Raw genomic sequence first — 57671 nt, 5'->3', positions numbered from 1 at the left:
CGCACCACAAGAGGACGAATGGAGGCCAGCAGGCGTTCGATCGCCTGGCGGTCGCCGTCGACGGCCGCGCCCACTTCGGCGTCCAGTCCGTCCCCCAAGTTGGTCATCGCAGACAACAGCCCTGGTGTTACTTGTTGGCGTACCGACATAGAACAGCACGAGTCACTCACGGCGACTCGTTGCAGCAGATCTCACCGTACCGGTCTTCGCGCCTTCTGTTCATCAGTGGGGTATGGACACCCCGCGTGACCAGGAGACACGCCGAATGACTCCAGCCCGGCGACATTGTCACCGGGCTGGGCTAATTGCGCGACCCGAAGGCTCACCCGTTGCAGCGGGTGAGCCGTCTCACGCCACCGGCCCCGCTTCCCCACATGCGGCATATGAGGACGCGGGGCCGGTGCGGCGAGGCGAACTACTGGACGAGACCGCGCCGGAAGCCGTGTGCGACCGCCTGGGCCCGGTCACGAACACCGAGCTTGCGGAACAGACGACGAGCGTGCGTCTTGACCGTGTCCTCCGACAGGTAGAGCTCGCGGCCGATCTGACCGTTGCTCTTCCCCTGGCTCATCCCACGCAGCACCTGGAGCTCGCGCTCCGTGAGCTGCACGCCGGGGTCGGAGGGCTGGCGCGGTGCCGGCACCGAGGTGCTGGCGAGCGTGTGCGCGAGGGCTGCCACAAGCTCGGGGCGCGACGCGTCCCACCTCAGGTAGCCACGAGCACCGCCGGCGATCGCGGCAGCGATGCTGCCCGCGTCGTCGGGTGCACCGAAGACGATGACGTTTGCCTGCGGGTTGGCGGAGACGAGCCGACGGGTAGCTTCAACCCCGGTCGGGACAGCGCGCTGGGTTCCCACCAGCACGACGTCGACCGGCTGCCTTGAAAAGCGAGCCAACAACTCGTCACCGTGCGCTACGCAGTCGATGCGGCTAACCCCGGGGACAGCCGACATCACGCGGGTGAGACCCTCCCGCACACTGCGCCGGTCGTCGCAAATAAGGACCGTGGTCACGGGGACTCCTTTCCTGCAGCCGAGTGACGTTCCATCTCCCCTATCGGACGCTCGGAGCCCAACCTTGACACGATCCGGTGCTTAATCCGTCAAGAAGTTCGTCTGAGGGTCTGCGTTCGGGGGTTCCCCGGAACGGAGCAGCCCACTCGGCACCCACGGGGAATCAAGGGCGACCTGACGGCTGACGGGATCAGCTCTCCGTAACACGCAGCTCAGAGCCTCCGTCGCCCGGTCGATGGCGACTGCGCCCACCGTGGTGGCATGACCCACCAGAACAAGAGCGCTCGGCCAGATCAACGGATGAAGTCCCTTGGTGACGCTGTGATTTAGCTCACACTCGACTAGTTCAACCCCTCTTGTCGACCCGTCGGGTGTCCCCCACACGACCAACGCGGTCCCCAGAACGAGGGCCGACTTGAGCTCGTGACGCAGCGCCTTTCTGCTCGTCGCTACGCCGTACGCCTCCTCGGCGGGGGCCACCGCGGCGTGTGCCTGACCGGACGCGAGCTCAACCTCTGCGGTTACCCATCCCCGCCGGACCTCACTCCTCCACGAGTCCGTCTCAACTCGCGCGAGCAGCCAGCGGGCCTCGTTCAGGCGCCCAGCCCCCAGAGAGTCGGCGGCGAGACCCAGCAGAGCGTCCGTTCGGGCGCCGTCCGCGTCGATCCCGTCCGGATCGCCACCACCCGTGGTCCGAACGCGCGCGAGAGCCGCGCCGTCGAGGGGACGGGCGAGCTGATGAGCCCCGAGCTGGCGGAGATGAGAGGCACGCGTCGAGAGAGATAGCGAAGCAACGACCGGGTCGGGGTCATGACGCAGCGCATCCAGCACGGTGGCCGCCGCCGCGTAGTGACCCTGGCCGCCGAGGACGACCGCCGCGAGCCAGCGCACCCGCGAGCTGGAGGCCGACACCGCGGACCAGACGTCGAGATCCGGTGAGTCACCGAACGCGGCTCGGCGCAGCTCCTCTTCCACCGGAGAAGTCTTTCAGGTGACAGCCGCCTCAACCGCACTGACGGCGGCGGCCAGGTCCTCCACGCGCTCGGCCGGCGCCGTCACCACTCCGCGGCGCCACCCCGGCCCGCCCACGAACAACCGGACCTGCTGCCGGGTGCGCGGCAGCGCGCTCAGCACCCCGGGATCGGCATAGCGGGGCAGCTGCGCCCACAACACCACCGCCGAAGGAGCGGTACGGCGGACAGCGGCCGCCAACGCGTCCATGGGCAGAGCGGCCCCGAGCTGCCGGACGACCACTCCACGCTGCGCCAGCTCGGCGGCCAGCGGATAGAGCGGAAGGTTGTGCCGCTCCTCCGGCATGCACGCCAGCAGCACGGGCCGATGGTTGCGCCCGAGAGTGACGAGCGGCGTCGCGCGCACGAACGAGGCGAGCACGCACTCGTTCAGCAGGTGCTCCACCTCGACACCGGCACCGGACAGCTGCCACCGCGCGGCTACGGCCGTCAGCACCGGCCGCACGACCTCGTTCCAGGTCGCGATCACCCCGTCGGACGCCAGCGAGTCGGCGAGCATTCCCTGCACCGCGATGGAGTCCATCGCGACGGCCGCCCGGCCGAGTCCGCGCGCCAATCGAGACGCTCCGGCCAATTTCAGGCCGCGACCGCCACCCGATGGTGCGACAGGAACCTCTCCGTGCGTCATCGACGATTTCGAGTCGAGCGCGAAACGGGCCGCCTCGGCCGAGGACGCGCCACGAAGAAGAGCGCGTTGCATCAATTCGAGCCGGGCCACATCGCGTGGTCCGTATTTGCGGTGTCGCCCAGTCGTGTGATCACTGGGTCCGAGCCCGTAGCGGCGGTCCCAGGTGCGAAGGGTGGCGGGAGCCACGCCGAGTCGCCTGGCCACCGCGGCCACTGAGAGAACGGGCTCACTCGTGTGACTACCGGCAGATCCGTGCTCCGGCTGTGTCATCACGAGAGCCATGTTCCGTTCACCTCATCCGGGCGGCAACTCCGGGCGGTGAGTGATCGAACACGCGTGCCGTCACCCATCAGTTGATAAGGGTCTTCAGCCTCTTGAACAAGTTTTGACGCGGTTCTACGGTGGATCATCGTTAAGCCGAATGGAGCAGTCGTCACGGAGGCGGTCTCGATGGCGGACACCCGAAGGCTCCCCGGTCCCAACGCAGATCTCTGGGACTGGCAGATGCGCGGTTCGTGCCGGGGCATGGACAGCGCGTTCTTCTTCCACCCCGACGGCGAACGGGGTCCGGCGAGATCCCGCCGGGAAGCTCGAGCCAAGGCAGTCTGCCTCGCCTGCCCGGTGCTGGAGATGTGCCGCAGGCATGCATTGGCCGTGCAGGAACCGTACGGAATTTGGGGTGGGTTGTCGGAATCGGAGCGCGACAACATCATCAAGGCACGTAAGCGCCAGCTGGCAATCGTTTAAAACGAAACGGGCGGCACCTCGGAGGTGCCGCCCGTTTCCTTTTGAGTTCAAAAACTCAGTGGCCGTGCCCATGCCCGTGGCCGTGGCCACCGGCGGAAGCGGGCTCGTCCGCCTTCTTCTCGACGATGGCGCTCTCGGTCGTGAGCACCATGCGCGCGATGGAGGCGGCGTTCGCCACGGCGGAGCGGGTGACCTTGACCGGGTCGATGATGCCCTGCTCCAGCAGGTCGCCGAACTCGAGCTTGGCGGCGTTGATGCCGAAGCCCCAGTCGCCCTCGCGGACCTTGTTCACCACGACGGCGCCCTCGAGGCCGGCGTTCGCGGCGATCCAGAACAGCGGCGCGGACAGGGCCTTCGCGACGAGCGCGACACCCGTGGCCTCGTCACCGGTCAGGTCCAGGCCGCCGTCCAGCACCTTGGCTGCGTGGACGAGCGCGGAACCACCGCCGGGCACGATGCCCTCCTCGACCGCGGCCTTGGTAGCGGCGACCGCGTCCTCGATGCGGTGCTTGCGCTCCTTGAGCTCGGTCTCGGTGGCGGCGCCGACCTTGATCACGGCGATGCCGCCGGAGAGCTTCGCGAGGCGCTCCTGGAGCTTCTCGCGGTCCCAGTCGGAGTCCGAGGCCTCGATCTCGCGGCGCAGCTGCTCCGCGCGGCCGGCGATGTCGGCCTTGGTGCCGCCGCCGTCCACGATCGTGGTGTCGTCCTTGGTCACGACGACGCGGCGGGCGGAACCCAGCTGGTCGAGCGTGGTCTCGGACAGCTTCAGGCCGATCTCCGAGGAGATCACCTCGCCGCCGGTGACGACCGCGAGGTCGTCCAGGAACGCCTTGCGGCGGTCACCGAAGAACGGCGCCTTCACGGCGACGACCTTCAGCGTCTTGCGCACCGCGTTGACCACCAGCGTGGACAGGGCTTCGCCCTCGACGTCCTCGGCGACGATCAGCAGCGGCTTGCCGGCCTCGGCGACCTTCTCGAGGATCGGGAGGACGTCGGCCAGGGCCGAGATCTTCTCGCGGTGCAGCAGGATGCGGACGTCTTCGTAGACGGCCTCCTGCGCCTCGAGGTCGGTCGAGAAGTGCGTCGACACGTAACCCTTGTCGAACTGCACACCCTCGGTGATGACCAGCTCGGTGGCGAGCGTCGAGGACTCCTCGACGGTGATCACGCCGTCCTCGCCGACCCGCTCGATGGCCTCGCCGAGCAGGGCGCCGATCGACTCGTCCCGCGAGGAGACGGTGCCGACCTGCGCGATGTTCTCGCGGCCCTTGACCGGGGTGGCCTTGCCCTTGAGCGCGTCCACGACGGCGTCGGAGGCGGCCTGGATGCCACGGCCGAGCGCGGTCGGGTTTGCACCCGCGGCGATGTTGCGCAGGCCTTCCTTGACCAGGGCCTGCGCCAGCACGGTGGCGGTGGTGGTGCCGTCACCCGCGACGTCGTTGGTCTTGGTGGCGACCGACTTGGCGAGCTGCGCGCCGAGGTTCTCGAACGGGTCGTCCAGCTCGATCTCGCGAGCGATGGTGACACCGTCGTTCGTGACCGTCGGGCCGCCGAACTTCTTGTCGAGGACGACGTGGCGCCCGCGCGGGCCAAGGGTGACCTTGACCGTGTCCGCGAGCTTGTTCACGCCGCGCTCGAGCGCCCGACGAGCGTCCTCGTCGAAGCTGATCTGCTTGGGCATTTACCTCAAAGCCTCTCTGGGTAGCGAAACGCCCCGGTAGCCCCGGTTGGGGCGCCGGGGCGTCAGGCATGCAGCCTCTGTGCCAACCGATCGAACTAGTTGACGACGGCCAGCACGTCGCGAGCGGAGAGGATCAAGTACTCCTCGCCGTTGTACTTGACCTCGGTGCCGCCGTACTTCGAGTAGATGACGACGTCGCCGACGGCAACGTCGACCGGAATGCGGTTGCCCTTGTCGTCGATGCGACCGGGGCCCACCGCGAGGACCTTGCCCTCCTGGGGCTTCTCCTTCGCGGTGTCCGGGATCACGAGGCCGGAGGCAGTGGTCGTCTCGGCCTCGGAGGCCTGGACAACGATCTTGTCCTCAAGCGGCTTGATGTTCACGCTCACCGGGATGACCTCCACGGGTCGTTGGCAGGTTCGTAGTTAACGGCTCCTGCCACCCCGCCGTCGCGGGGGTCGGGGCGGTGCTGGTGCCGTGCAGTTGGCACTCTACCCACGAGAGTGCCAACCCTTCAACGAGACCCCCGAACCGACTACCCGGCGGGAGCCGTATTCAAGGCATGCCCACCTTGACCCGCCGCTCGCTGCTGCTCGCCGGCGTGGCGGGAGTCACAGCGTTCTCGCTGTCCGCGTCCGCCCGTCCCGCCGACCCTTTCACACTCGGTGTGGCCTCCGGCGACCCGACACCCGACGGGGTGGTGCTGTGGACCCGGCTGGCCCGTGAGCCGCTCGCCGAGGACGGTCTGGGCGGCATGCCGTCACGCCCGTCCGAGGTCCTGTGGCAGGTCGCGCACGACGAGCGCTTCACGAAGATCGTCCAGCAGGGCTCCACCGCCGCTCGACCCGAGGAGGGCCACAGCGTCCACGTGGAGCTCGCCGGGCTGGAGCCTGGGCGCGAGTACTTTTACCGCTTCTCCGCGCTCGGGTACACGTCGCGGACGGGCCGCACCCGCACCGCACCGGCGCCGGGCACGCTGGAGGTGCCGCTCACGATCGCCTTCGCGTCGTGCGCGCAGTTCGAGCACGGCTACTTCACGGCCTATCGCAGGATGGCCGAGGACCAACCGGACCTGATCCTCCACCTCGGCGACTACACCTACGAGTACGAGGCCGGCATCCACAAGTCACCGAGCGGCATCGCCCGCCACGTCGAGGGCCCGACGACCGTGACGCTCGCCGGCTACCGCCGCCGCCAGGCCCAGTACAAGACGGATCCGGATCTGCAGGAAGCGCACGCCGCCGCGCCCTGGGCCGTCGTCTGGGACGACCACGACATCGCGAACAACTGGGCCGGTCTGCAGCCGGACACCCCGCAGGCGGACTTCGCCCGGCGCAGGGCGGCGGCGTTCCAGGCGTACTACGAGAACATGCCCATCCGCAGGTCACCAAGGCTGTACCGGCGGCTGCGGTGGGGGTCGCTGGCCACGTTCCACATGCTCGACACCCGGCAGTACCGGACGGACCAGGCCTGCGGGGACGGGCTGCAGCTGTGCCCCGAACGGTTGGCCCCCGAACGCACGATGCTCGGCGACGAACAGGAAGCGTGGCTGTTCAACGGGTTGCGCGAGTCGACGGCGCGCTGGGACGTGCTCGGGCAGCAGGTGTTCTTCTCGCAGTACGACTACATCCCCGGCGACGTGGACAAGTTCCTGCTGGACGCGTGGGACGGCTACGCCGCTGACCGGGACCGGGTGGTGGCGCGGTTCGCCGACGTGCGCAACCCGGTCGTGCTCACCGGTGACGTGCACGCGGCGTGGGGCGCGGAGGTCAAGCAGCGCTGGGACGACCCGTCGTCCAAGACGCTCGCGACCGAGCTGGTGACCACGTCGATCTCCGCGGGTGGCGACGGCTCGGAGGAGTACGAGGACACGCCGTTGTGGATGAAGGAGAACCCGCACATCAAGTACTTCAACAACCGGCGCGGGTACGCGCTGACCAGGTTCACGCCCGGTGAGCTGCGGACGGAGTTCCGCGGGCTCGACTTCGTGACGCGGCCGGACTCGCCCGTCCGCACCAAGGCTTCGTTCGCCGTGGAGGACCGCGTCCCAGGGCTTCACAGGCTCTAGGCGAAGCGTTCACCTGATATCCACCCTGGTGGGTGAGGGTCTCACCATGACTCGAGTGACGCGACGCGCACTCCTCATCGGGGGACTTGCGCTCACCACCGTCGGCGCGGGGTCGGACAGACTGTCCGACCCGTTCACTCTCGGCGTCGCATCCGGCGACCCGACCTATGACGGCGTGGTCCTGTGGACCCGTCTGGCACCCACCCCTCTCGCGGAGGACGGCATGGGCGGCATGCCGTCCCGCGTCGTCGAGGTGAAGTGGGAGATCGCACTGGACGAGCGGTTCCGGCTCGTCGTCCGCCGCGGCACCGCCCACGCCCGGCCCGAGTCCGGCCACAGCGTGCACGTGGACGTGCGCGGGCTTCTGCCTGGTCGCGAGTACTTCTACCGCTTCTCCGCCGAAGGTCATCTGTCGCGCGTCGGCCGGACCCGGACGGCGTTGGCGCCGTGGGCTCTGGGCAACGGGCTCACGATGGCGTTCGCCTCCTGCTCGCAGTTCGAGCACGGCTACTTCACCGCGTACCGGCGCATGGCCGAGGACCAGCCCGACCTGGTGCTGCACCTCGGCGACTACCAGTACGAGTACAAGAAGGGCGTCTACACGATCCCCGGCGGCAACCCGCGTGACCACGAGGGGCCGGAGACCGAGACGCTCGCGAACTACAGGCAGCGGCACGCGCAGTACAAGACCGATCTCGACCTCCAGGAAGCTCACGCCGTGGCGCCCTGGCTCGTGGTCTTCGACGATCACGAGGTCGACAACAACTGGGCCGACGAGATCCCCGAGAAGCCCGAGATCCCGCAGCCGAACTTCCTGGCGCGGCGGGCGGCGGCGTTCCAGGCCTACTACGAGAACATGCCGATCCGGAACAAGCCGTCCGGGATCGACCTGCAGCTCTACCGGAAGATCCAGTGGGGCGGGCTCGCGAACTTCCACATGCTCGACACCCGGCAGTACCGCGACGACCAGGCGTGCGGAGACGGGCTGAAGACGTGCCCGGAGCGGTTGAACCCGACGCGCACGATCACCGGTGCCGCTCAGGAGAAGTGGCTGCTGGACGGTCTGCGGCGGTCGCACGCCCGTTGGGACGTGTTGGGGCAGCAGGTGTTCTTCTCGCAGCTCGACTTCACGCCCGGTGCCGGTGAGTCCAACAACATGGACGCGTGGGACGGCTACGCGGCGAACCGCGACCGGGTGGCAGCTGGGTTCTGCCACACGCGCAACACCGTTGTCCTCACTGGTGACGTGCACGCGGCGTGGGCTGCTGAGGTGAAGGAGAAGTGGAACGACCCCACTTCGAAGACGGTCGCGACCGAGCTGGTGTCGACGTCGATCACGTCCGGTGGTGACGGCTCGGAGGTGCGGCCGGAGACGCCCGCTCTGCTGGCCGAGAACCCGCACGTGAAGTACTTCAACAACCGGCGCGGGTACGTGCGGACGAAGATCACCGCGCGGGAGGTGCGGGCGGACTTCCGCGGCCTCGACTACGTGCGCACGCCCGGAGCTCCGGTCTCCACGAAGGCGTCCTTCGTCATTGAGGACCGGAACCCCGGGCTGAACAAGGCTTAGAGGATCTGCACGGTCCCGACCGGAAGGCCCGGGGTCGTGCTGATGTCCATCGGGGACGGCTTGGCGCCCGCCGCGACGAGGTGGGCGCCGAGCGCCGCGATCATCGCGCCGTTGTCGGTGCACAACCGTGGACGCGGCACGCGCAGCTCGATGCCCGCCTCGGCACAGCGCTCGGCGGCCAGACCGCTCAGGCGCGAGTTCGCCGCGACACCGCCGGAGATCACCAGGGTGTCGACCTTGAGGTCCTTCGCGGCACGGATCGCCTTGGCGGTCAGCACGTCCGCGACGGCCTCCTGGAACGACGCGGCGACGTCGGCCAGCGGGATCTCCTCGCCGGCCCGCTCGGCGCGTTCGACCCAGCGGGCGACCGAGGTCTTCAGGCCGGAGAACGAGAAGTCGTACTTCGAGTCGCGCGGACCGGTGAGGCCGCGCGGGAACGCGATCGCGCAGCCGTTGCCCGTCTTGGCGAGCTTGTCGATGGGCGGGCCGCCGGGGTACGGCAGGTCGAGCAGCCGGGCGACCTTGTCGTAGGCCTCACCGGCGGCGTCGTCCACGGTGGACCCGATCTCGGTGATCGAGTTCGCCAGGCCGCCCTCGATGAGCAGCAGCTGCGAGTGGCCACCGGAGACCAGCAGCGCGAGGCAGCGGTTCGGCAGCGCGCCGTGCTGCAGCGTGTCGGCGGCGACGTGGCCCGCGAGGTGGTTCACGCCGTAGAGCGGCTTGCCGAGCGCCGCCGCGTACGCCTTGGCGGCGGCCACGCCGACCAGAAGCGCTCCGGCGAGACCGGGGCCTGCGGTGACGGCGATGGAGTGGATCTGGGAGAGCTCGACACCGGACGCGTCCAGGGCGCGGCGCATGGTCGGGACCATGGCCTCGAGGTGGGCGCGCGAGGCGACCTCGGGCACGACACCGCCGAAGCGCGCGTGCTCCTCGACGCTCGAGGCGACCTCGTCCGCGAGCAGTTCGAGCGAGCCGTCCTGGCCGAGGCGGACGATGCCGACGCCCGTCTCGTCGCACGAGCTCTCGATGCCGAGAATGAGCCTGTCAGACACTTTGCGCCGGCCTTCCCATCGTGTACGCGTCGGCACCCGACGGCTGGTAGTAGCGGCGGCGCACGCCGAGGTGCTCGAAGCCGTGCGCCAGGTACATGGCGATCGCGGGCTCGTTGTCCGTGCGGACCTCGAGGTAGACCGGGACGCCGATCTCGTCCACGCGGGCGAGGAGGTCTTTGAGGAGCTTCTTGCCGATGCCCTTGCCCTGCCAGTGCTTCACCACCGCGATGGTGTGCACGCTGGCCTCGTGCGGGCTGGCGGCGAGCCCGGCGTAGCCGATGAGCTCGTCGTCGGCGTAGGCGCCGATGTAGTAGTGGCCGTTGTCGAGCTCGCTGTGGAACGCGTTCTCGCTCCACGGGTCCTCACCGGGGAACAGCGCCAGCTCGATCTCGTGGCACCTGGGCACGTCGGCGTGCTGCAGAGGCCCGAACGTGACGGTGCCGGTGGTCATGCCCTCGTCACCCGCTTGCGCCCCGTCGGCTCGACCGCGTCGGGCCGACGCAGGTAGAGCGGGGTGAGCGCGGGCGGGCGGGCCTTGGCGAGCACCTCGGCGGCCGCGGCGGCGACCAGGCCTTCCGGGCTCGGGTGGCGCACGCTCAGGGTGTCGAGGCCCAGGACGTCCTGGTAGATCTCGGCGCCCTCGCCCGTGGCGTGGTGCACGCCCAGCTTCGGCAGCTTTTCGGCGAGTTCCTGCGGGCGCTCGACGTGCGGTCCGTCCGTGCGGCGCCCGGCGGCGTCGTAGGCGGCCCAGTAGACCTCCTTGCGACGCGCGTCGGTCGCGACGAGCAGCGGGTGACCGCTGGCGGCGTCCTTGGCGATCGCGTCCGTGGTGGCGACCGGGTAGACCGGGCGGTTGAGCGCCTGGCCGAGCGCGGCCGCGGTGGCGAGGCCGACCCGCAGACCGGTGAAGGGGCCCGGACCTGCGCCGACGACGATGGCGTCGAGGTCGGCGAAGGTTTTGCCGGCCTCTTCGAGCGAGTCGCTGATGTGCGGGGTGAGCAGCTCGCCGTGCGCCTTGGCGTTGAGCGTCACCCGCTTCGCGAGCAGGCGCGGCGGGGAGTCGGGCGCGAGTTCGACCACTCCGGCGGTGACTGCGGGGGTGGCCGTGTCGACGGCGAGCACTAGCACGATTGTCCAGAGTAGTACGTGTGTCAGACCACACTTCCGATGCATCCTCTAGGCACTCCGACCACCCTGGATCCATGTTCGCTGAACCGAGTGATCGCGAGGCCCTGCGATTCGGTGAGAAGTCCCTGACCTACGCCGAGCTGCACCAGGCCGCGGGCACTCTGGCCGAACAGCTGCAAGGCCACACCCGCGTCGCTGTGTGGGCGACTTCGACGCTCGAAACCTGCGTGGCGGTCGTCGCCGGATTCCTGGCGGGCGTCGCGATCGTGCCGCTCAACCCCAAGCTCGGCGAGCGCGAACTCGAGCACATCCTCGGCGACAGCAAGCCCGACCTGGTGCTGCGCGACGAACCGATCGTGTTCGGAGAGCCGCGAGAGTTCGACGAACCCGGCCCGGAGACCCCGGCACTGGTCATCTACACCTCCGGCACGACAGGTCCGCCCAAAGGTGTGGTCCTGCCGAGGCGCGCGCTCACCTCGAACATCGACTCGCTCGCCAAGGCGTGGCAGTGGACCGGCGACGACGTCCTGGTGCACGGGCTGCCGCTGTTCCACGTGCACGGCCTGGGCATCGGCGTCCTCGGCGCGCTGCGGCTCGGCGGCTCGGTGCGGCACGTGAAGTTCTCGCCCGAGGCCATCGGTCACGAGCTGGCGACCGGCGCCACGATGATGTTCGGCGTCCCGACGATGTACCACCGGATCGCCGAGGCCGTGGAGAACGACGAGAAGCTCGCCGGCCAGTTCCGCACCGCCCGGCTGCTGGTCTCCGGCAGTGCGGCACTGCCCGCCAGTGACCACGAGCGCATCGCCAAGGCCACCGGACAGGGCATCGTCGAGCGGTACGGGATGAGCGAGACGCTGATGAACGTCAGCGTGCGGTTCGACGGCGACCGCAGGCCCGGCGCGGTCGGGCTGCCAGTGGACGGCGTCGACGTGCGCGTGGTGGACGAGCAGGGCGACGACGTCGGCGAAGGCGCGATCGGCGAGATCGAGGTGCGCGGGCCGAACCTGTTCCTGGAGTACCTGAACCGGCCGGACGCGACCCGAGCAGCGTTCCGGGATGGCTGGTTCAAGACCGGCGACATGGCGGTGCGCGACCCCGACGGGTACATCCGCATCGTCGGGCGGCGGGCCACCGACCTCATCAAGAGCGGTGGCTACAAGATCGGCGCGGGCGAGATCGAGAACGCCCTGCTCGAGCATCCGTCGGTGGCCGAGGTGGCGGTGACGGGCGAGCCGGACGACGACCTGGGCGAGCGGATCGTGGCCTGGGTGGTGCCGGCCGGCGTTGCGCCGGAACCATCAGCACTCAGCGACCACGTGGCGAAGCTGTTGTCGCCGCACAAGAGGCCGCGCGTCGTGCGTTACCTGGAAGCCCTGCCGCGCAACGAGATGGGCAAGGTGCTCAAGCGCGAGCTGTCCTAAGGGGACAGTCACCGGGATGGCCGACGGGCTCGTCCGGCCATCCCGGTGACGTCCGTCGATCAGCCAGCCGAGTTGCCGTTGCAGGCGACGTAGGACGGCGCGTGGTCGACCGTGAAGATCTCCAGCGGGCCGTTCCACTGCCACGGCAGCAGGCAGGCGTTGTTGGCGATGCTGATGTCCGAGCCACCAGCGGCCGAGTTGTCGTTGCACGCGGCGTAGCCGGGGGCGTGGCCCTCGTGCAGCAGCGAGAACGGGCCGTTCCACTGCCACGGAGCGGCACAGAGGTTGTCGGCGATGCTGATGCCGTGACCGCCGGAGCGGCCGTGACCCTCGTCGCCGGCGGAGGCGGGGGACGCGGCGACCAGCATGGCGCCACCGATGACAGCAGTCGCGATAAGCGTCTTCTTGATCATGCGAGTGTCATCGGCCCGTCACGCTCTGTCCTTAATGGACGTCACCCGATAGATTAAGGATCATCACGCGGGAAGGGTACGTGCGGCCCACTCGCCGTGCGGGATCAACGAAGCCGTGCGAACGTCGTCGATTCCGCGCTCGAGGCGAATGAGCAGATGATCTTCGTTCAGGCGTTCCGCGACGCCCTCGCCCCATTCGACGGCGACGACGGCATCGACCAGATCCGTGTCCAGATCAAGATCGTCTAGCTCGTCCAGGTGACCCCCGAGCCGGTATGCGTCGACGTGCACCAGCCGCACGCCCCGGCCGCCCTCCGCGGGCTCGTGGACGCGGGCCACGACGAACGTCGGCGACGACACCCTGCCCTGCACGCCGAGGCCGCGCGCGAGCCCGCGCACCAGTGCCGTCTTCCCGGCACCCAACGGCCCGGCGAGCAGCAGGAGATCGCCTGCCCGCACGACTTCACCCAGCTTGCGGCCGAACTCCTCGGTGTCCTCCACCAGGGGCAGTTCGACGGTCTTCACGCTCGGCGCCACCACTTCTTCCGACTCTCTCCGCGATCGGCCGCGCAGCGTTCGACGAGCGCGACCAGGTGGTCGTTGACGAGATCAGCCTGCTCCATCATCACCATGTGCCCGGCACCGGGGGCCCGGACGAGGGTGGCGTGCGGCATCTCCTCGGCCATCCGCTCGGCGTGCGAGAACGGCGTGAGCTTGTCCGCGTCACCGCTCAGGATCAGCACGTCGCAGTGCCTGAGGCCCGCCAGCGCCTTGTAGCGGTCGTGCGTGCCGAGGGTCTCCAGGAACTCGGTGAGCACCTTCACCGTCGTCCCGTTGATCATCTTCTCCATCAGGTCCACAAGGGACGGAGCCACCTTGCGGTCACCGAACGCCAGCGCGCGAATGCCGCTCCACGTCAGGGTTTTCGTGCCCTTGCGCACCCACTCGACGAGCGCGGGCTGCACACCGGCGAGCCGGCCGATGCCGAGCGTCACCGGGTTGTACCGCGACAGCACGGACTTGGGCAGCCCCGCGCCGCCCACCGCTCCGGCGGCCGTGCCGATCAACGCGACACCGCGCACCCGTTCGGCGAAGAGCTCCGGCTCCTTCTCGGCCAGAGCCATGATCGTCATGCCGCCCATCGAGTGGCCGACGAGCACGAGCGGCCCGTTCGGCACGACCGAGCGGATCACCGAGTCGAGGTCGAGCGCGAGCTGGTCGATGGTGCTGTTCTCCACCGAGGACCGCCCGGACCGGCCGTGCGAGCGCTGGTCGTAGAGCACCTGGTGCACGCGCGGGTCGATCAACTCCGCGAGGTCGCGGCGCTGGAAGTGCCAGCAGCGGCGGTCGAGCGCGAACCCGTGCACCAGCACGACGGTGATGTCGGCCTCGCCACCGTCGGCGGGGTCGACCTCCTCCACGGAGATCGGCACACCGTCGTCCGCGGCCACGGTCGACTCGCGATCGGGCCGCAGTTGGCCTAACGGTTCCTCGGCAAGGCTGTCGGTGGCCGTCTTGCGCTCGTGCGACACCTTCGCGGTCTGCGCCACGGCAGCACCGGCGACGGCGGCACCGAGCGCACCGCTGACCCACCCGACGACCTTCCACACCGGCTTCACGTGTAGATCCTCCGCACCCGCGGCCGGTACATCCCGCAGACGATCTCGTAGTCGATCGTCCCGGTCAGTTCCGCCCACTCCGTCGCCGTCGGCTCCCCCCGGCGCCCATCGCCGAACAGGACGACTTCCGCACCCTCGCGGACCTCGTCGTTCCCGCAGTCCACGACGATCTGGTCCATGCAGACACGACCGACCACCGGGCGGCGTTTCCCCTCGAGGAGCACTTCCATCCGGCCGGAGAGTGCCCTCGGAACACCGTCCGCATACCCGGCGGGCACCAGTGCCAGCGTCGTGTCCTTCTGCGCGGTCCATGTCATCCCGTAGGAGACCGACTCACCTGCGGGGATACGTTTCGTGAGCGCCACGTGTGACCGATAGCTCATCACCGGGCGCAGGTCGTGGCCGGTCGGCACCGGGTTCAGCCCGTACATGGCGATGCCGGGCCTGACGATGTCGAAGTGCAGGTCCGGGCGCGTGAGGAGGGCGGCGGAGTTCGCGATGTGCCGCTTCGGCGTGAGGCCCGCTGCTTTCGCCACGTCGTACGCGTCGTCGAAACGCTTGGCCTGCAGGTCGATCGACGGGTGCCCAATCTCGTCAGCGCACGCGAGATGCGACCAGATGGCGACGACCTCGTGCTTGCTCGCGGCCTCGACCAGTTCCGGCCAGTCCTGCGGCTGGCAGCCGTTGCGGCTCAGTCCGGTGTCGATCTTCAGGTGGATGCGCGGACGGGCGTCGGCCTCGTCGGCGGCGTCCTCGACCCTGCGCAGGTCCGACAGCGACGACACGGACAGGTCGACGTCGGCGGCGATACCGGCGGCCAGGTCCTCGTCCGGTGCGTCGAGCCAGGCCAGGATCGGCGCTCGGATGCCCGCTGAGCGCAGCACGAGGGCTTCCTGCGTGGAGCAGGAACCGAGCCAGGTCGCACCGGCTTCCAGGGCCGCTCGCGCCACCTCGACCGCGCCGTGGCCGTAGCCGTCCGCCTTGACGACGGCCATCGTCTCCGAGGACGGGGCAAGGCTCGCTAGCAGTGCGACGTTGTGCCGCAACGCACCGAGGTCGACTACCACTTCTGAACGGGCCATAACCTGTTCATCGTGCCATGAGTCCGCAGCTCACCAGGTGTGAGCGAGCGCTCAGGTCCGTCGAATCGATCGAATGGCCGCGGGGATCGCTTTCATGAGACCCGACGACGGCACCGGCGCGCCCTCCGCCGCCAACTCGGCCGCCATGACGTGCGCGTAGGCGGCATAACCCGCGGCCAGGAACGGGTCCACACCGGCGGCCAGCAGCGCGCCGATGATGCCGGACAGCACGTCACCGGATCCGGCCGTCGCGGGCCAGGACGACGTCGCCGAGTTCACCAGCGCGCGTCCGTCCGGCGCCGCCACCACGGTCCGATGGCCCTTCAGCAACACCACGGCGTTGAAGCGCTGAGCGGCCTTGCGAGCCGCTGCGACACGGTCCGCGCCCACCGGTCCGGCCAGCCGCTCGAACTCCCTGTCGTGCGGCGTGAGGACCAGCGCGGCGTCCGGATCGCGGGCGTCCCACAGTTCCGGGTTCGACGCCAGCAACGTGATCGCGTCCGCGTCGGCGATCACCGGCACCCCGGCGTCCAGCACGAACCGCAGGACCTCGGCCGACGAGCTGCCCGTGCCCATGCCCGGCCCGACGACCCAGGCCTGCACGCGCCCGGCGTCCGTGATCGAGCCGGTACAGATGGTCTCGGGCCAGCGCGCACGGATCGCGTCGGCGGCGGGACCGGCGTACCGGACCATGCCCGAGGTCGCCAGCACCGCCGCGCCCGTGGAAAGCACTGCGGCGCCTGGATAAGTCGCGCTGCCGGCCGCGACACCCGTGACGCCCTGCGTGTACTTGTCGTCGGACGGGCCCGGCACCGGCCAGGCGATGTCCTCTCGCTCGAGCAGCACGAAGTCGGGATCCGTTGGCCGCAGTCCGATGTCGACCAGGTGCACGTCACCGCAGTCGGCCAGCGCGTGCACGGGCTTGAGGCAACCGAAGGTGATCGTGGTGTGGGCGCGGACGTGCGGCCCGGCGATCTCCCCGGTGTCCGGGTCGATCCCAGAAGGAAGATCCACAGCCAGGATCGGCGCCTGCACCGAAGCAACGAGATCAGCCGCGGCAGGCCTCAGCGGGCCACGCGCGGACAGCCCGACGATGCCGTCGATCACCAGATCCGGCGACCCGACCTCGTCGACGATCCGGCCACCCGCGCGCCGAAACGCCGCGAGGCCTTCGACGTGCGCCTTCTCAGGCGAGAGCAGGACAGCGGACACCGCGACACCGCGACGGCGCAGGAAGTAACCGGCCCAGAGAGCGTCGCCTCCGTTGTTGCCCGCACCCACGAGCAACGTGACGCGGCGACGTCCCTGCAAGAGCCTGAGGGCGTGGGTGGCCACACCGAACGCGGCTTTGCGCATCAACGAGCCCGGCGGGACCACCGCCATGAGCTCTTCTTCAGCGGACTTGACGCGTTCGGTGTGCCAGACGCCTCTCACTCACTCGACGGTAACGGACTTCGCCAGGTTGCGAGGCTTGTCGACGTCGTAGCCGCGGGCGGACGCGATCTCGGCCGCGAGGATCTGCAACGGCACCGTCGAGATGAGCGGCTGCAGCAGCGTCGGGACGGCAGGGATCTCGATCAGGTGGTCGGCGAACGGGCGCACGGTCTCGTCGCCCTCCTCGGCGATCACGATCGTGCGGGCGCCGCGGGCCTGGATCTCGCTGATGTTCGACACCAGCTTCGAGTGCAGGACGGCGCGGCCCTTCGGCGACGGCATGACCACCACGACCGGCAGGTCCTGCTCGATCAGCGCGATCGGGCCGTGCTTGAGCTCGCCCGCAGCGAAGCCCTCGGCGTGCATGTAGGCGAGCTCCTTGAGCTTGAGCGCGCCTTCCAGTGCCACCGGGTAGCCGACGTGACGGCCGAGGAACAGCACCGCCTTCGAGTCGGCGAGCTCGCGGCCGAGCGCACGAACCTGCTCGCTCGTGGCGAGCACGCGCTGCACCGCCTCGGGCATGGCCTCCAGCTCGTGGAACTCGCGGGCGACCTCGTCCGGGTACTTGGTGCCGCGGGCCTGCGCCAGGGCCAGACCCACGAGGTAGTTCGCGGCGATCTGGGCGAGGAACGCCTTCGTCGACGCGACACCGATCTCCGGACCGGCGTGCGTGTAGAGGACGGCGTCGGACTCACGCGGGATCTGCGCGCCGTTGGTGTTGCAGACAGCCAGAACGCGGGCCTTCTGCGCACGGGCGTGACGCACGGCCTCCAGCGTGTCCGCGGTCTCGCCGGACTGCGACACGGCGACGACGAGCGTGTCGCGGTCGAGCACCGGGTCGCGGTAGCGGAACTCCGAGGCGAGCTCGACCTCGACGGGCAGGCGGGTCCAGTGCTCGATCGCGTACTTCGCGACGAGACCGGAGTGGTAGGCGGAACCACAGGCGATGACGAAGACCTTGTCGACGTCACGCAGGTCCTGGTCGGACAGGCGCTGCTCGTCGAGGATGATCCGGCCGTTCGAGAAGTGGCCGCGCAGCGTGTTCGCCAGCGCCTCCGGCTGCTCCTCGATCTCCTTGAGCATGAAGTACTCGTGGCCGCCCTTCTCGGCGGCGCTGAGGTCCCAGTTGACCGTGAACGGCTTGGCCTCGGCGGGCTCGCCGTCGAAGTCGGTGACCTCGTAGCCCTCGCGCGTGATCACGACCATCTGGTCCTGACCCAGCTCGACGGCTTCCTTGGTGTGCGCGATGAACGCGGAGACGTCGCTCGCCACGAAGTGCTCGCCCTCGCCGACGCCCACGACCAGGGGCGAGTTGCGGCGGGCGGCGACGACCTGGTCCGGCTCGTCCGCGTGCGTGAAGACGAGAGTGAACGCGCCTTCGAGGCGACGCACGACCTTGCGCACGCTCGCCGGCAGGTCGCCCTTGGTCTCGCCCTCGTTGTAGGCGAACGACACGAGGTGCGCGACCGTCTCGGTGTCGGTGTCGGACGCCATCTCGACGCCGAGCCCCTCGAGCTCGGCGCGCAACGCGGCGAAGTTCTCGATGATGCCGTTGTGCACCACGGCGACGCGGTTCGTCGCGTCGCGGTGCGGGTGGCTGTTGCGGTCGATCGGCGCGCCGTGTGTCGCCCACCGCGTGTGCCCCATGCCGACGGTGCCCGCGAAGTTGTCGCGGCCCACCTCGTCGAGCCTCGTCTCCAGGTTCTGCAGCCGTCCGGCCTTGCGCTCGACGGCCAGGTCGCCCTCGCTGACGACCGCCACGCCCGCCGAGTCGTAACCCCGGTACTCGAGGCGCCTCAGCCCGTCCAGGACGACGTCCAGCGCCGACCGGTGACCCACGTATCCCACGATTCCGCACACGAGAAACAGGGTAGCTAGACCACGGCCGTAAGCCTACAGAGTGAGGCTGTCCGGTTTCCGCAGGTCAGCGACCCATGTGGTGTAGACCAATCTTGAGTGTGGTGCGCGCGACAGGATCGACTACGGTTCACCCATGGCTCGCCGCGTGATCACGCTGACCGCGAAACAGGCCCTGGAGCAGCTCAGCAGGCCCGGCCCGCACCCGGTGCTGCGCGGCGACCTCGCGCTCGTCGGTCTCCCCGGAGTGATCTTCACGCCGGCCGCCGGCCGGGGTCTGCCCGGTGTCGCGTTCGGACACGGGTGGATGCAGCCCGTTCGCCGCTACCACGGGCTTTTGCGGCACCTGGCGTCCTGGGGCGTGGTCGCCGCCGCGCCGGCCGTGGAGCGCGGGCCGCTGCTGTCGTCGCGGGTGCTGGCCGCGAACCTGCTGACCACTTTGGACATCTGCACCGGCGTGCGGCTGGGAACCGGCGACATCAGCGTGGACCCGGCTCGGGTGGCACTGGCCGGGCACTCGATGGGTGGCGGTGCCGCGGTGCTCGCGGCGGCGGAAGCCTCCCGTGTCCGGGCCGTTGTGACTTTGGCCGCAACGGAGACGCGGCCGTCCGCACTGGACGCCGCCCGCGACGTCCGGGTGCCGGGCCTGCACCTCGCCGCCGGCGAGGATCGGATCGCGCCGCCCGTCGGGCACTCCGAGGCGATCGCCCAGGCGTGGGGCGGGCCCGTGCAGTTCCGGTTGCTGCCCAAGGCGTCGCACCTCGGGTTCACCGAGGGACGGCACTGGAGCGAGCTCATGCTGGACGGCAGTGCCGAGCGCGGGTCGCACAAGCTCGGCCGCGCGTTCGTGACGGCGTTCCTGCTGCGAGTGCTGACCGGTGAGCGCACGTACGACGAGCTGCTCGACAGCGACGCGAAGAACGCGAACCTCGTCTTCCAGCGGGAAGCACTGCGCAGCCGCACTGCCTGATCAAACAGCTCACCCCTGCTGGGCGGGTGCCCTGCAGGGGTGAGTCGTCAGCTCAGCCAGGTCTGGCCGCTCAGGTCGTCATCGTCGTCGTCCACCCGAGCCGGACGCCGCGGACGCATCGGCACGGGCGCCACGGGTGGCGGCGGAGGCGGCTGAACCGGCGCGGGCGCGGAGACGGGCGGCGGCGAGTAGCCCGCCTCGTCGTCCTCCGGGCCGAACGCCATCTCGCCGGCCGAGCGGTCGCGCTGCTGCCACTGAGGAGGCTTGCGGTGCTGGTCGCCGTGCCTGGCGACGTCCTTCGCCGACGCGAGGGACGCGGCGACGTCCTTCTGATGCTTCTCCTCGCGCGCCTTGGCCTCGGCGGCCAGGCGGTCCTGGCCGGCCTTGAGCTTGGCGGTGACCGCGGCGTTCGCACTCCGGGTCGTGGCGAGGTTCTCGTCGAACAACGCCTGGATCTTCGGGTCCACCTGTCCCACGGTCGACATGGGTTAGTGCCCTCCTCGGTCGTCGCCCAGGACAGCGCTCAGCGGGTTGCTGTTGTCGCGGTCCTCGTCGAACAGCGAACCGGTGGTGCGCCACTGGCTGGCGCCGCGCTCGGAGTCGCCGCCCTGCTGACCGCCTCCCGCGCCACCACCCATCATGCCGCCGCCACCCATCATGCCGCCGCCCGTCATTCCGCCTGGCGCGCCGGGCGAGCTCTGGCCCTGAGCGTCCTGCATGGACGGCAGGTTCGCCGAACCCGCCTGGCCCGCCTCGGAGGCGCTGGTGCTGAAGCCGGAGCCGTTGTCACCGCTCGACGGGGTGCTCCAGGCGTTCTCCGGAGCCGAGCCGCCCAGGACGGACTCACCGTGGCCGGAGGCACCGCCGGTGAACGAGACGCCCGACGTGGAGGTGCTGTCCGAGGCGTGCGCGAACGACGGACCGTCAGCCGAGATCTTGGGCTCGCCGACGTTCGGCATGATGCCGTTGTCCTCGATGTAGCTGCGGCCCATGGACTCCTGGAAGCGCTCGCCCAAGGGGGCTCCGCTGTCCTGACCTGGCGGGCTCCAGACCTGGTCGCTCGCCGCCTGCGCGGGCATGGTCTGGAACTCGGCCTCGGCCGGCAACGTGCGGATGTCGCCATCGGCCTGCTGCGGGAAGTCGGAGTCCGGAAGGTTCAGCGGGTCGTCGAGGCGCAGGCCGTCGGTCTTGCCACCGGAACCGGCACCATCAGCGGCCGCGGGGTTGTCGTCCTCCCCGAACTCGACGCCGACCTGGTCGGGCGTGCCGTCACCGTTGTCCGCGGTCAGGTTGATCTCGCCGGTCTCGGCGTTGACCTCGGCGGTGAAGTTCACACCGTCCTGCTCGATGTGGATCTTGCCGTCGCTGCCGACCTCGACCGGGATCGGGTTCGACTCCGACCCCTGCGGGCCCGTCGTCGGAGCCGCACCGCCACCGGGCGCCGGGGTGTTGCCGGGAGCGCCGGGTGCCTGTGCCGTCGGGTTCGACGGGGTCGTACCGGTGAGCGTGTTCGCCATGTTCGTGATGGCCTGCGTGCCGTTCTGGCCCATCAGCGCCTTGGCGGCCTCGGGGTTCTTGCTGAAGTCCAGGTCGTAGGTCTTCGGGTCGCCCTTCGGCGTGTCGATCGTCATCTTCACGTGCCCGTTCGAGTCGGGCTCCGTGACCTTGATCGTGTTGTCGCCGGCCTTGACCGTGACGCTCTCGAGCTTCTCCTCCGGCTTGGGGTGGTCCGGCTTGCCGTCGCCGTCGAGGTCGTCGGGCTTGCCGTCACCGTCGGTGTCACCGGGAACGTCCGGCTTGCCGTCGCCGTCCTTGTCGAGAGGGTTCTCCGGCTTCGGCACCTCGGGCATGCCGCCGGGCGGGCCGCCACCTCCGGGAGGAGGACCGCCGCCACCGGGAGGGCCACCGCCACCAGGGGGAGGACCGCCGCCCGGAGGCTTCTTGCCCGCGTCCACGAACGACGGCGCCTCGCCGGCCGATGCGATCGCGTTGGCCTTGATCGCGACCTCGAGGCCCTTGTCGATGGCCTCGTAGTCCTTGGTGATGCCGTCCTGCACGTTCGCGCAGTAACCGTCGAACGCGGTCTTCTTGGAGTCGAACTCCTCGCAGAACGCCTTGAGCTTCTGCTTGGCCGTGTCGATGATCTTCTGGCGGGTGTCGCTGATCCAGTCGCCCCAGCCCCACCCGGCGAGCAGACCGAGCGGGCCGCCGCAGATCGCGCCGATCACGGAGCCGGAGATGTCGTTCGCGATGCCGGAGACCCAGTCGAGGATGCCGCCGTCGTTCTCGATGATGTCGCCGGTGGCGTGCCGGGTCGCTTCCTCGACCTGCTCGACGGTCATCCCGCCGCACTTGTCGGAGTACTGGTCGTGGACCTGCTGCGCGAACTCCTTGACGTGCTTGGAGATGTTCTCCGCGCCTGCGATGACCGTGGCACCCGCGCGGCCGGTGTCGGTGACCATCGCCTTCGTGGCGGTGGCGAACTTGTCGTGGAAGCCCCGCGCCGACTCCGCGGCGGGTCCCTCCCACGAACCAAGCCCGTTCCAGGCGGTGCCGAGCTGGTTGTCGTGGTTCTGCAGCTGCTTGGTCCACTCGTCGAGCTTGTGCGCGTCCTCGCGGAACTTCGCGAGGTCGATGTCGCGCACCTGCTCGTACTGCTCTTTGATCTTCCCGTAGTCCGCCGGCTGGCCGCCCTGGTGCCCACAGGCCTCGGCGGCCTTCTGGTAGAGCGGAGCGAACTTCTCGTAGAACTTGAGGCCTGCCGCGCCCGCGTCGAGCAGCACGTTGGAGTTCTGGAAGGGGCCGCCCTCGTTCAGCACCTTCTGGCTCGCGCCGAGCTGCTGCTCCTCCTTGGCCTTGTTCACGACCTTGTCGGCGTCGCCGCCCTCTTTGGTCCAGTTGGCGTACTTCGCCTCCTTGCCGAGGACGTAGGCCTCGCTGGCGCCACCGGTGAGGGGTGCCAGCAGGAAGCCGCCGACGTGGCTGCCGACGCCGGGGTTGTCGGGTACCTCGACGCCGTTGGCCTGGGCGTAGCGCTTGACGTCGTCCTCGGAACCACCGGCACCCGCGAGCGCGGGAACGAGCGCCTGCTTGGTCTCCTTGGAGACGGTCGGGTCGTCGAGAAGCTTCTTGATCTCGTTCTGGTCGGCCACGACTGGTTATCCCTTGAACTTGCCCGTGGTCGACGACTCGGTCGACTCGTAGGTCTTCGCGACATCCTTCAGGCGCGTGGCAATGGCGGTGGCTTCCTTGCCGAAAGCCTCGACGTTGGCGCCCAAGCGGTCGAAGTGCGTCTTGAACTTGCCTTCGTAGCCCTTGAACTTGCGCCCGACGTGCGGTGCCCCCACGACCGGCAGGATCTGCGCCTTCATCGCGCCCAGCTCCGACCCGTGGCTCTCGTACTGACCCGCGGTCTTCGTGAGATCCCCGGATGAAACGCCGAATCCAGCCATTCCTCGCCTCCCCTTGTCCCCGATCTGACGCAATTCGGCCGCATCGGGTTCCGCCACACAGTGCCAGCTCCCGTCACCCGTTGACGGGAGCTCCGCGATGTCGGTTGCCTTAGTAAACAGGCATCCGGTGACGTGTGCCGATGATCACCACTGATCGGGTGGAGGCGGCTGCTGACCAGGCGGTGGCTGCTGGGGCCACTGCTGACCGGGAGGCGGGCCCTGAGGTGGGTACGGGCCCTGCGGGGGCGGAGGGTAGCCCTGGTGCGGCGGATACTGCGGCTTCTTGCGCCTGGACGAAAGCACAACCGCGAGCACGAGGCCGCCGGCCAGCACGAACAGGATGATCAGCAGCTCGACCGGTCCGATGTTGCCCATGGCCCCCTCCGAGATCCTCAGCGGACCGAGGAAACCACACCCGCGAGGCGCTGCGCTGCCGACTCAGCCTGTTCGTGGCTCGTCGCCTCGACCATCACCCGCACGAGCTGCTCCGTTCCGGACGGGCGCAGCAGCACGCGGCCGGTGTCACCCAGCTCGGCCTCGACGGCGGCCACGGCCTCGCTGACCGACGACGCCTTGGCGACGGCGGCCTTGTCCGAGACCTTGACGTTGATCAGGACCTGCGGCAGGCGGCGCATCACCGACGCGAGGTCGGCCAGCGACTTGCCGGTCTCGGCCATGCGGGCCATCAGGCGCAACGCGGTGAGCAGGCCGTCGCCCGTGGTGGCGTGCGCCGGCAGCACCACGTGACCGGACTGCTCGCCGCCGAGCGAGAAACCGCCGGCCTTGAGGTCCTGCAGCACGTACCGGTCGCCGACCGCGGTGGTGCGCAGGCGGATGTTCTCCGCCTTCATGGCGAGGTGCAGGCCGAGGTTGCTCATGACTGTGGCGACCAGCGTGTTCTCGTACAGCTCGCCCGAGTCGCGCATGGCGAGCGCGAGGATCGCGAGGATCTGGTCGCCGTCGACGCTGTTGCCCTCGGCGTCCACGGCGAGGCAGCGGTCGGCGTCACCGTCGTGCGCGATGCCGAGGTCGGCACCGTGCTCGCGGACCGCGGCGGCCACGACGTCGATGTGCGTCGAGCCACAGCCGTCGTTGATGTTGAGGCCGTCCGGGGTCGCGTTGATCGCGATCACCTCGGCCCCGGCGCGGCGGTACGCGTCCGGTGCGGCCACCGACGCGGCACCGTTCGCGCAGTCCACCACGACCTTGAGGCCGTCGAGGCGGTGCGGCGTGACCTTGAGCAGGTGCTCGACGTACTGGGTCTCGGCGTCTGTGACGTCGCGCACCCTGCCGATCGCGGAGCCGGTGGGCCGCTCGAAGCCGGTGCCCATGAGCTGCTCGATCTCGTCCTCGACGTGGTCGGGCAGCTTGTGGCCGCCCGCGGCGAAGAGCTTGATCCCGTTGTCCGGCATCGCGTTGTGCGAGGCGGAGATCATCACACCGATGTCGGCGCCGAGAGCGGCGACGAGGTGGGCGACGGCCGGGGTGGGCAGGGCGCCGACCCGCAGGACGTCCGCGCCGGCCGACGTGAGGCCCGCGGTGACGGCGGCGTCGAGCATCTCGCTGCTCGCCCGGGGGTCGCGTCCGACGACGGCGACCGGGCGGTGGGAGTGGTCGTGCTCGGCGAGCACGCGCGCCGCCGCGGCGGCGACGGACATCGCGAGCTCAGGGGTGAGATCGGCGTTGGCGAGTCCACGCACACCGTCGGTGCCGAACAAGCGGGCCATGAATCCTCCGATATGGACACTGCAAGGCGGCGGGAAAGACCCGGAAAACACTGCGGGAGCAGCAGTTCGAGGTGAACTGCTGCTCCCGCAGGTACAGCTGATGCTTCGTATCAGCGCTTGGAGTACTGAGGCGCCTTGCGGGCCTTCTTCAGACCGTACTTCTTGCGCTCCTTGACCCTCGGGTCACGGGTGAGGAAGCCGGCCTTCTTCAGGGCCGGGCGGTCCTCGGAGTCGACGGCGATCAGCGCACGCGCGATGGCGAGACGCAGCGCACCGGCCTGGCCGGTGATGCCGCCGCCACGCAGGTTGGCGATCACGTCGAAGGTCTCGGGCTTCTCCGTGGTGACGAGCGGCTCCTTGATGAGCTGCTGGTGCACCTTGTTCGGGAAGTAGTCCTCGAGGGCCTTGCCGTTCAGCGTGAACTTGCCGGTGCCGGGCACGAGGCGGACGCGAACGACGGCCTCCTTGCGGCGGCCGACGGTCTGCGCGAGGTGCGCGGCGCCGTTCAGCGAGGGAGCGACGACCACCGGCGCGGAGGCTTCTTCCTCGACGACCTCGGCCTCAGTGGCCTCGGCCTCGGGAGCAGCCTCGACGACCTCGGCCTCGACAACCTCAGCCTCGACCTCGGGGGTCTCGACCTCAGGGGTCTCGTTCTCAGGGGTGGTCACAGGAACTTCCTCGGTGTACTCGTCGCTCACTGGGCGATCTTCTTGATCTCGAAGGTCTGCGGCTGCTGCGCCGCGTGCGGGTGGTTCGGTCCGCTGTAGACCTTCAGCTTGTTCGCGATCTGACGGCCAAGGCGGTTCTTGGGCAGCATGCCCTTGATCGCCTTCTCCACCAGGCGGTCCGGACGCGTGTCCAGGACCTCGCCGAAGGACTGCTTGCGCAGACCACCGGGGAAGCCGGAGTGGCGGTACTGGAACGCCTGGTCACGCTTCGCGCCGGTCAGAGCGACCTTGTCCGCGTTGATGATGACAACGAAGTCACCGGTGTCAACGTGGGGAGCGTAGGTCGGCTTGTGCTTGCCGCGCAGCAGCGTCGCGGCCTGGGTGGCGAGCCGGCCGAGCACCACGTCCTGGGCGTCGATCACGTGCCAGGTGCGGGTCACCTCACCGGGCTTCGGGCTGTACGTGCGCACGGATCTACCTCGTCGTCACTTGCGTCTGGGGTCACTGCGGCGGTTGCCCCAGACCGATCTTGGACGGACCAAGCGGTGGTTCCGAGACAGGCGCGGCACACATGGGCGCCAGCTACCGCACAACAACGTAAGAAGATACCGGATGGGTGGTGCGGGGACCAAAACGGCCCCTCCGAAGCACCCTTCTCCGGACGTACGCGAGCCCCGGACCACGTGGTTCCGGGGCTCGCGAGAGGTCTAGCTGAACCGCAGAGGTCTTACCAGCGGCGGGCGTTCTGCTCCTCAGCCTGCTTGTAAGCCTCGGCGGCCTGCATGGTGGCCGAACCGATGGAGGCCAGCACGGCCTGCAGGTCGGCGGCGGCGGTGTTCCACTTGTCCTGCGCCTCGTTGTAGGCAGCGGAGGACGAACCATCCCACGCACCCAGCACTCGCTTGACCTCGGCCTGGAGGTCGTTCAACTGCTGCTCCACCTGCTTGGCCCCGCTGGTGATCTGCTGAGAGGTGCTCATCAGCTCGCCGAACGTGATCTTGATAGGGCTGGACATTTCTTTCTCCCCTTAAGGCTGATGCGAAAGTGTGAAGGTCTGCGTTGGTTCAGCTGCCGAGACGGTTCGAGATGTCGCTGACTGCCTGCGACTGCTCTTCTTCGTTCTGGATGTAGGTCTGGGCGGAGCCCGAGATCTGCTCGGCGATGCTGCGCAGAGCCTCCTGGACCTTCCGAGTGTCGTCGTCGAAGCGTTCCATCAGCTTCGTGAACGCGGCGGCCGCAGCGCCATCCCACGAGCCGCGGACCCCCTCGGCGGCGCCGCGCACCTGGCGGAGCGTGCCCTGGGTCTGGCCGTCGATGTCGATGATCTGCTTCGCGAGACGGTCGAGGTCTTCCGGTCCAACGGTAAAGCTGCCCATTGGGAATATCCCCCTTCAGAGAACTTCAGGTCGCACTTCTTGGTTCGTACGCCTCTTACGACGCAAGACCCTGCCATGCCGGTTCCACCCTGTCGCGACTTCTTTCGAAGTAGTTGCTCTAGTAAACGGTCCCGGGTGAAACCGGGGTCAGTAGAGGATTCGCGACTGCGAAAAGTCCTCGTCATCGTCACTCGCACGGGGAAGCTGACCACTCGGACCGGCGATAGCGGCAGAACCGAGAGTGGCCACCGGCTGCGTCTCAACTGGTGCGGGCGTGGTCAGTTCCGCGGCGTCGGGAACCTGTTCGACGGGCAGGCCGCGATCCGTGCGGAACCCGGTGGCGGCCTCGCGCACGTCGGCCGAGGTGGCTTGGGCATCGGGCTCGACCTTGCGCTCACGCGCCTGCCTCGCCAGGTCACGTGTGCGTTCCCGCAGCTTGGCGTTGCGTTCACCGATCTCACCTGAGGCACGACGAGCACGGGTGACCGCTGCCCCGACCTCTGAACGAAACCGGCCGAGGGCCTCGGTGGCGGACATCGGCAACTCCCCTGACGTTGCTACTTCGGCTTGATGACCAGTGAGCGGACGATCTGCTCGCAGGCGGTGCGGACCCCCGCCTGGCCGGCCTCGGTCGCCTGGCATCCCACACTCACCTGGGCCCTGCCGGCGAACTGGATGTACCAGTCGACCGCCGCGCCGCTCACTTCTTCGCGATAGTGAACAACAGACTTGCCCGCAAATGTGGTCGCTTCAGCAAATCCGGAGACCTTGTCGCCGTCTTCCTTGCGCTTGTCGTATTGGTTCTGCAGTTCTTTCACAGCCCTGGGATGATCCACGCCACTGTCGTAGAGAAGAGTTTGCTCCTGCACAGCAATGCGGTCGACCGGCGAATCCGGCTGGGCGGTTTTACGGTCAATCGGTTGCAAAAGCACCTGCCGGTCCGGCGCCACTCCGCCCGTCTGCTCCCACCCGTCCGGACGGGTGAAGCTGTAGTCGTAGACGGCGATCTGGTTGCCGGGCGGGTTCTGCTGCTGCTGCGTCTTGTCGTGGTTCAGCCAGAAGTAGCCACCCACACCCGCCGCAGCGAGCACGACCACGACACCGATCGTGATGAACAGCGGTGCCTTGCTCTTCTTCTTCGGTGGCGGGGCCGTGGGGAACTGCGAGGGGAACTGCGACACGGGCGGCGGCGTGATCCGGCGGGTGATCTTGCGGGTGGAGTCGTCGTTCACCCGAAGGTTGTGGGTGACGTCACCCGGATTACCCATCGGAGTCTTCTGCTGGGCGACGCCACCGGTCCGTTCCGGATCCAGGCTGACGGCCCGCAGCGCGCCGCGGGCGACGACGGTCTCCGGCTGGTCGATGCTCATCGGCACCACGCGCGTGTGCTCGTGGACCAGCCGGGCGACGAGCGGAATCCGGCTCGACCCACCGACCAGGAACACCCCGGCCAGCTGCTGGGGCGCGAGCCCCGAGTCACGCACCGCAGCACCGACCAGCGCGGCCGCCCTGCTGAGCGGCGCGGTGATCAGCTGCTCCAGGTCGGACCGCGTCACGTGCGCGTCGGGGAACGGCGGCGGCATCGGCACATCGGTGTAGGCGTGCCGCGACAACGTCTCTTTGGCACCCCGGACGTCCTGCCGCAGCACCCGCCGCTTACGCCGATCCGCCATCTCCCTGCCCTCGACGAGCTGCCGCCACGCCTCGGGATCCTTCGCCGCGACCAGCCCACCGACGTGCTCCAGCAACGCCTGATCAACGTCAGCGCCGCCGAAGCTCGGGTCACCCTTGGCCGAGAGGACGCGGAAGCTCTTGCCCGTGCGCGTCACCACACTCGCGTCCACAGTTCCGCCGCCGAGGTCGAGCACGGCGAGCGAGCCCCCGTCCGGAACGGAGTGGCTCGCGGAGTGGAAGACGGCAGCCGCGACGGGCTCCGGCACGAGCACCAGCTCGCGGCCGAGTCCCCGCGCAGCCTGCAGCAGCACTCGGGTGCGGACCGTTCCCCAGTCCGCGGGGTGTGTCAGCACGAGAAGGTCTACAGGTGCCCCGCCACCGACCCGGCGCGCTTCTCCGACCGCACGGGTGAGCACCGCGCGAACGACGTCCACGACGGGCAACACGGTGCTGCCCAGCAGCAACTCACCCTCGTCGATGCGGCGCTTCGGGTGCGGCTCGTAGCGGGCAGGATCGACTGCGGCCTGGCGCTCGGCCTCCTGGCCGACGAACAACGTCCCGTCGGCGGCGGCGAACACGGCGGACGGCACCAGCGGCTGGCCGTCGAACACCACGACCTGCGGCTCCCGGCCGTGTGCCGAGACGGCGACGCAGGTGCTCGACGTGCCGAAGTCGACCGCGACGTGCAGGCTCATGCACCTTCCCCTCTTCCGGGCACATGCTTACCCGATGTGACTGGTCTGGCGCAGGTCGCCGCGAGAGTTCGCCCGAGAACTCAGACAGCTGTGCACGCCGGCCGCGCGGCCGACTCGTCGACGGGGTCGCCGCCGAGCAGCACGTCCAGCGGGCCCAGGACCCGGAACTCGACGCTCACCGATCACGCCCTCCGCCGGGCCTCGGCCAGCGCGACCCGAAGTCGTTCTTCGGCATCGGCGTCGCCCGCGTCGGCGTAGTTCTCCAGGGCCGCGGTGGCGATGTCGATCACCTTGCGGTGCAGGCCCAGAGCCAGGGTCGCCTCGACGACCACGGCCATTGCGCGGGCTGCCCCGCGGCGTTCGCCCAGGCCCTCGAAGAGGGCGAGGGCCTTCTCCGCGCCGGTCAGCGCGTGTCCGGCGTCGCCGGCGGCCAGGTCGACCTGAGCGACCCTGGTCATGCAGTAGGCGATGCCGCGGTTGTCGTCTAGGCCGGTCGCCAGCTCCAGCGCCTCGCGGGCGGCCGCACCCGCCCGCACCAGGTCGCCGCTGTCCATGGCGATCGACGCGATCCTGCTGAGCACCAACGCGATCTCGTTCGGTTTGCCGCCACTACGGCTGAGCGCCAGGGCCTCGTCCATGACTTCCGCCGACTCCGCGTGACGGCCTTCGGTCGCGAGCATGGTGCCCAGTTCGCGCAACGAGCCCGAAAGCAGGTTGGGCACACCGCTCGCTCGCGCCGCGGCCACGGCACGTTCGGCGAGCACCAGCTGCGGCTGTCCGGTGTGGACCATCCGGTAGTAGGTCAACGCGCCGAGTGAGGCGGCCAGTTCGGCCTGGGCGTCCATGGCCTCGAAGGCGTCGGCACAGCGCGAGTACCCGTCGAGCACCTCCTCGGTGACGCCGCGCGTCACCCGCTGCGCCATCAGGTCGAGCTCGCAGCGCCACGCGACCAGGTCGTTGCCGTCGGCGAACGCCGCTTCCCTGACGAGCTCGCGCAGCTGCAGGACCCGGTCGTGGGAGTAGTAGACGTCGAGGAAGGTGAACGCGCGGTCGATGAGGTTCGCGGCGTCGTCGATCCAGTTCTCCCGCAGGCAGTACAGGATCGCGCGGTCGATGTTGACCATCTCGGCCAGCAGGAAGTTCTCGTCGCCGCCGAGCCGTTCGATCTCGGCGCGATCCAGCGCGGTGGACGGGACGAGGGGCTGCAGCGGCAGTTCGTCGCCTCCCGTCCAGTCCGCGATGGCCAGGTCGACGAGGGTCAGCAGGAGGTCGAGGTAGTGGCGCATGGCGGTCGCGACGACCTGCGCGTCCTCCGCGCGCACCAGTTCGGCGGCGTACACCGCGAGCAGGTCGTGCAGGCGGTAGCGGGGCTCACCGGTCACGTCGAGACCGACCTCGTCGATCAGGTTCGCCTCCACGAGCCGTTCCACGAGCCGCTCGCCGCCACCACCGGCCAGCACGCCCACCGTCCAGGAGGCCACGTCGGTCGCGCCGAGCAGCCCGAGTCTGCGGAACGCCGTCGCCGCGTCGGCGGGCAGGGCTTCGTAGCTGGGGCCGAACGTCGCGCGGACCTCCAGGTCGCCCATGGCCAGCTCGTCGAGCCGGTGGCGTTCGTCGGACAACCGGCGGGCCAGCGATCCCAGCGGCAACGACTCGCGGGCGGCCAGACGGGCTCCCGCGACCCTCAACGCGAGCGGCAGACCGCCACACGCGCCTGCGATCGCGGCCACGGCGGCGCTGTCGGTGCCGGCCCGTTCCGCGCCGAGAACGCTCGTCAGCAACGCGATCCCGTCGTCCGGGCCGAGCGGCGGCACCCGCAGGCTCTGCGCGCCCTCGACTAGGACGAGCTGCTGACGACTGCTGATGAGCACCGCGCAGCCGGCCGTTCCCGGCAACAACGGCCTGACCTGGTCCGGACCGGCGGCGTCGTCCAGCACCACGAGCATCGCGCGGTCGGCCAACTGAGCGCGGAACGCGGCACTGCGCGCCTCCAGGCCGTCCGGGATGGCCGAGACGTGCACGTCCAGCGCCACCAGCAACTCGGCGAGCACCTCCGCCGGTTCGCGCGGGGTACCACCGGCGCCGTTGAGCCTGGCGAAGAGCTGGCCGTCGGGAAACCTGTCGCGAAGCCGATGCGCGGCCTTGATCGTGAACGCGCTCTTGCCGACGCCAGGCGCACCGGTGAGCACGACCACCGGCACACCGGGACCCGCGAGCCGCTCCTCGACCTTGCGGAACATGCCCTCACGACCCACGAAGTCCGCCGTGTCGGGCGGCAACTGGCAGAGCGTCCTGCGCGGACCGGCCGGCTCCGACACCTCGCCGTTGAGCAGCGCGAGGTGGAGCTGACGCAGCTCCGGTGCCGGGTCGACGCCCAGCTCATCGGCCAGCAGCGCGGTGACCTCGCGATAGCTCTCGAGCGCCTCCGCCTGCCGCCCGGAGCGGTAGAGCGCGGACATCCGCTGCGCCCAGAACCGTTCCCGCAACGGGTGCTGCTGGGTCAACGCGGTCAGCTCGGCCACGAGGCCGCTCGCCAGGCCACGTTCCAGGTCGGCGTCGATCCGGCGTTCCAGGGCGTCGAGGCGTTCGTTCTCCAGACGCGGCACCTCGTCGCGGTGCAGCGCGTCGGAGCCGACGTTCGCCAGCGCGGGACCACGCCACAGCTCGGTGGCCGCGGCGAAGTCACCGGCCTTCACCAGCCGGCGGAACCTCAGCAGGTCCAGCTCGTCCGGCCCGACCTCGGCCAGGTAGCCACCGGGAGTGGTGCGCACGCGGTTGGCCGCGCCGAGGGCCTGCCTGAGCCGCAACACCGTGGTCTGCAACGTCTTGTGTGCACGGTCCGCTGTGGGCGGATCACCTTCCCACAGGCGGTCGACCAGCTCGTCCACCGACATGAACTGGTTGGGGCGCAGCAACAAGGTCGCCAGCAGCACCCGGCCGCGTCCACCTGCGACAGTCACCGGCTCACCGTCGAGCAGCACTTCGAGGGGGCCGAGCACGCGGAACTCGACGCTCATGATCCCCCTTCCACCCAGGTCTCCGAGTGTTACATCGGCTCACAAATCTGGCTAAGCACCGACGCCGTTCGGGCTGCTACTCCAACGCCGCAAGAGCGACAGCGATCTCCTCCGCCGCGGCCCCGTCGAGCCCACGCTGGATGGCCGCCGTTCGTTGCCAGGCGGCCTCGGCTTGCGCACCGAGTCCCAGGCGCGCAACGCGAAGGCCGGCGCGACCCGCAGTCGCCGCACGACCATCTGCAAAGCGGCCTTGGCGCGATCGAGCCGGGGAGGGGTACCGTCCGAGGTCCACCAGCTCGTCGACCGGCACGAACTGGTTGGCTCTGAGCAACAACGCCGCGAGCAGCGCCTGGGACCGTCCGGCTGGGACCGTCACGGGTTCGCCGTCGAGAAGCACTTCCAACGGCCCCAGCACGCGATACTCGGCTTGCACGGCATCCCCCCAGGTCACGAGCAGTGTAGACGCGCTGTGATCGCTGTGTGAGCAAAGTGTGAGCGCCCTGGGGCACAGTTGCACTCAGCGGTGCTGGTGGCATGAAGACCTGGGGGGCCACCAGCACCGCTCATCAGTTCCGGGCCGCGGCACGTGACCCAAGTGCGAGCGTCGCGCGCGACCCTGTGTCCGGCCGGCCCCACCGCAGTTACCTCCCTCTTCACTGTGGCGGGGCCGGTCTCCTCAGCTGATCCGAGCGAGCATCTCCGGCACGTCCTCCGCCTTCGCGAAACCGAGGTCGTCGTAGAGTCGAGCGCGGCGAGGTAGTTGCCCCGTGCCGCCACCACAGCCAGCGCGAGCGGCAGTCCCGCACACAGCCCGACGAGCCGCATAGCCGCTCATGTCGCGGACGTTGTCGAGCAGTACCAGCGCCCACCGCCGGGACAACAGGAAGCGGTAGCCCTCCAGCATGGCGTCGGTGGCGAGCGGGATCTCGTCGGTCGACACCAACTCGTTGGCGCGCAACGGAAGCGTGGCGAGCAGCACGCGGTACTCGTCCCTCCCCCAGGTGAGACCGAGCATCGAGTCTGTGAGCGTGGACCGGGTGTGACCGAAGTGTGAGCACCGCAGGGCAAAGTGGTGATCAGCCGGATGACGAGAGTGACAACGAGTTTTTGGGGGGTGTCACGATCGTCTGCCTCCGACCGGGCTGCCCCTCCCCAGTGGGTCCGCCCGGCGGAGATCCGGTCAATGGGGGGAACCGGACAGTCCCCTGCTGTCTGGTTGGGCCCGCGGCTTCGGCTGCGGGCCCTTACTTTTGCCCGGAAGATGCGCGGAGGCCAGGCGCCAGCGGATGTCATCAAGGCGTGAGCGCCGCGAGAGAGGCGTCCGGCAAAGTCTTCATCAACCGGTTCGACGGAGGCAGGCAAGACCTGGGGGAACCTCCGAAGAGTCCCGGCCGGTGCGGTCTCCTCCCTCTTGACCGCACCGGATCCGGGTCCCGGCGAATGGGGGGAGCAGGTAGAACCCCTGCTACCTGAGTGGGCCCGCGGCCGAAGCCGCGGGCCCTTTCACATTCCGCAAAAACACGCGGGGCCCTTTCCCGATGAGTGGGAAAGGGCCCCGCGCGCGGTCGTTGCTATTAGTCGGGCGAGATCCAGGCGAACTGCATGCGCTGCTGACCGTGCTTGCGCGTCACCATCGTGCCCCGGCCAGGAGGCTGCGGCGACGGCTTGAGGTTGCCGACGATGTTGCCCTCCTCCTTCGAACCGGAACCCACGAAGATCGGCGCCGAGATCTCCTTCAGCTTGCCCATCACCGGGTCGTACATCGCGCGCGACGCACCACCCATGCGGCGGACCAGGATGATGTGCAGACCGACGTCCTTGGCCTGCGGGATGAACTCGGCCAGCGGCTGCAGCGGGTTCACGCCACCCTGCGGAGCGACCAGGTCGTAGTCGTCGACGATCACGAACACCTCGGGACCGGTCCACCAGGAGCGGTTCTTGAGCTGTTCCTGCGTGACGTCCGGGCCGGGCATGCGCTTGACGAGCGAGCCGCGGACCTCCTGGACGTTCTGCGTGAGCTGGGCGCCCGACACCGCGTAGGTCAGCAGGTGGTCGGTGTCGATGAAGCCGAGCATCGTGCGGCGGAAGTCCGCGAGCAGGATCAACGCCTCGGACGAGGTGTAGCTCGTCATGATGCCGCGGACGATCGTGCGCAGGATGTTCGTCTTGCCCGCCTCGCCGTCGGCCAGCGCGAAGAAGTGCGGGTCCGCGTCGAAGTCCATGTAGACCGGCGCGAGCTCGTCCTCGTTGACGCCGACCGGGACCAGGTGGCCGCGGTTCGGGTTGAGCTGCTGGACCTGTGCCATGAACTGCCCGTAGTCGAGCACGTCCGGCAGCATCCGGACCTGCGGGGCACGTGCGCCGGGCCAGGCCTGGTTGAGCTTGTTGGCGAGGTCCTGGACACCCGCGGAGACCGTGGTCGGGTCCTGCGAGGTGTCGACGCGCGGCAGACCGACGAGGAAGTGCAGCTTGCGTCCGGTGGAGCCGTCGATCGTGAGACCGCGGCCGGGACGACCGGGCGGCACGTTGACCGCGACCTTGCGGTCGACCTCCGACTCGCTCGGGTCACCGAGACGCAGCTCGAACCGCGTGCCGAGGAGGTCCTTCATCGCGGGCCGGATCTCCGCCCACCTGTTGGCGGCGATGATCACGTGCACGCCGTAGGACAGACCCTGCGCGGCGAGCGCCTGGACCTGCGGCTCGACCATCTCGAACTCCTGGCGGAAGTTCATCCAGCCGTCCACGATCAGGAACGCGTCACCGAAGTCGTCGTCCTTGATCTCACCGCGGCGCTTGCGGTTGCGGAACTCGACCATCGAGTCGATGCGCTGGTCGCGCCACCGCAGTTCGCGCTCGCTGATCAGGGTCTGGAGCTCGGCCACCATGCGGCGGACCTTGTCGACGTCGAGACGACCGGCGAAGCCACCGACGTGCGGCAGGTCCTCCATCGCGGCGAGCGTGCCACCACCGAGGTCGATGCAGTAGAACTGCGCCTCCTGCGGGGTGTGCGTCAGCGCCATCGACGCGATCATCGTCCTGAGCAGCATCGACTTGCCCGACTGCGGACCACCGACGACCGCACCGTGACCGGCGGCACCGGAGTAGTCCGCCCACAGCAGGTCGCGGCGCTGCTCGAACGGCTTGTCGACCACGCCGACCGGGATCTGCAGCGTGCCGTTCGCCGGGTAACCGGGAGACGTGAGACCGCGGTCCTGGGTCACGTCGAGCGGCGGCAGCATCGTGTCCATCGTCGGCGGCTCGTTGAGCGGCGGCAGCCACACCTCGTGCGCGGGCGGGCCCTGGCCGACGAGACGGTCGACGATGAGCTCGAGTTGGGTCGGCTCGTTCGCCTCTTCCTTCTTCTCCTCGACCTTGACCGGCTCGATCGGCCGCTCCGGCTCCTTCGGGATCTCGATGAAGTCCGGCACGAAGAACCGCGGGCGCTTGTCGCTGCGCACGGCCACCGACTCACCGGCGGACTGCATGCCCGACGGCCGGTAGGTGCCCGAGACGTAGAGCGCCTTGAACCTGGTCAGCGGCATGCCCTGCACGCTCAGGTAACCCGAGCCCGGGATCGGCGGCAGCTCGTAGGCGTCCGGCACACCGATCGCCGCACGCGACTCGGCCGCGTTGAACGTCTTCAGGCCGATCCGGTACGAGAGGAACGTGTCCAGACCGCGCAGCTTGCCTTCCTCGAGCCGCTGCGACGCGAGGAGCATGTGCATCTGCAGCGACCGGCCGACACGACCGATCTGCAGGAAGATGTCGATGAAGTCCGGCTTCGCCGTCAGCATCTCGGAGAACTCGTCGATGCAGATGAAGAGCGCGGGCAACGGGTCGAGCTGGGCACCGTTCTCACGGGCCTTCTCGTAGTCCCAGACGTTCTTGTAGTTGCCCTTCGCCAGCTCTTCCTGACGACGGGACACCTCGCCCTCGATGGCGTCCTTCATGCGGTCGACCAGGCTGAGGTCGCCGGCGAGGTTGGTGATCGTCGCGGCGACGTGCGGTGCCTTGTCCAGACCGAGGAACGTCGCACCACCCTTGAAGTCGACGAGGATCATGTTGAGCGCCGTCGACGAGTGCGAGGCCAGCAGACCCAGCACCAGCGTGCGGAGGAACTCCGACTTGCCGGAACCGGTCGCGCCGATGCACAGGCCGTGCGGGCCCATGCCGTCCTCGGCCGCTTCCTTGATGTCGAGCACGACGGCCTGGCCGTGCTCGCCGATGCCGAACGGGATGCTGTACCGGTCGCGCTTGGGCCGGGGCCTCCACGCCTGCTGCACGTCGAACGTCAGCGGGTCGCCGGGGATGCCCATGAACTCGAGCAGCGGCGGGTTGTTGGTCATCGCCAACGGGTCCTCGCCCGAGTCGCCACCGGCCTCACCGGCGGCGCCCATGCGGTACGGCGAGAGCCTGCGGGCCAGTGCCTCGATCTCGACGATGGACAGCCGGTCCGGCGCGCCGAACCACTCGACACCGCTCGCGGAACGGGCGCCCAGCTGGTTGTTCTCGACGACGAGACGCAGACCGCGCCGCGCCGTCAGGTTGCCCAGGCACTCGGACAGGTCCAGCAGCGTGACGCCGACCAGACCCTCCTCGAGGATGATCATCTCTTCGCGGCTGATGTCGCCGTCGTCGATGACGATCACGATGTGCGGCTGGTCGGGCGGCGGAGGGGCGTTGCGGGTGAACCGCTGCCGGTCGCGCAGGTTCTCGTCCAGCATCGCCTCGATCTCGGCGAGCGAGTTCGCCATCATGCGGCGCTGGCCGATGCCGTCGATGTCGGTGGGGTGCTGCGCGTGCGGCAACCACTTCGCCCACTCCCACAGCTGCTTCGTGCGGCCCGCGCTGACGACCGCGATCAGCAGGTCGTCGGGGGCGTGGAACGTGACGAGCTGGGCGAGCAGGGCGCGCGCGACGTCGCGGCGGTCCTCGATGTCGCCGAGCAGGCCCACCGCGGCGAAACCGCGCAGTGCGATGGAGATCGGCAGGTCGGGCACGAGCGAGTGGGCGCGCACGAACCGGCGCAGGGCCAGCGTCGCGATCGGCTCGAGCTCCTCGACGGGACCGGTCTGCGGCGGCACCAGGCGGGTGGCGAGGCGCTGCGAGCCCCGTCCCGCGCGCAGGTGGCAGAAGTCCGGGTCGTTCTGACGGCGTTCCCACATGCGGCGGGTGGTGGCGAGCGACCACAGCATCTGCGGGTCCGGGTGCACCCACTCGCGTTCGGCGCGCTGTTCGTCAGCCGCCTCGCGGGCGCGGTCGCGCATCTGGCCGAGATACCGTAGGTAGTCCTTGCGGTCCTCGTTCATCTCGGCCTTCTTCTGGCCTTTGCCAGAACCCATGCCGCCCGCCATCATGCCGATGGTCGAGATCATCATCATGCCCGGCATGATCATCGCCGCCGGCTGCTTCGGCGTCAGCACGAGCATCATGCCCATCATGCCGACGGACGCGACGATCATGACGACGGGCATCGCCTTCATCATGATGTTGCCGGGGATGATCCGGGGGACCTCGGGTGGCGGCTCGAGGTGGACCTCGCCGCCGGGAGGCCGGGGAGCAGCAAGGCGTGCCGTTCGCTTGAACTGCAGCGTGCTCAACTGACAGGCACCTCTTCGACTCTCGTTACGCCACCAGTAGCAACCGACACTATTGCGCATCTGAACGAGCCACGAAGGTGGGTCGAGAAAAAACCCAGTCGAACGTGTTCTGCGAACCACACGTGCAGAAGGCGCCGGTGCGGCCATACTAGGGCCGCCCGGCGAGCGTCCGAGTGGACCAATAGGGTCGGGCCGTTGATTTGTAAGTGCTGATCTGACTTAGGGGGCCCTGGTGGCGACCGGTACGACGGTGTTCAGCCGTGTCACGGTGGTGGCACCTCGAACGCGTATCGACGTCGCGCTGCCTGCCGACGTGGCGGTGGCCGATCTCCTGCCGATGTTGCTGGACATGGCGAGAGAGGCCACTCCGGACGGTGGTGTCCGGCACGGCGGCTGGTGCCTCGCGAAGCTCGGCGACAGCCCGCTCGACCCGGCGCGCACGCTGGCGTCGCTCGGCGTGGTCGACGGTGAACTGCTGCAGTTGCGGCGCCGCAACGAGAACCCGCCGCCGCCGCTGTACGACGACGTCGTCGACGCGATCGCGGAGTCCGACCCGGACTCGTTCCGGCCGTGGACCAAGGAAACCGCGCAGAAGTTCGGCCACATCGCGGGCGCGCTCGCGTTGATCGCCTCCGCGGTGGCGTTGTTCCTGTCCGGTCCGGTGACCGTCGCGGGCCAGGGCAGCGGTCTCGCCGCCGCCATCGCCGCGGGTGTCACCGCCGTCGCCGCACTGGCGACGGGCGCGACCATCGCGCGTGCGTACAAGGCAGCGTCGACCGGTGTGCTGATCGCCGCGTGCGGTTCGCTGCCGATGGCGTTCGTGGCCGGCTTCCACGCCGTGCCCGGTGTCGGCTTCAACCCGAAGATGCTGCTGGCGTCCGCGCTGATGATGATCTTCGCGTGGGGCGGCATCCTGCTGATCGGCCAGGGCATCACGGTGTTCATCGCCGCGGCCACTGGCGGCACGCTCGTGGCGCTGGCGTTCCTCGTCGCGACGTTCGTCAACCACCCGCTCGCCGGTGTGGCCGCGGCAACCGGTGCCGTGGCGCTCGCCGCGCTGTCGATGCTGCCGAGGCTCACGCTGCAGCTGGCCAAGATCCCGCCGCCCGTCGTGCCGACCAACGCCGAGGACCTCAAGGAGGACACCGGCTTCCCGGAGTTCGCGGTCATCGAGCGCCGCACCGCCGTCGCGCACGAGTACCTCACCGGCATGATCATCGGAACCGGTGTCGTGGCCGCGCTGGCCGCGATCGTCGCCGCGGGTGACGACTCGATCTGGGGCCCGATCTACGGCGTCGTCGTCGCGATCGTGCTGATGATGCGCGGCCGTGCGTACGCGAACGGCGCGCAGGCCGTGGCACTGCTGTCCACCGGCATGTTCGCCAGCGCGGGCATCCTGCTCGCCTGGTTGATCGGCACCAACGAGTTCAACCGCATCGTGTTCGTGTTCGGCACGCTGCTGGTCCTCGGCGCGGGCGCGCTCGTGCTCGGTGTCGTGTTCCCCGGCCAGAAGTTCTCACCGCCGTTGCGCCGCACCGTCGACATCATCGAGGCCGTCCTCATCGCCGCCGTGGTGCCGCTGGCGCTCGCGGTGATGGACCTGTACGCGGTGTTCCGGGGTCTGATCGGGGCAGCATGAGCACCGCGATGAGGCGTACCACGGCGGTAGCGACCGCCGGACTGCTTCTGCTGACGGGGGCGTTGCCGCACGCCTCCGCTCAGCCGTCGTCGTCGACACCGGCCGCGGCCAGGCCGAACTCGGTTCCGCCGGACCTGCCGCCGGGCACCGAGCCGCCCAAGGACGACGGCAAGCCGGACGTCAAGTACGAACGCACCTCCAAGGGGTGCGTGGAGTCCGACACCAAGAGCGAACTGATCAAGCAGATGCCCTGGGGCCAGGTCCACCTGAACCTGGATCAGGCGCACAGGTTCGCCAAGGGCAAGGGCATCAAGATCGCGATCATCGACACCGGCGTCGACCCGCGCAACCCCCGCTTCGGCAACCGCGTCCAGGGCGGCGGCGAGTACGTCGACGGCAACAAGAACGGTCTCGACGACTGCGACGGCCACGGCACCGAGGTCGCGGGTGTCGCCGCGGCGGCCAAGACCGAGGGCGACTTCATCGGCGCCGCACCGGAAGCGGACATCCTCGCGATCCGCCAGACCAGCGACCGGTTCGAGTTCAAGGGCGACGCGAACAACGAGAAGCGCGTGTCCGCCGGCAAGGTGAGCACCCTGGCGATGGCGATCGTCCGCGCGGCGAGCCAGAACGCCAAGGTCATCAACATCTCGCTGACGAACTGCGGCGCTCCCAAGGGTTTCAGCGCGGACGACCAGAAGCTGCAGGCCGCGATCCGGTGGGCCGTCGACGTCAAGGACGTGGTGATCGTCACCGCGGCCGGCAACCTCAACGACCAGGGCGCCGGGTGCGCGAAGCAGAACGACAACCTGGACCCGAGCAACGTCAACTCGATCTCGTCGCCCGCCTGGTTCGCCAACGACGTGCTGTCGGTGGCGTCGATCGCCCGGTCCGGCGCGGTCTCGACGTTCAGCGTCTGGGGCCCGTGGGTCAGCATCGCCGCGCCGGGTGAGGAGATCATCTCCGTCGACCCCAAGGGCACCGGTCTGACGAACGCCAATGTCACCGCGCAGGCCACGACCGACATCAAGGGCACCAGCTTCGCCTCGCCGTACGTGGCGGGCATCACGGCGCTGGTGCGCGAGCGGTTCCCGAACCTCAAGGCGCGCCAGGTGATGGATCGCCTGAAGGCCACCGCACTGCACCCCGGCAACGTGTCGGGAAAGGACAACAAGGTCGGCTTCGGCATGATCAACCCGGTGGCCGCGCTGACCGCGGTGCTGCCCGCCGAGGCGTCCGGGTTCCAGAAGCCGCAGCCGAAGGAGCTGACCACGTCCGTCACGCCGCCGCCCGGCCTCGACTGGCCGCCGATCATCGTGGCGCTGTCGGGCATCGGTCTCGGTGGTGCACTGCTGATGCTCACGCTGTTCGTGCGCAACTCGCTGAACCGCAGGCACAAACAGACCTAGCACATACGAAAACGGCCCCGCTGGAATTCACCAGCGGGGCCGTTTTTCGTCGTCAGTCGTCGTCGCCGATCACCTTCGGCGCCGCCTTCTTGGGCTTGCCGAGCAGGTCGTCGATCGAACCGGTGATGCGCATCTTGGCCTTGTGCTCCTTGTCGCCGCCCTGCTGGCCGCCACCGCCCATGCCGCCCATCATGCCGCCGCCCATCATCCCGGCACCGCCTGCAGCACCCCCAGGACGTCCACCAGCGGCCGCGGCGGCCGGTGCGGCCCCAGCACCCTTCTCCGGGGGCGGAGACTGCTCAGAGACGCCTGTGGCGCCTCCGAACTGCATCGGCTGCGGGTGTGCGGCAGAAGCTGCGGGAGCACCGACCGAACCGACCCCGCCCGCACCGACGGAGCCACCGCCACCGGTCGATGGCGTGCCACCGCCCTTGCTCGCGGCGGCCGCGGCTGCCGCGGCCGTGTCGGAGGCCTTAGCCGGTTCCGGAGTCTTCGCCTCGGGCTTCGCGGGCGCGGTGTAGGTCCAGTCCTCGTCGGGGTATTTGTGCTCCATCCGCACGGACCCGAACTTGCCGGCCTCACCGGAAACCCCGTCGCACAGCTTGAGAAACGCCTCGAGCACCTGCCGCGCCGAGTCGTGCAGCTCGCGGACGGGGTCCTTGATCTCCTCGATGTGCTTGACCGCGCGCTGGTCGCCCTCCAGGGGCAGCGCCGCCGTGCCGGACACCGAGTCGGCGACGTCGGCGAGCACGTGCGCCATGTCCTGCACGATGTCGCGAACCCCGTCGGCGGTCTCCTCCAGCGCGTCCGCCATGGCGTTCATCGCGTCGGACATGTCACCGCCCGCGAGGCCCACCTTGCGCATGTGGTCCATGAACGCGTCGGCGTCCTTGCCCTCCCACCGCGCGTCGACCCCGCCCAGCGGTGCCGCGACGTGCTTGGTGACCGCCTCGCTCACCTTCGCGGCTTTGCGCCAGCGTTCGGCTTCCTCGCGGAGGTCGTTCCAGTCGCCCACCAGCGGGTCGAAGTAGTCGTGCACGAGGTCCACGACACCGAGCTTGCGGCTCACCCGCGAGAGGTAGTCGAGCTCGGGACCGACCTCGGCCGCGATCTGCCTGCCGTCCGTGCCGTTCCTGCTCACCACAGCCCCCTACCGCCGATCGACCTTCTTGATGGCCTGCAACGCCTCGTCGTCGTGGTGACCGTGCTGCCTGGCCACCTCGTGCAGGCCCTTCGCGGCCGCGTCGAGCGTGTCGCAGGCGCGGGCGAGCTGCGAGTTGAGCAGCTCGGCGGCGCGCGCGTAGCCCTGGGCGCTGCCGAGCGTTCTGCCGATCTCGCCGAACGACTCGGGGCGCAGCGGAGACGTCTTCATGGCGTCCCGCACCCGCCTCAGATCGTCCGTCGTGCCGTCGATCCGGTCGGCGTACTTCTCCAGCCACTCCGGATCGACGGACATCCGACCGGCCACGTGTTCCCCCTAAGACGATTCCGGGTGCATTCCGTCCACATACGACGGTGATGCACCCGGAACGGTTCCGCTACTTCTGCGTCTGCTGCGGATCCTTGATCTGGCCCTTCTGCGCCGGGGTGATCGCGTCGAAGCTGCGGTTCGCCTCGTTCTTGTTGAGCTGCGGTCCCATCGGCAACAGGCTCAGGATCTGGTTCGGCGCCGGCGGGAAGTTGCCCTCCAGCCCCAGTGCCTGGGCGGTGCCGGTGTCCGGGACGCCGTAGCGGACACCGCGGCCCGTGACGATCTGCACCGGGCCCGTGCCGTAGTCGCCGAGGCTCTGGCTGGCCCGCACGACCGCCTGCTTGCCCGGCAGCATCAGGAACTGGTCGATGATCTCGCCGCCTGCACCCGCCGCGTTCACCTCGACCGGGGACATCTCCTTCGGGCCGGGCAGCCTGGAGCCGATCGTGACCGTGATGTGCTCGGCCTTCGTCGACTCCGTGTAGTTCTCGGCCTTCCAGCCCAGGCAGATCACCGTGTTGCCGGGGTTCGCCTCGAGCGTGGTCGGGATCTTCTGCGGGTACGAGTCGAGCTCGAGCGGGTCCTTCGGGTCCTTGTGGTCCGCGATGGCGCTCGGCGAGAGCTTGATCGACTGCTTGTTGTTCGAGTACGCCCAGCGCAGCAGGTCGCCGACGGTCTCGTCGACGGTCTGGAAGCCGTCCTCCAGCGCCACCATGAACTCGGACGACGATGCGGTCCGCTCGACCTCGACGACGTCGCCGATGTTGACCTTCGTCTCGGTGACGTAGGTCGCCGGCTTGCCCTGGTTCGTGATGACCGGCGCGGCCAGCGGGGCGACCTCGGGGATCGCGTTCAGCAGAGCCGTGCTGATCGACCGCGGCGTCTTGTTCTTCAGCTTGAGGGCGTTGAGCGCCTTGTCGTTCTTCAGATCCACCTCGGCGCGGACCGTCGACGACGAGATGTTCGTCAGGTCCTTGGGCTTCTTGTAGATCAGGTAGGCCTTCTTGGCGCCGGTGCGCTGCTGCACCAGCACGGCCTCGTCGCCCAGCTCGGGGTTGCCGCCGCTCACGCCCGCGATCACGGAGGTCTTGATCTGGTTCTCCGCCGCCTGGTTCGCGCGGAACTCGTCCAGGTTGAGGGTGTCGCAGACCGACCACTGCGCGTCGATGCGGAGCTCCGGCTTCGGCAGCACGTCCGGCGCGTCCGGCAGGCCGGTGAGCCTGCCGCGCGGCAGGGTCGCGAGGGTCGCCTCGCTCACCAACTTGGGCTCGCCGCCCGCCACCTGGCTCTGCCCGCTGTTCGCGGTGCCACCCGGCGCGTCGCCGCCACCGGACTGCTGGTCCGGGTTGTTGCGGGAGTACCAGAGCAGCCGCGCCGAGGCGAGGTTCGTCATCGGGATCAGCCGCTTGGTCGGCTGCGCGTCGACCACGTAGACCTGGCCGGTCTCCTTGCTGATGGCGATCTGCGTGTTCTCGTCCAGCCGCGGTGCCGGCTTGAACAGCCCGTACACCAGGAAGCCGAGCAGAGCGACGACGCCCAGGACCACGCCGACCGCTGTCGCGCGCGAGTGGTTGCGCATGGGGTCATGCAACATCACCGCGTCTCTGCGGACCAGGGCGGACTGCATCCGCCGCAGGACGAATTGGTAGGCCTGGACCTGTGACTTGGTGGTGGGTGTTGATGCCATTCTCGGCTCGCTGCTCTCCCAGTCGCGGTACGGTTCGGCAGGATAGCCGGACGCAGGTTGCTCCGTGGGCCGGTTCGCCAAGCCCACCGACCATCGAGGGGAAAGAGACCACAACGGATGTCCGTGACCACTCCACATCCGCCCCGGCCGAACCCAGGGATGGCACGGCCGCAGGGACCTGGGGTTCCTGGCCAGCAGGCACCCGTGCCCCCGCGTCCTGTCGGGCGTGTCCGGCGCAGAGGTGCCGGAGTCAGCCTCGGCTCCTTGCCCGTCTCGAACGTAGTCACGATCGAGATCGGTCTCGCCATCGCACTCCTCGTTCTCACCCTCATGGGCGTGAAGAAGGGCACTGCGCTCAACGTCGTGTCGGTGTCGATCGCCGGCGGTGTGCTGTTGATCGCACTGATCCTGGCATTCACCCGAAGGCGTGGTCGTTGGCTGACCCAGTGGATCGGTGTTCGCCTGCGCTACAACTTCCGTTCGCACAGCCGGACCGCGAAGCGCGTCGAGCCGCAGGAGTCCAAGCCCGGTGACGACGAGATGCAGGTGCTCGGCCCGGAGGACCCGCGCGTCGCGTTGCTGCGCCTGGCGATCCCGGACCTGGTGATCGCGAAGGGCGTCGACCACGAACGCCGCCCGCTCGCGCTGTCGTGGCACGACGGCGTGTGGACGGCGGTGCTGCTGGTCGACCCGACCCCGCCGCTGATCTCCGCGGTCGGCACGGCTCCGTCCCTGCCGCTCGGCGCGCTGGCGCCGTGCCTGGAGGACCGCGGTGTCGTCCTGGACGCGATCACCGTGATCTGGCACTGCTACCCCGGCAGCGCGGCACTTCCGCCGAACTCGCCGGCGATCAGCTCGTACATGGAGGTGCTCGGCCCGCTGCCCGCGGCGGCCCGGCGCACCACGTGGATCACGGTGCGGCTCGACCCGCGCCGCTGTGGCGAGGCGATCAGGGAGCGCGGCGGCGGCGTCGTCGGCGCACACCGCGCGTTGATCGGCGCGTTGTCCCGTGTCCGCAACGCTTTGGAGTCCGCGGGCGTCACGATCCGCCCGCTCGACTCGGACGAGCTGCTGCGCGCCGCGATCTCGTCGGCCGAGCTGACCGCCGCCGTCGGCAACACGAACCCCGTGTCGCTGCGGGAGAAGTGGTCGGGCGTCACCGCGGGTGGCGTCGGTCACGCGAGCTACGCGATCACCGGCTGGCCGTCGAAGGGCCTGAAGGGCAACCTGAACTCGCTCACGGGCGTGCGGGCGCTGTCCTCGACCCTGGCGATGTCGATCTCACCGTCCCGTGAGGACGGTCAGGTCTCGCTGCGCGGCCTGGTCCGCGTGAGCGCCCGGACGCCGTCCGAGCTCGACCGCGCGGAGGACCAGTTGTCGAAGCTGAGCGACAAGCTCGACATCACGCTGACCCCGTTGCGGGGCAACCAGCTCGCCGGCCTGGCCGCGACGCTGCCCCTGGGAGGTGTGGCATGAGCTCGTCCCGTCTGCTCGACTCGCACGGCCGCGGCGCGGTGGCACCGGAGTTCCTGGTGTCGCCGAGCATGCTGGACGTCGTCAGCCCCAGCGGCGACCGCGGCGGCATGATGCTCGGCCAGGGCATCAAGGGCGAGCCGCTGGCGGTGTCCGTGCTGCGCCCCACCCCGACCCGCATGGTGGTCGTCGGCGGCCTGTACCTGGCCCGCCAGATCGCGCTGAGGGCCATGGCCACCGGCGCGTGGATCATCATCGCCACGGGCCGCCCACAGGCCTGGCAGCCGGTCGTGCGCGCGGCCGGACAGGGCCCGGACGGCCGCCCGTCCCAACTCGTGCAGCTGCGCCGCCTGTCGCCCGCGGATCTTCCCCGGCCGACCGAGGACATGCCGTTGCTCGTGATCCACGACGGCGGCCACGTCCCGCAGGAGCTGTTCCCGCCGCGCGCCCCGTGGCAGACCACGATGTACGTGCTGCCGTACCTGCACCCGCAGGCCTCGTCGACGGCGAACAACGCGGACCTCGTGCTGCTGCAGCGCCTCCCGATGGGCCAGGCGCAGCTAGCCGGGCAGATGTGGCGACTGCGGCCGCAGATGTTCCAGCAGCTGACCCAGCTGAAGGACGACCAGGTCATCGCGATGGGCCAGGACATGTGGGCGCACCTGCGCCTGTACACCACGCCCATCGAGCAGCAGATCCTCGGAGCCGTCCGCCGCGGCGACTGAGCCGACTTGAACTCACGCAACTTATCCAACTGAGACAGCGCGCCCCGGACGGTGAACCGTTCGGGGCGCAATTGTTTTGTCCATAGCTCAGCGGCACCAATTAATTCACAGGAACCGCAAATCTGTGGAATCGCCATTCGATGGCAATTCCGTGGACCTTCTTGTGCATAATCCGTCCGCGCCACTAAGAAAACTCTCACCTGCACAACCCTGCGACGAGGGAGCATGCTGCTATGGGAGAATCGTGGGCCAGACGAGCGGCCGGAATCGGACTGGTGGCGAGCACTGCGCTCGTCCTGTCGTCCGTCTCCGCCACCGCTGCGCCCGAGGGGGAGATTCGGAACCTCGGTGCGTCCAACTCGGTCAAGGACAACTACATCGTCGTGCTGAAGGACTTGAGCACGAGCAGCGTGAACGACCTCAGCGCCAAGTACAGCGCGAAGGTGCAGCACACCTACAAGTCCGCTTTGCGCGGTTTCTCCGCGCAGATGTCCGAGACCCAGGCCAAGCGCCTGGCAGCGGACCCGGCCGTCGCCTACGTCGAGCAGGACGGCGAGGTCCACATCTCTGACACGCAGACCCCGACCCCGTCCTGGGGCATCGACCGCATCGACCAGCGCGCACTCCCCCTGGACAACAGCTACACGTACCCCAACAAGGGCACCGCCGTCACCGCCTACATCATCGACACCGGCATCCGCCTGACCCACAGCGAATTCGGCGGCCGAGCCGTCTCGGGCCGCGACACCGTCGACAACGACAACGACGCCACCGACTGCAACGGCCACGGAACCCACGTCGCGGGCACCGTCGGCGGCACGAAGTACGGCGTAGCCAAGGACGTGAAGCTGGTAGCCGTCCGAGTCCTGAACTGCTCGGGCTCCGGCACCTTCGCAGGCGTCATCGCCGGCATCGACTGGGTGACCGACCAGGTCACCAACAGCCCGGCCAACAAGCCCGCAGTGGCCAACATGTCCCTGGGCGGCGGCGCCAACGACACAGTGGACGCAGCCGTGAAGCGTTCCATCGCCGCAGGCGTCACCTACGGCCTGGCCGCAGGCAACGACAACGGCGGCAACGCCTGCAACACCTCCCCGGCCCGCACCCCGGAAGCCATCACCGTGGGCTCCACGGACCGCACCGACGCCCGCTCGTCCTTCTCCAACCTGGGCACCTGCCTGGACATCTTCGCCCCAGGCCGCGACATCACCTCATCGTGGCTGACCGACGACAACGCCAACAACACCATCAGCGGCACCTCGATGGCCACGCCACACGTAGTGGGCGCAGCAGCCGTCTTCCTGGGCTCGTCCCCCACGGCCACCCCACAACAGGTCCGCGACGCCCTGGTCGAAAACGCCACCTCCGACGTGGTAACCAGCCCAGGCACCGGCTCCCCGAACAAGCTCCTGCACATCACCGGCACGGCCCCCGGCAACCCGCCGGGCCAGTGCCCGTCGGTCACCAACGACACGGACACCGCCATCCCGGACGCCTCCTCGGTGACCTCGTCCATCACCATCGCCGACTGCAACGGCAAAGCGAGCGCCACGGGCACCGTGAAGGTGTCCATCAAGCACACCTACCGAGGCGACCTGGAACTGGCCCTGATCGCCCCCTCAGGCGCCACCAAGCTCCTGAAGGTCTCCAGCGGCAACGACAGCGCCGACGACATCAACGCCACCTACAACGTGAACGTGGCAACTGAAGACGCGAACGGCACCTGGCAACTCCGAATCCGGGACCTCTACCGCCAGGACACGGGCACCCTCGACTCCTGGACCCTCGACATCTAGACCTCACTCCCACCCCTCGGAGCCCCCGGTCCCCCCGCCGGGGGCTCCACCCTTTCCAGGGCAGGCTCACGCAAGGGTCCCCCGAGCCACAGGCTCCCCCGCGACCCAACGTACCGAGCAGGTCTGACACTCCGGCGATGCCAAGACAGCAGGAGCAACACCGAAGGCAGCAGTAATGGCGGCAGCAGTAACGAAGGCGAAGCCGAGCCCAAGCGATGCCGAAGGCGAGCAGTACCGACGGCGAAGCCGAGGCAATGGCGACGCCGCAGGCGAGCTGCTTTTCCCGTGCGCTCCGGGTGGGGTCCCGTCACGAGTCGTGCCTCAGCTCTTGCCGCGCCAGGGCAGGGGTGTCAACGGGCCACGCTTTTCGTCCGGTTGACACCCCGACTCTGGTGTGGCTCGCTCCGGTACGGCTTGGGACGGGACCCCACCCGGACCGCACCACCTACGCAACGTGCAGCCGCCGAACGCACCAGGCGTGCCATCAACCCGCAAGCGGCGCTGGCTGGTCTTTGATCAGATTGGCGGGGTCCGGGGCGGAGCCCCGCGCCCTAAACAGGACACGCCCAACGCAAGGCGACCACCCACGAAGTCGCGGATCGCACGCAACGTGACCCGCCCAACGCAAGGCGACCACCCGCCCGGTCGCGTCTCGCACGGAACCGCCACCCGCCCAACGCAAGGCGACCCACCCAGACCGTTAAGACAACGTCCGAACCCGCCGAGTCACCTCAGCCCGGGCCCCCAACTCCCCATCCAACGGAAAGTCCACCCGAACCAAACACAGCCCATGCGCCGGAGCCACGGTCACCCCAGAAGCCCGCCCCGACAAAGCCAACAACGACGAGGGCCACTCGACCCCCTTCCGCCCCTCCCCAACAGCCAACAACGCCCCGACCAACGACCGAACCATCGAATGGCAGAACGCATCAGCCGAGACAAACGCCGTGATCACCCCGTCCTCAGGACTCCGCACCAGCTCCAGCCGCTGCAACTCCCGAATCGTGGTAGCCCCTTCACGCCGCTTGCAGAACGCACAGAAATCGTGCTCCCCCAACAACAACCCGGCCGCAACGTTCATCGCCGCAACATCCAGCGGACGGGGCCAGGCCAAAGTGTCCAACCGCCGCAACGGATGCGCCCCAAACGGGGCATCCGAAACCCGGTACTCGTAATGCCGCCGCAACGCAGAAAACCGAGCGTCAAACTCCGCAGGCACCACACGAGCAGAAAAGACCCGCACGTCCGTGGGCAATGCACGGGCCAGGCGACGAGCCAGCCCGGCAACATCCACAGTGGACGGCAGATCGGCGTGAGCGACCTGTCCGGAGGCGTGCACCCCGGCATCGGTCCGCCCGGCCACGGTCAGCACGACATCTTCGCGCAGCACCATCGACAGGGTGTCCTCGAGGACCCCGCACACGGTGCGACGTGACGGCTGACGGGCCCAGCCGGAGAACTCGGTGCCGTCGTACCCCAGGTCGAGGCGCACACGAACGAGCCCGCCGTCCCCAGAAGCGGGAACGACGGGCTCGTCAGCAGACGTACTGCTCAGGACTTGTCCTTGTCAGACGCCTCAGCAGCCTCGTCCTTGGCCTCTTCGGCCTCGACAGCCTCAGCGGTCGGCTCGCCGTCAACCTCGACGGCGGCGTCGGCCTCAACGGTCTCGTCAGCCTCGACGGCAGCGGCCTGGGCCGGCTTCTCGTCCTTGGCGAACTTGGTCTTGCGCGCAGCCTCGGCCTCGGTGGAGACGAGCTTCTGCTGCACCAGCTCGATGATGGCCATGGGGGCGTTGTCGCCCTTGCGCGCCAGCGTCTTGGTGATGCGGGTGTAGCCACCGGAACGGTCGCTGAAGAACGGACCGATCTCGGCGATCAGCTTGTGCACAACGTCCTTGTCGCGGATCGTCTTCATGATCTCGCGGCGGTTGTGCAGGTCGCCTGCCTTCGCCTTGCTGATCAGCTTCTCGGCGTACGGACGCAGCCGCTTCGCCTTGGCCTCAGTGGTCTTGATCCGGCCGTGCTGGAACAGCGCCGTCGCCAGGTTGGCGAGCAGCAGCCGCTCGTGCGCCGGAGACCCACCGAGCCGGGGGCCCTTGGTAGGGGTGGGCATCGCTTGCTCCTGTAGTTACTAAAAGAGATCCTCTAGCTCTGAATCAGAGCGTCAGAGCTGCTCGGTCTCCGCGTAGTCCTGACCGTCGTCGTGCGGGTCCAGGCCGGCACCGGCGCCCCAGCCCGTGTCACCGGGGTGGTAGTCGGCAGCAGCCGCGGACGGGTCGAACCCAGGAGGCGAGTCCTTCAGGGCGAGGCCGAGGCCGACGAGCTTCATCTTGACCTCGTCGATCGACTTCGCACCGAAGTTGCGGATGTCCAGCAGGTCCGCCTCGCTGCGCGACACGAGCTCGCCGACGGTGTGGATGCCTTCCCGCTTCAAGCAGTTGTAGGAACGGACCGTGAGGTCCAGATCCTCGATAGGCATCGCGAACGCGGCGATGGTGTCAGCTTCGGCCGGCGACGGGCCGATCTCGATGCCCTCGGCGTCGATGTTCAGCTCGCGAGCGAGGCCGAACAGCTCAACCAGGGTCTTACCCGCGGAGGCAACTGCGTCCCTCGGAGTGATCGAGGGCTTGCTCTCCACGTCGAGGATCAGCTTGTCGAAGTCCGTCCGCTGCTCGACACGAGTCGCCTCGACCTTGTACGTCACCTTGAGAACCGGCGAGTAGATCGAGTCGACGGGGATGCGGCCGATCTCGGCACCCGCCTGCTTGTTCTGGACAGCCGGGACGTAGCCGCGACCGCGCTCGACGACGAGCTCGATCTCCAGCTTCCCCTTGCCGTTCAGGGTCGCGATGTGCAGGTCGGGGTTGTGCACGGTGACACCGGCCGGAGGCACGATGTCGCCCGCGGTCACCACACCGGGGCCCTGCTTGCGCAGGTACATGGTCACCGGCTCGTCCTCCTCGGACGAGACGACGAGCTCCTTGAGGTTCAGGATGACGTCGGTGACGTCCTCCTTCACCCCGGGAACCGTGGTGAACTCGTGCAGCACGCCGTCGATGCGGATGCTCGTGACAGCAGCACCGGGGATCGACGAGAGCAGCGTGCGGCGGATCGAGTTGCCGAGCGTGTAACCGAAGCCCGGCTCCAGCGGTTCGATGACGAACCGGGAACGGGTCTCGGAGACCGCTTCCTCGGCGAGCGAGGGGCGCTGGGAAATCAGCACTGGATTCAACCTTTCGACAACGACGCCCGCTATTTGACGCCGTCAACAACAGCCAGCCACGAGGACCGGCAAACGCACTCGGCACACCCTTCGCGCCGATGCGGGACCCGACCCGAGCCACCGTCCCAACGGGACAGTGGCTCGGAGAGGATCACTTCGAGTAGAGCTCGACGATGAGCTGCTCGGTGACAGGCGTGTCGATCTGCGCGCGCTCGGGCAGCTGGTGCACGAGGATGCGCAGGTTCGAGGCGACGACCTGCAGCCAAGCGGGAATCGGGCGGTCACCGAAGGACGCGCGAGCAGCCTCGAAGGGCAGCGTCGGCATGGACTTCGGCTTCACGTCGATGATGTCGAACTTCGACACCTGGTAGCTCGGGATGTTCACCTTGTGGCCGTTGACCAGGAAGTGACCGTGAGCGACCAGCTGACGAGCCTGGCGACGCGTGCGGGCGAGGCCCGCGCGGTACACCACGTTGTCGAGGCGAGCCTCGAGGATCTGGAGCAGGTTCTCGCCGGTCTTGCCGGGGCGACGAACCGCTTCCTTGTAGTAGCGGACGAACTGCTTCTCGAGGACGCCGTAGGTGTAGCGAGCCTTCTGCTTCTCCTGGAGCTGCAGCAGGTACTCGGACTCCTTCACCCGGCCACGACCGTGCTGGCCGGGCGGGTACGGACGGCGCTCGAACGCCTGGTCCCCACCAACGAGGTCGACCTTCAGGCGGCGCGAGATACGCGTCGCGGGTCCCGTGTAACGAGCCATTAGTTCTTACTCCTCCCCGTGCCTCAGACCCGGCGCCGCTTGGGCGGGCGGCAGCCGTTGTGGGGCTGCGGGGTCACGTCCTGGATGGTGCCGACCTCGAGACCGGCGGCCTGCAGCGAACGGATCGCGGTCTCACGGCCGGAGCCGGGACCCTTGACGAACACGTCCACCTTGCGCATGCCGTGCTCGGCGGCCTTGCGGGCGGCGTTCTCGGCAGCCATCTGCGCCGCGAACGGCGTCGACTTGCGCGAGCCCTTGAAGCCCACGTGGCCGGCGGACGCCCAGCTGATCACGTTGCCCATCGGGTCCGTGATGGACACGATGGTGTTGTTGAACGTGCTCTTGATGTGCGCCTGGCCGTGCGAGACGTTCTTCTTTTCCTTGCGCCGGATCTTCTTGACCCCGGCTCCCGTGCGGGACTTGGGTGGCAAAACGAACTCCTAAGTTGAGGGCAGTAGACCCGAGGTCTTACTTCTTGCCGGCCTTCTTCTTGCCGGCCACGGTCTTCTTCGGACCCTTGCGGGTACGGGCGTTCGTCTTGGTGCGCTGTCCGCGAACGGGCAGGCCGCGACGGTGCCGAAGACCCTCGTAGCAACCGATCTCCATCTTGCGACGGATGTCGGCCGCGACCTCACGGCGAAGGTCACCCTCGACCTTGTAGTTCGTCTCGATGTGGTCCCGCAGCTTGGCGAGGTCGTCGTCCGTCAGATCCTTCACCCGGAGGTCCGGGGAGATCTCCGTGGCGGCGAGCAGCTCCTTGGAGCGCGTACGACCGATGCCGAAGATGTAGGTGAGCGCGATCTCCATCCGCTTTTCGCGGGGGAGGTCGACGCCAGCGAGTCGTGCCATGTGGCGGTTAACTCCTGTCGATTACTTCCAGGTCTGCTCCTCGCCCAATTCCGGTGACTGACTCGCTGTGTGTCGTTCCGGCTGCTCTCACAGCCGGTGTCCCGGCCCCGGCCTGGAATCCGGGGGTGTCCGCACGCTTGAAGCCCTGCATGCGGTAGGTGCGAGGAGGCTTCTCGTTACTGCGTCATCGAAGATCTCGACGAGCGCGTGGTGGAACTGCTCAGCCCTGGCGCTGCTTGTGGCGCAGGTTCTCGCAGATCACCATGACCCGGCCGTGACGGCGGATCACCTTGCACTTGTCGCAGATCTTCTTGACGCTCGGCTGAACCTTCACGCCTGAGATCTCCTGCTACTGGAGGTCACTTGTATCGGTAGACGATGCGCCCGCGGGACAGGTCGTAGGGCGAGAGCTCCACGACAACCCGGTCCTCAGGGAGGATGCGGATGTAGTGCTGTCGCATCTTGCCGCTGATGTGCGCGAGTACCTTGTGACCGTTCTCCAACTCGACCCTGAACATCGCGTTGGGGAGCGGCTCGACTACGCGGCCCTCGACCTCAATGGCCCCGTCCTTCTTGCCCATGTCCTCCGCGTTTCGTGACGGTGATAATAACCTTTGGACGCGTTCCAGCCCGGTTCGATCTCACCTGCGAGGGCATGACGGAACCGGCGCGACGGATGCGCCACCTGACCAGTGTACGCAGTTCACTCCGGCATCCCAAATCGGCCCCACCCGGAGCCGTCACCTGGCCGTGCGCAGCTCACCAGCAGCACCCGGAGCCGCGTGATGTCGTTGATCTCCGACTCGTGCAGCCCGAGCACGGACTTGAGCGTGCGGACCCGCTGAGCTGCGATCGTGCTGCCGTAGGCGGTGTCGTCTGAGCACCGCTGAGCTGCGTTGTTGAGCGCGAGGTCGCCAGTTCCGATGCCGTAGCTCTCGAGGCTCGGGTCGCCGGGCCCGCGCTGGACGAACCCGACCCGGTCGAGACAGTCCAGCAGCGTCGCGGTCACCGATCGCGTCTGCACGGCTTCCGGCCCGGACAGCAAGCGTGCGTGCCACTCGCGGACCACGGTGTCGTGCAGTTCCGTGATGCGACTCACGGCGTCGACGTACTCCCGCCCGGCCGCGAGCCGGGCCTGGCCGCCACAACCACCGTCGACCGGCGGAGGCGGGCTGACGAAGTTCGGCCGCACCACCCGCACGTCGCTGAACGGCGGATCGCAGTTTTCCACTTCGGCGATGGTGTCGGCGAGGAAGATCCGGTCGGCTATCCGCTCGGCCGGGAGGTCCTGGTAGGTGAAGTCGGTGGCCGGCTTAGAGGCAGCACAGCCCGAAACTGAAATCAGAAGCGCGGACAGGACGAGACGGGAGACCCGCACAATGCCCCCAGACATTGGACTCGTTCGTCACCTCGACCATATCCGGGATGACAAACGAAATAACCCCGCTCACCTCACGGCGAACGGGGTTTTATTCCAAGCCTCGAGGGCTATTAGTCCTCTTCGGGTGCGGTGAGCACCCAGGGACCTTCCTCGGTGATCGCGACGCTGTGCTCCCAGTGCGCGGCCCGCGTCCCGTCGAGCGTGATGACGGTCCAGCCGTCCTCCAGCTCCTGGGAGTCGTCCGTGCCGAGCGTCAGCATCGGCTCGATCGCGATGGCCATGCCGACCTTGAGCTTCGGGCCCTTTCCGGGCTTGCCGAAGTTCGGCAGGAACGGGTCCATGTGCATCTCGGTGCCGATGCCGTGGCCGCCGTAGTCCGCGACGATGCCGTACTCGATGCCGTCGCGCTCGCCCGACTCGATGGCCGAGGCCTCGATGGCGAACGAGATGTCCGTGAGCCGCCCACCCGGCACCGCGGCCTCGATGCCCGCGAGCATCGACAGCCTGGTCGCCTCGGACAGCTTGTGGTCGGCCGGCGAGAGCTCACCACAGCCGACCGTGACAGCGGAGTCGCCGTGCCAGCCGTCGAGGATCGCACCACAGTCGATCGAGATCAGGTCACCCTCTGCGAGAACCTGCTTGCGGTTCGGAATGCCGTGGACGATCTGCTCGTTCACCGACGCGCAGATGCTCGCCGGGAACCCGTGGTAGCCCTTGAACGACGGGATGGCGCCGGCGTCGCGAATGGTCTGCTCGGCGATCTCGTCGAGGTCCCACGTGGACACACCGGGCTTCACCGCGTCGACGACGTTGCGAAGGGCGCGCGCCACGACCAGGCCGGAGGCGCGCATCGCCTCCAGCTGGCCGCGGGTCTTGATCTCGATCATGCGTTCACTGCCCGAAAAACTCGAAACAGCAGAGCGGAGCCGGTCAAGCAGTCCACCCGTCACTTCTCGTCGCGCAGCGAGTTCAGAGCCGCCAGGGCACGCTCGCTGATCTCGTCGATCTCACCGACGGCGTCGATGGAGACGACCTTGTCCCCGTAGTAGTTCAGCAGCGGAGCCGTCTCGTTGCGGTACACCTGCTGGCGGTGCCGGATGACGTCTTCCTTGTCGTCCGTGCGCCCGCGAGCGAGCAGCCGCTCCACCACGACGTCCTCGTCGACCCGGAACTCCAGCACCGCGTCGAGCGCGTGGTCGTCGACCGCCAGGAACTCGCCCAGCTTGTCGGCTTGCGCCACGTTGCGCGGGAACCCGTCGAGCAGGAACCCGTCCGCCGCATCCGACTCGGCGAGGCGCTTGCGCACCATCTCGTTCGTGATGGAGTCAGGCACCAGCGCGCCCTCGTCGAGGATGCTCTGCACCTCGAGGCCGAGCTCGGTCTGGTTGCTGATGTGTGACCGGAAGAGGTCGCCCGTCGAGATGTGCGGCACGCCGAGCTTGCGGCTCAGAACCTCAGCCTGGGTGCCCTTGCCCGCACCGGGCGGGCCAACGAGAACGAGTCGCATCTAGCGGAGGAACCCTTCGTAATTGCGCTGCATGAGCTGGCTCTCGATCTGCTTCACGGTGTCGAGACCGACACCGACCATGATCAGAACCGCGGTGCCGCCGAACGGGAAGTTCTGGTTCTGGTTGTCACCAGTGAGGTCCAGGAACAGGTTCGGCAAGATCGCCACGATGCCGAGGTAGAGCGAGCCGGGGAGCGTGATGCGACCCAGCACGAACTTGAGGTACTCGGCGGTCGGGCGACCAGGACGGATGCCGGGAATGAAGCCACCGAACTTCTTCATCTCGTCAGCGCGCTCGTCCGGGTTGAACGTGATGCCGACGTAGAAGTACGTGAAGAAGACGATGAGCAGGAAGTACGCGGCGATGTGCACCCAGCTCGACTGCTTCGTCAGGTACGTCTGAACGAACGTCGAGAACCAGTTCGCCTCGGGGGACGACCCCTGGGTGAGGCGCACGACCAGGTCCGGCAGGTAGAGCAGCGACGAGGCGAAGATGACCGGGATGACGCCGGCCTGGTTCACCTTGAGGGGAAGGTACGTCGAGGTACCGCCGTACATGCGGCGGCCGATCATGCGCTTGGCGTACTGCACCGGAATGCGACGCTGAGCCTGCTCGACGTAGATGACGCTAGCGATGATGGCGAGAGCGGCCACGATCACCAGGGCGAAGGTGATGGCGCTCTTGTCGAGGATGTTCTTGCCCTCGGCCGGGATGCGGGCGGCGATACCGGTGAAGATCAGCAGCGACATGCCGTTGCCGATGCCCTTCTCCGTGATCAGCTCACCCAGCCACATGATGACCGAGGTACCGGCGGTCATGGTCACGACCAGCACGATGAGGGTGAAGATGCTGTCCTTGCCGGGGATGACGTCCTGGTCGCACTCACCGAACAGCTGCCCGCGCACCGCGAGGGCCACCAGACCGGTCGACTGCAGGATCGCGAGCCCGATGGTCAGGTACCGCGTGTACTGCGTGAGCTTGCCCTGACCGGCCTGCCCCTCCTTCTTCAACTGCTCGAACCGCGGAATGACCACGGTGAGCAGCTGAATGATGATGCTCGCGGTGATGTAGGGCATGATGCCCAGCGCGAAGATCGAGAGGTTGAGCAGTGCACCACCGCTGAAAAGGTTGATCAGCGAGTAGATGTTCTGGCCCTCAAGCTGTTCAGCACACGCGCGCACGTTCTTGAAGGACACGCCCGGCGCGGGCATGGTCGCACCAAGCCGGTACACAATGATGATCCCGAGAGTGAACAGGATCTTCTTGCGTAGATCCGGCGTCGCGAGAGCCGAGCGGAATGCGCCGAGCACGCGAACCTCCTGAGCGTTGCCGACCCCCAGGGACCGGCACATGCGGTAGTTGGCAGGCCGCAGCAGGCAGCCACGACCAAGCGACCCGGAGGACATCCGGGTTCAGCCCGCAACACTAACAGCCCCCCACCACCACCCCGTACCCAGTGGCCAATCACAGCTTCTAACTGGTTGATCACTGCCCACCCCACTAGGCCATCCGGTGTACTCAACGCGGCAAATCCGTGCTACGAGCAGCATTTTCCGCCACTCGCGAACGTTTGCACCCACCCAAGTGTTCCCAGCACCAGCCACGAAAGTTCTGCTACCCGCAGAACGCACGCAAACACGACGCCCCCCAACCGCGATGGCGAAGCCGAGCAGTACCGACGGCGAAGCCGAGGCATGCTTTTCCCGTGCGCTCCGGGTGGGGTCCCGTCACGAGTCGTGCCTGATCGTCTGCCGCGCCAGGATCGGGGTGTCAACCGGACACGCTTTTCGTCCGGTTGACACCCCCAAACAGGTGGGGGGAGCACCCGG

At 68.5% G+C, this 57671-nt stretch carries 55 protein-coding genes and 1 pseudogene (1 of these 56 running past the window's edge); 10 read left to right on the top strand and 46 right to left on the bottom strand.

Annotated features, from left to right (window positions below; genetic code table 11):
• From ABZ345_RS38640 to ABZ345_RS38620, 5 genes and pseudogenes are all read right to left on the bottom strand, one after another.
• Positions 1-107: the 5' portion of a sigma-70 family RNA polymerase sigma factor gene (locus ABZ345_RS38640; RefSeq protein WP_030471987.1), read on the bottom strand. The gene continues 466 nt to the left of window position 1, outside the view; the window shows 107 of its 573 coding nt (coding positions 1-107); it begins with the start codon at positions 105-107; the stop codon falls past the left edge of the window.
• A 308-nt stretch (positions 108-415) separates the two neighbouring features.
• Positions 416-1012, bottom strand: coding sequence for a response regulator transcription factor (locus tag ABZ345_RS38635; protein ID WP_030471988.1), 597 nt, complete (start codon positions 1010-1012; stop codon positions 416-418).
• An 81-nt stretch (positions 1013-1093) separates the two neighbouring features.
• Positions 1094-1987, bottom strand: coding sequence for a hypothetical protein (locus ABZ345_RS38630; protein ID WP_359859883.1), 894 nt, complete (start codon positions 1985-1987; stop codon positions 1094-1096).
• Positions 1988-1999: 12 nt separating this feature from the next.
• Entirely contained in the window at positions 2000-2599 is a 600-nt protein-coding gene (locus ABZ345_RS38625) for a hypothetical protein (protein WP_359859946.1), read from the bottom strand.
• Positions 2600-2707: 108 nt separating this feature from the next.
• A pseudogene (locus ABZ345_RS38620) lies at positions 2708-2941 on the bottom strand (MerR family transcriptional regulator); the annotation flags it as partial.
• Between the two features lie 180 nt (positions 2942-3121).
• Here ABZ345_RS38620 and ABZ345_RS38615 point away from each other — a divergent pair.
• Entirely contained in the window at positions 3122-3418 is a 297-nt protein-coding gene (locus tag ABZ345_RS38615) for a WhiB family transcriptional regulator (protein ID WP_359859881.1), read from the top strand.
• 55 nt (positions 3419-3473) lie between these two features.
• Here the strand turns inward: ABZ345_RS38615 and groL are convergent, their stop codons facing one another.
• Together groL and groES are read right to left on the bottom strand one after the other, a co-directional pair.
• On the bottom strand, positions 3474-5099 hold the full coding sequence (groL, locus tag ABZ345_RS38610; protein ID WP_359859879.1) for a chaperonin GroEL: 1626 nt from the start codon (positions 5097-5099) through the stop codon (positions 3474-3476).
• A gap of 95 nt (positions 5100-5194) precedes the next feature.
• A complete protein-coding gene (gene groES, locus ABZ345_RS38605) occupies positions 5195-5488 on the bottom strand; it encodes a co-chaperone GroES (RefSeq protein ID WP_030471993.1) in 294 nt (97 codons plus the stop codon).
• A gap of 173 nt (positions 5489-5661) precedes the next feature.
• Here groES and ABZ345_RS38600 point away from each other — a divergent pair, with 173 nt between their 5' ends.
• Positions 5662-7167: an alkaline phosphatase D family protein gene (locus tag ABZ345_RS38600; RefSeq protein WP_359859877.1), complete on the top strand. Its 1506-nt coding sequence runs from the start codon at positions 5662-5664 to the stop codon at positions 7165-7167.
• Positions 7168-7213: 46 nt separating this feature from the next.
• Positions 7214-8737, top strand: coding sequence for an alkaline phosphatase D family protein (locus tag ABZ345_RS38595; protein ID WP_359859875.1), 1524 nt, complete (start codon positions 7214-7216; stop codon positions 8735-8737).
• Here the strand turns inward: ABZ345_RS38595 and tsaD are convergent.
• From tsaD to tsaB, 3 genes are read right to left on the bottom strand one after another with little or no spacing between them, the layout of a single operon-like run.
• Positions 8734-9789: a tRNA (adenosine(37)-N6)-threonylcarbamoyltransferase complex transferase subunit TsaD gene (tsaD, locus tag ABZ345_RS38590; protein WP_359859873.1), complete on the bottom strand. Its 1056-nt coding sequence runs from the start codon at positions 9787-9789 to the stop codon at positions 8734-8736. The genes ABZ345_RS38595 and tsaD overlap by 4 nt on opposite strands.
• A complete protein-coding gene (rimI, locus tag ABZ345_RS38585; RefSeq protein WP_359859871.1) occupies positions 9782-10240 on the bottom strand; it encodes a ribosomal protein S18-alanine N-acetyltransferase in 459 nt (152 codons plus the stop codon). The genes tsaD and rimI overlap by 8 nt, the downstream gene beginning before the upstream one ends.
• Positions 10237-10917 carry a tRNA (adenosine(37)-N6)-threonylcarbamoyltransferase complex dimerization subunit type 1 TsaB gene (tsaB, locus tag ABZ345_RS38580; protein ID WP_359859869.1) on the bottom strand — a complete coding sequence of 227 codons (681 nt, stop codon included), beginning with the start codon at positions 10915-10917 and terminating at the stop codon, positions 10237-10239. The genes rimI and tsaB overlap by 4 nt, the downstream gene beginning before the upstream one ends.
• 74 nt (positions 10918-10991) lie before the next feature.
• Between tsaB and ABZ345_RS38575 the strand changes: the two genes are divergently transcribed.
• Positions 10992-12341 (top strand): acyl-CoA synthetase, encoded by a 1350-nt coding sequence (locus tag ABZ345_RS38575; protein ID WP_359859867.1) that lies wholly within the window; start codon positions 10992-10994, stop codon positions 12339-12341.
• 59 nt (positions 12342-12400) lie between these two features.
• On the opposite strand, the gene ABZ345_RS38570 is transcribed toward ABZ345_RS38575, so the two are convergent.
• The 6 genes from ABZ345_RS38570 to glmS all read right to left on the bottom strand — a co-directional run bounded on the left by ABZ345_RS38570 (position 12401) and on the right by glmS (position 18749).
• A complete protein-coding gene (locus ABZ345_RS38570) occupies positions 12401-12754 on the bottom strand; it encodes a hypothetical protein (protein WP_359859865.1) in 354 nt (117 codons plus the stop codon).
• Positions 12755-12817: 63 nt separating this feature from the next.
• Positions 12818-13279 (bottom strand): tRNA (adenosine(37)-N6)-threonylcarbamoyltransferase complex ATPase subunit type 1 TsaE, encoded by a 462-nt coding sequence (tsaE, locus tag ABZ345_RS38565; protein ID WP_359859863.1) that lies wholly within the window; start codon positions 13277-13279, stop codon positions 12818-12820.
• Complete coding sequence (locus ABZ345_RS38560; protein ID WP_359859861.1) at positions 13276-14373, bottom strand: alpha/beta hydrolase; 1098 nt, start codon at positions 14371-14373, stop codon at positions 13276-13278. The genes tsaE and ABZ345_RS38560 overlap by 4 nt, the downstream gene beginning before the upstream one ends.
• Positions 14370-15455 (bottom strand): alanine racemase, encoded by a 1086-nt coding sequence (alr, locus tag ABZ345_RS38555; RefSeq protein ID WP_359859859.1) that lies wholly within the window; start codon positions 15453-15455, stop codon positions 14370-14372. Before alr ends, ABZ345_RS38560 begins: the two co-directional genes overlap by 4 nt.
• A 51-nt stretch (positions 15456-15506) precedes the next feature.
• A complete protein-coding gene (locus tag ABZ345_RS38550; protein WP_359859857.1) occupies positions 15507-16889 on the bottom strand; it encodes an NAD(P)H-hydrate dehydratase in 1383 nt (460 codons plus the stop codon).
• Entirely contained in the window at positions 16890-18749 is a 1860-nt protein-coding gene (gene glmS / locus ABZ345_RS38545; protein WP_359859855.1) for a glutamine--fructose-6-phosphate transaminase (isomerizing), read from the bottom strand.
• 133 nt (positions 18750-18882) lie between these two features.
• Here glmS and ABZ345_RS38540 point away from each other — a divergent pair, with 133 nt between their 5' ends.
• Positions 18883-19716, top strand: a complete 834-nt coding sequence (locus tag ABZ345_RS38540) for a dienelactone hydrolase family protein (protein ID WP_359859853.1) — start codon at positions 18883-18885, stop codon at positions 19714-19716.
• 47 nt (positions 19717-19763) lie between these two features.
• On the opposite strand, the gene ABZ345_RS38535 is transcribed toward ABZ345_RS38540, so the two are convergent.
• From ABZ345_RS38535 to eccCa, 15 genes are all read right to left on the bottom strand, one after another.
• Positions 19764-20201: a hypothetical protein gene (locus tag ABZ345_RS38535; RefSeq protein ID WP_359859851.1), complete on the bottom strand. Its 438-nt coding sequence runs from the start codon at positions 20199-20201 to the stop codon at positions 19764-19766.
• Between the two features lie 3 nt (positions 20202-20204).
• Positions 20205-22868, bottom strand: a complete 2664-nt coding sequence (locus tag ABZ345_RS38530; protein WP_359859849.1) for a hypothetical protein — start codon at positions 22866-22868, stop codon at positions 20205-20207.
• 6 nt (positions 22869-22874) lie between these two features.
• Entirely contained in the window at positions 22875-23168 is a 294-nt protein-coding gene (locus tag ABZ345_RS38525) for a hypothetical protein (RefSeq protein WP_359859847.1), read from the bottom strand.
• A gap of 144 nt (positions 23169-23312) precedes the next feature.
• Positions 23313-23543, bottom strand: coding sequence for a hypothetical protein (locus ABZ345_RS38520; RefSeq protein WP_359859845.1), 231 nt, complete (start codon positions 23541-23543; stop codon positions 23313-23315).
• 17 nt (positions 23544-23560) lie between these two features.
• Complete coding sequence (gene glmM / locus ABZ345_RS38515; protein WP_359859843.1) at positions 23561-24895, bottom strand: phosphoglucosamine mutase; 1335 nt, start codon at positions 24893-24895, stop codon at positions 23561-23563.
• Positions 24896-25005: 110 nt separating this feature from the next.
• Positions 25006-25563 carry a 30S ribosomal protein S9 gene (gene rpsI, locus ABZ345_RS38510; RefSeq protein ID WP_359859841.1) on the bottom strand — a complete coding sequence of 186 codons (558 nt, stop codon included), beginning with the start codon at positions 25561-25563 and terminating at the stop codon, positions 25006-25008.
• Between the two features lie 26 nt (positions 25564-25589).
• Positions 25590-26033 carry a 50S ribosomal protein L13 gene (gene rplM, locus ABZ345_RS38505; RefSeq protein ID WP_359859839.1) on the bottom strand — a complete coding sequence of 148 codons (444 nt, stop codon included), beginning with the start codon at positions 26031-26033 and terminating at the stop codon, positions 25590-25592.
• Between the two features lie 257 nt (positions 26034-26290).
• Entirely contained in the window at positions 26291-26578 is a 288-nt protein-coding gene (locus tag ABZ345_RS38500) for a WXG100 family type VII secretion target (RefSeq protein WP_359859837.1), read from the bottom strand.
• Between the two features lie 49 nt (positions 26579-26627).
• The gene (locus ABZ345_RS38495; protein ID WP_359859835.1) at positions 26628-26939 is read right to left on the bottom strand and encodes a WXG100 family type VII secretion target; all 312 of its coding nucleotides are present in this window, start codon (positions 26937-26939) and stop codon (positions 26628-26630) included.
• Positions 26940-27086: 147 nt separating this feature from the next.
• Positions 27087-27476 (bottom strand): hypothetical protein, encoded by a 390-nt coding sequence (locus ABZ345_RS38490; protein WP_359859833.1) that lies wholly within the window; start codon positions 27474-27476, stop codon positions 27087-27089.
• 20 nt (positions 27477-27496) lie between these two features.
• Positions 27497-29308: a type VII secretion-associated protein gene (locus ABZ345_RS38485; RefSeq protein ID WP_359859831.1), complete on the bottom strand. Its 1812-nt coding sequence runs from the start codon at positions 29306-29308 to the stop codon at positions 27497-27499.
• 182 nt (positions 29309-29490) lie between these two features.
• Entirely contained in the window at positions 29491-32325 is a 2835-nt protein-coding gene (locus ABZ345_RS38480) for a BTAD domain-containing putative transcriptional regulator (protein ID WP_359859829.1), read from the bottom strand.
• A gap of 76 nt (positions 32326-32401) precedes the next feature.
• Positions 32402-32776: a hypothetical protein gene (locus tag ABZ345_RS38475; protein WP_359859827.1), complete on the bottom strand. Its 375-nt coding sequence runs from the start codon at positions 32774-32776 to the stop codon at positions 32402-32404.
• Positions 32777-33001: 225 nt separating this feature from the next.
• Positions 33002-33340, bottom strand: coding sequence for a hypothetical protein (locus ABZ345_RS38470; RefSeq protein ID WP_359859825.1), 339 nt, complete (start codon positions 33338-33340; stop codon positions 33002-33004).
• 559 nt (positions 33341-33899) lie between these two features.
• Positions 33900-37925 carry a type VII secretion protein EccCa gene (gene eccCa, locus ABZ345_RS38465; RefSeq protein WP_359859823.1) on the bottom strand — a complete coding sequence of 1342 codons (4026 nt, stop codon included), beginning with the start codon at positions 37923-37925 and terminating at the stop codon, positions 33900-33902.
• Positions 37926-38157: 232 nt separating this feature from the next.
• Between eccCa and eccD the strand changes: the two genes are divergently transcribed.
• Positions 38158-39564: a type VII secretion integral membrane protein EccD gene (eccD, locus tag ABZ345_RS38460; RefSeq protein ID WP_359859821.1), complete on the top strand. Its 1407-nt coding sequence runs from the start codon at positions 38158-38160 to the stop codon at positions 39562-39564.
• Positions 39565-39572: 8 nt separating this feature from the next.
• Positions 39573-40973 carry a type VII secretion-associated serine protease mycosin gene (mycP, locus tag ABZ345_RS38455; RefSeq protein ID WP_359859819.1) on the top strand — a complete coding sequence of 467 codons (1401 nt, stop codon included), beginning with the start codon at positions 39573-39575 and terminating at the stop codon, positions 40971-40973.
• 52 nt (positions 40974-41025) lie between these two features.
• On the opposite strand, the gene ABZ345_RS38450 is transcribed toward mycP, so the two are convergent.
• The 3 genes from ABZ345_RS38450 to eccB form a co-directional block, all read right to left on the bottom strand.
• The gene (locus ABZ345_RS38450; RefSeq protein ID WP_359859817.1) at positions 41026-42114 is read right to left on the bottom strand and encodes a hypothetical protein; all 1089 of its coding nucleotides are present in this window, start codon (positions 42112-42114) and stop codon (positions 41026-41028) included.
• 9 nt (positions 42115-42123) lie between these two features.
• Positions 42124-42441: a hypothetical protein gene (locus ABZ345_RS38445; RefSeq protein WP_359859815.1), complete on the bottom strand. Its 318-nt coding sequence runs from the start codon at positions 42439-42441 to the stop codon at positions 42124-42126.
• 70 nt (positions 42442-42511) lie between these two features.
• Positions 42512-44131 carry a type VII secretion protein EccB gene (gene eccB / locus ABZ345_RS38440; protein ID WP_359859813.1) on the bottom strand — a complete coding sequence of 540 codons (1620 nt, stop codon included), beginning with the start codon at positions 44129-44131 and terminating at the stop codon, positions 42512-42514.
• Positions 44132-44248: 117 nt separating this feature from the next.
• Here eccB and eccE point away from each other — a divergent pair, with 117 nt between their 5' ends.
• The 3 genes from eccE to ABZ345_RS38425 all read left to right on the top strand — a co-directional run bounded on the left by eccE (position 44249) and on the right by ABZ345_RS38425 (position 48125).
• On the top strand, positions 44249-45607 hold the full coding sequence (gene eccE / locus ABZ345_RS38435) for a type VII secretion protein EccE (RefSeq protein ID WP_359859811.1): 1359 nt from the start codon (positions 44249-44251) through the stop codon (positions 45605-45607).
• Positions 45604-46329, top strand: coding sequence for a hypothetical protein (locus ABZ345_RS38430; protein ID WP_359859809.1), 726 nt, complete (start codon positions 45604-45606; stop codon positions 46327-46329). Before eccE ends, ABZ345_RS38430 begins: the two co-directional genes overlap by 4 nt.
• A gap of 233 nt (positions 46330-46562) precedes the next feature.
• Positions 46563-48125: a S8 family peptidase gene (locus ABZ345_RS38425; protein WP_359859807.1), complete on the top strand. Its 1563-nt coding sequence runs from the start codon at positions 46563-46565 to the stop codon at positions 48123-48125.
• A 700-nt stretch (positions 48126-48825) separates the two neighbouring features.
• Here the strand turns inward: ABZ345_RS38425 and truA are convergent.
• From truA to secY, 12 genes are all read right to left on the bottom strand, one after another.
• Complete coding sequence (gene truA / locus ABZ345_RS38420) at positions 48826-49617, bottom strand: tRNA pseudouridine(38-40) synthase TruA (RefSeq protein WP_359859805.1); 792 nt, start codon at positions 49615-49617, stop codon at positions 48826-48828.
• A gap of 59 nt (positions 49618-49676) precedes the next feature.
• Entirely contained in the window at positions 49677-50237 is a 561-nt protein-coding gene (gene rplQ / locus ABZ345_RS38415) for a 50S ribosomal protein L17 (protein WP_359859803.1), read from the bottom strand.
• Between the two features lie 51 nt (positions 50238-50288).
• Positions 50289-51347: a DNA-directed RNA polymerase subunit alpha gene (locus ABZ345_RS38410; RefSeq protein WP_285643098.1), complete on the bottom strand. Its 1059-nt coding sequence runs from the start codon at positions 51345-51347 to the stop codon at positions 50289-50291.
• Between the two features lie 151 nt (positions 51348-51498).
• Complete coding sequence (gene rpsD, locus ABZ345_RS38405) at positions 51499-52104, bottom strand: 30S ribosomal protein S4 (RefSeq protein WP_086669043.1); 606 nt, start codon at positions 52102-52104, stop codon at positions 51499-51501.
• 23 nt (positions 52105-52127) lie between these two features.
• Positions 52128-52535 carry a 30S ribosomal protein S11 gene (gene rpsK, locus ABZ345_RS38400; RefSeq protein ID WP_086669042.1) on the bottom strand — a complete coding sequence of 136 codons (408 nt, stop codon included), beginning with the start codon at positions 52533-52535 and terminating at the stop codon, positions 52128-52130.
• A gap of 37 nt (positions 52536-52572) precedes the next feature.
• Positions 52573-52953 carry a 30S ribosomal protein S13 gene (gene rpsM, locus ABZ345_RS38395; protein WP_045309821.1) on the bottom strand — a complete coding sequence of 127 codons (381 nt, stop codon included), beginning with the start codon at positions 52951-52953 and terminating at the stop codon, positions 52573-52575.
• A 220-nt stretch (positions 52954-53173) separates the two neighbouring features.
• A complete protein-coding gene (rpmJ, locus tag ABZ345_RS38390) occupies positions 53174-53287 on the bottom strand; it encodes a 50S ribosomal protein L36 (protein WP_010148647.1) in 114 nt (37 codons plus the stop codon).
• Positions 53288-53312: 25 nt separating this feature from the next.
• Entirely contained in the window at positions 53313-53534 is a 222-nt protein-coding gene (gene infA / locus ABZ345_RS38385; RefSeq protein WP_005166804.1) for a translation initiation factor IF-1, read from the bottom strand.
• 122 nt (positions 53535-53656) lie between these two features.
• A complete protein-coding gene (locus ABZ345_RS38380; protein ID WP_359859798.1) occupies positions 53657-54346 on the bottom strand; it encodes a hypothetical protein in 690 nt (229 codons plus the stop codon).
• A gap of 98 nt (positions 54347-54444) precedes the next feature.
• Positions 54445-55221, bottom strand: coding sequence for a type I methionyl aminopeptidase (gene map, locus ABZ345_RS38375; protein WP_359859796.1), 777 nt, complete (start codon positions 55219-55221; stop codon positions 54445-54447).
• Between the two features lie 59 nt (positions 55222-55280).
• Positions 55281-55841, bottom strand: coding sequence for an adenylate kinase (locus ABZ345_RS38370; RefSeq protein WP_359859794.1), 561 nt, complete (start codon positions 55839-55841; stop codon positions 55281-55283).
• Entirely contained in the window at positions 55842-57152 is a 1311-nt protein-coding gene (gene secY / locus ABZ345_RS38365; protein WP_359859792.1) for a preprotein translocase subunit SecY, read from the bottom strand.
• Positions 57153-57671: the final 519 nt, after the last annotated feature.

It is taken from the genome of Lentzea sp. NPDC005914 (genome assembly GCF_040629405.1).
GTDB lineage: Bacteria > Actinomycetota > Actinomycetes > Mycobacteriales > Pseudonocardiaceae > Lentzea.
This window is presented reverse-complemented; position numbering and strand designations above follow the sequence as displayed.

Coding starts and splice junctions, on each gene's coding strand:
- groL (WP_359859879.1), bottom strand. CDS start 5,099: ATGCCCAAGCAGATCAGCTTCGACGAGGACGCTCGTCGGGCGCTCGAG.
- ABZ345_RS38370 (WP_359859794.1), bottom strand. CDS start 55,841: ATGCGACTCGTTCTCGTTGGCCCGCCCGGTGCGGGCAAGGGCACCCAG.
- eccB (WP_359859813.1), bottom strand. CDS start 44,131: ATGGCATCAACACCCACCACCAAGTCACAGGTCCAGGCCTACCAATTC.
- ABZ345_RS38600 (WP_359859877.1), top strand. CDS start 5,662: ATGCCCACCTTGACCCGCCGCTCGCTGCTGCTCGCCGGCGTGGCGGGA.
- ABZ345_RS38480 (WP_359859829.1), bottom strand. CDS start 32,325: ATGAGCGTCGAGTTCCGCGTGCTCGGCCCCCTCGAAGTGCTGCTCGAC.
- rplQ (WP_359859803.1), bottom strand. CDS start 50,237: ATGCCCACCCCTACCAAGGGCCCCCGGCTCGGTGGGTCTCCGGCGCAC.
- ABZ345_RS38500 (WP_359859837.1), bottom strand. CDS start 26,578: ATGTCCAGCCCTATCAAGATCACGTTCGGCGAGCTGATGAGCACCTCT.
- ABZ345_RS38575 (WP_359859867.1), top strand. CDS start 10,992: ATGTTCGCTGAACCGAGTGATCGCGAGGCCCTGCGATTCGGTGAGAAG.
- ABZ345_RS38485 (WP_359859831.1), bottom strand. CDS start 29,308: ATGAGCCTGCACGTCGCGGTCGACTTCGGCACGTCGAGCACCTGCGTC.
- ABZ345_RS38425 (WP_359859807.1), top strand. CDS start 46,563: ATGGGAGAATCGTGGGCCAGACGAGCGGCCGGAATCGGACTGGTGGCG.
- ABZ345_RS38525 (WP_359859847.1), bottom strand. CDS start 23,168: ATGGCTGGATTCGGCGTTTCATCCGGGGATCTCACGAAGACCGCGGGT.
- ABZ345_RS38470 (WP_359859825.1), bottom strand. CDS start 33,340: ATGCTCGGTCTCACCTGGGGGAGGGACGAGTACCGCGTGCTGCTCGCC.
- alr (WP_359859859.1), bottom strand. CDS start 15,455: ATGGCCCGTTCAGAAGTGGTAGTCGACCTCGGTGCGTTGCGGCACAAC.
- ABZ345_RS38520 (WP_359859845.1), bottom strand. CDS start 23,543: ATGGGCAACATCGGACCGGTCGAGCTGCTGATCATCCTGTTCGTGCTG.
- ABZ345_RS38380 (WP_359859798.1), bottom strand. CDS start 54,346: ATGTCTGGGGGCATTGTGCGGGTCTCCCGTCTCGTCCTGTCCGCGCTT.
- ABZ345_RS38495 (WP_359859835.1), bottom strand. CDS start 26,939: ATGGGCAGCTTTACCGTTGGACCGGAAGACCTCGACCGTCTCGCGAAG.
- infA (WP_005166804.1), bottom strand. CDS start 53,534: ATGGGCAAGAAGGACGGGGCCATTGAGGTCGAGGGCCGCGTAGTCGAG.
- eccE (WP_359859811.1), top strand. CDS start 44,249: ATGTCCGTGACCACTCCACATCCGCCCCGGCCGAACCCAGGGATGGCA.
- map (WP_359859796.1), bottom strand. CDS start 55,221: ATGATCGAGATCAAGACCCGCGGCCAGCTGGAGGCGATGCGCGCCTCC.
- mycP (WP_359859819.1), top strand. CDS start 39,573: ATGAGGCGTACCACGGCGGTAGCGACCGCCGGACTGCTTCTGCTGACG.
- rpsM (WP_045309821.1), bottom strand. CDS start 52,953: ATGGCACGACTCGCTGGCGTCGACCTCCCCCGCGAAAAGCGGATGGAG.
- ABZ345_RS38540 (WP_359859853.1), top strand. CDS start 18,883: ATGGCTCGCCGCGTGATCACGCTGACCGCGAAACAGGCCCTGGAGCAG.
- rpsD (WP_086669043.1), bottom strand. CDS start 52,104: ATGGCTCGTTACACGGGACCCGCGACGCGTATCTCGCGCCGCCTGAAG.
- glmM (WP_359859843.1), bottom strand. CDS start 24,895: ATGGCCCGCTTGTTCGGCACCGACGGTGTGCGTGGACTCGCCAACGCC.
- ABZ345_RS38430 (WP_359859809.1), top strand. CDS start 45,604: ATGAGCTCGTCCCGTCTGCTCGACTCGCACGGCCGCGGCGCGGTGGCA.
- ABZ345_RS38595 (WP_359859875.1), top strand. CDS start 7,214: ATGACTCGAGTGACGCGACGCGCACTCCTCATCGGGGGACTTGCGCTC.
- ABZ345_RS38615 (WP_359859881.1), top strand. CDS start 3,122: ATGGCGGACACCCGAAGGCTCCCCGGTCCCAACGCAGATCTCTGGGAC.
- ABZ345_RS38535 (WP_359859851.1), bottom strand. CDS start 20,201: ATGTCGACCGTGGGACAGGTGGACCCGAAGATCCAGGCGTTGTTCGAC.
- ABZ345_RS38570 (WP_359859865.1), bottom strand. CDS start 12,754: ATGATCAAGAAGACGCTTATCGCGACTGCTGTCATCGGTGGCGCCATG.
- ABZ345_RS38490 (WP_359859833.1), bottom strand. CDS start 27,476: ATGTCCGCCACCGAGGCCCTCGGCCGGTTTCGTTCAGAGGTCGGGGCA.
- rimI (WP_359859871.1), bottom strand. CDS start 10,240: ATGACCACCGGCACCGTCACGTTCGGGCCTCTGCAGCACGCCGACGTG.